Source organism: Vibrio lamellibrachiae (assembly GCF_050337265.1).
Lineage (GTDB): Bacteria > Pseudomonadota > Gammaproteobacteria > Enterobacterales > Vibrionaceae > Vibrio > Vibrio kyushuensis.
In genome coordinates this window covers 228,121-285,791 of record NZ_JAKJSU010000010.1, presented here as the reverse complement: position 1 = coordinate 285,791, position 57,671 = coordinate 228,121, and the positions used below count along the sequence as shown (strand labels likewise).

Annotated in this window: 54 protein-coding genes and 1 pseudogene (2 of these 55 only partly in view); 41 read left to right on the top strand and 14 right to left on the bottom strand. The window is 39.8% G+C overall.

The features are described from left to right. Positions 1-869 carry the 5' portion of a bifunctional glycosyltransferase family 4 protein/polysaccharide deacetylase gene (locus L4C54_RS18120; RefSeq protein ID WP_428809249.1) on the bottom strand. The gene continues 898 nt to the left of window position 1, outside the view, so 869 of the gene's 1,767 nt are visible here — the first part of the coding sequence; it begins with the start codon at positions 867-869; its stop codon lies beyond the left edge, outside the window. Between the two features lie 44 nt (positions 870-913). Continuing rightward, positions 914-1,858 carry an ADP-glyceromanno-heptose 6-epimerase gene (gene rfaD / locus L4C54_RS18115; protein WP_428809248.1) on the bottom strand — a complete coding sequence of 315 codons (945 nt, stop codon included), beginning with the start codon at positions 1,856-1,858 and terminating at the stop codon, positions 914-916. A 179-nt stretch (positions 1,859-2,037) separates the two neighbouring features. Here rfaD and rfbB point away from each other — a divergent pair, with 179 nt between their 5' ends. From rfbB to L4C54_RS17980, 27 genes and pseudogenes are all read left to right on the top strand, one after another. Next, on the top strand, positions 2,038-3,084 hold the full coding sequence (rfbB, locus tag L4C54_RS18110) for a dTDP-glucose 4,6-dehydratase (RefSeq protein ID WP_428809247.1): 1,047 nt from the start codon (positions 2,038-2,040) through the stop codon (positions 3,082-3,084). A gap of 1 nt (position 3,085) precedes the next feature. After that, complete coding sequence (gene rfbA / locus L4C54_RS18105; RefSeq protein ID WP_428809246.1) at positions 3,086-3,958, top strand: glucose-1-phosphate thymidylyltransferase RfbA; 873 nt, start codon at positions 3,086-3,088, stop codon at positions 3,956-3,958. Then, positions 3,955-4,353: a sugar 3,4-ketoisomerase gene (locus tag L4C54_RS18100; protein ID WP_428809245.1), complete on the top strand. Its 399-nt coding sequence runs from the start codon at positions 3,955-3,957 to the stop codon at positions 4,351-4,353. Before rfbA ends, L4C54_RS18100 begins: the two co-directional genes overlap by 4 nt. Further along, on the top strand, positions 4,353-4,814 hold the full coding sequence (locus L4C54_RS18095; protein ID WP_428809244.1) for an acyltransferase: 462 nt from the start codon (positions 4,353-4,355) through the stop codon (positions 4,812-4,814). The genes L4C54_RS18100 and L4C54_RS18095 overlap by 1 nt, the downstream gene beginning before the upstream one ends. A 3-nt stretch (positions 4,815-4,817) precedes the next feature. Then, complete coding sequence (locus tag L4C54_RS18090) at positions 4,818-5,921, top strand: DegT/DnrJ/EryC1/StrS family aminotransferase (protein ID WP_428809243.1); 1,104 nt, start codon at positions 4,818-4,820, stop codon at positions 5,919-5,921. After that, positions 5,911-7,149: an MATE family efflux transporter gene (locus tag L4C54_RS18085; RefSeq protein WP_428809242.1), complete on the top strand. Its 1,239-nt coding sequence runs from the start codon at positions 5,911-5,913 to the stop codon at positions 7,147-7,149. Before L4C54_RS18090 ends, L4C54_RS18085 begins: the two co-directional genes overlap by 11 nt. Continuing rightward, positions 7,121-8,308 carry a glycosyltransferase gene (locus L4C54_RS18080; RefSeq protein ID WP_428809241.1) on the top strand — a complete coding sequence of 396 codons (1,188 nt, stop codon included), beginning with the start codon at positions 7,121-7,123 and terminating at the stop codon, positions 8,306-8,308. Before L4C54_RS18085 ends, L4C54_RS18080 begins: the two co-directional genes overlap by 29 nt. After that, positions 8,298-9,155, top strand: a complete 858-nt coding sequence (locus L4C54_RS18075) for a DUF2334 domain-containing protein (protein ID WP_428809240.1) — start codon at positions 8,298-8,300, stop codon at positions 9,153-9,155. The genes L4C54_RS18080 and L4C54_RS18075 overlap by 11 nt, the downstream gene beginning before the upstream one ends. Then, positions 9,152-10,219: a glycosyltransferase family protein gene (locus L4C54_RS18070; RefSeq protein ID WP_428809239.1), complete on the top strand. Its 1,068-nt coding sequence runs from the start codon at positions 9,152-9,154 to the stop codon at positions 10,217-10,219. Before L4C54_RS18075 ends, L4C54_RS18070 begins: the two co-directional genes overlap by 4 nt. Then, positions 10,216-11,271: a glycosyltransferase gene (locus tag L4C54_RS18065; protein WP_428809238.1), complete on the top strand. Its 1,056-nt coding sequence runs from the start codon at positions 10,216-10,218 to the stop codon at positions 11,269-11,271. The genes L4C54_RS18070 and L4C54_RS18065 overlap by 4 nt, the downstream gene beginning before the upstream one ends. Continuing rightward, on the top strand, positions 11,268-12,386 hold the full coding sequence (locus L4C54_RS18060; RefSeq protein ID WP_428809237.1) for a glycosyltransferase: 1,119 nt from the start codon (positions 11,268-11,270) through the stop codon (positions 12,384-12,386). Before L4C54_RS18065 ends, L4C54_RS18060 begins: the two co-directional genes overlap by 4 nt. Before the next feature lie 87 nt (positions 12,387-12,473). Continuing rightward, positions 12,474-13,451 carry a hypothetical protein gene (locus tag L4C54_RS18055; RefSeq protein ID WP_428809236.1) on the top strand — a complete coding sequence of 326 codons (978 nt, stop codon included), beginning with the start codon at positions 12,474-12,476 and terminating at the stop codon, positions 13,449-13,451. A 110-nt stretch (positions 13,452-13,561) separates the two neighbouring features. Further along, a complete protein-coding gene (locus L4C54_RS18050) occupies positions 13,562-14,344 on the top strand; it encodes a Wzz/FepE/Etk N-terminal domain-containing protein (RefSeq protein WP_428809235.1) in 783 nt (260 codons plus the stop codon). Between the two features lie 415 nt (positions 14,345-14,759). Beyond that, a complete protein-coding gene (locus L4C54_RS18045) occupies positions 14,760-16,061 on the top strand; it encodes a lipopolysaccharide biosynthesis protein (protein ID WP_428809234.1) in 1,302 nt (433 codons plus the stop codon). Next, a complete protein-coding gene (locus L4C54_RS18040) occupies positions 16,042-16,881 on the top strand; it encodes a sulfotransferase family protein (RefSeq protein WP_428809233.1) in 840 nt (279 codons plus the stop codon). Before L4C54_RS18045 ends, L4C54_RS18040 begins: the two co-directional genes overlap by 20 nt. Beyond that, positions 16,878-17,711 (top strand): glycosyltransferase family protein, encoded by an 834-nt coding sequence (locus tag L4C54_RS18035; RefSeq protein ID WP_428809232.1) that lies wholly within the window; start codon positions 16,878-16,880, stop codon positions 17,709-17,711. The genes L4C54_RS18040 and L4C54_RS18035 overlap by 4 nt, the downstream gene beginning before the upstream one ends. A 1,035-nt stretch (positions 17,712-18,746) precedes the next feature. Beyond that, a complete protein-coding gene (locus L4C54_RS18030; RefSeq protein WP_428809269.1) occupies positions 18,747-19,913 on the top strand; it encodes a nucleotide sugar dehydrogenase in 1,167 nt (388 codons plus the stop codon). Between the two features lie 214 nt (positions 19,914-20,127). Continuing rightward, positions 20,128-20,850, top strand: a complete 723-nt coding sequence (locus L4C54_RS18025) for an FkbM family methyltransferase (RefSeq protein ID WP_428809231.1) — start codon at positions 20,128-20,130, stop codon at positions 20,848-20,850. Between the two features lie 305 nt (positions 20,851-21,155). Next, positions 21,156-21,491, top strand: a pseudogene (locus L4C54_RS18020) (transposase family protein); the annotation flags it as partial. A 793-nt stretch (positions 21,492-22,284) separates the two neighbouring features. Continuing rightward, a complete protein-coding gene (locus tag L4C54_RS18015) occupies positions 22,285-22,416 on the top strand; it encodes a hypothetical protein (RefSeq protein WP_428809230.1) in 132 nt (43 codons plus the stop codon). Positions 22,417-22,495: 79 nt separating this feature from the next. Further along, positions 22,496-22,651, top strand: a complete 156-nt coding sequence (locus L4C54_RS18010) for a hypothetical protein (RefSeq protein ID WP_428809229.1) — start codon at positions 22,496-22,498, stop codon at positions 22,649-22,651. Between the two features lie 215 nt (positions 22,652-22,866). Then, on the top strand, positions 22,867-24,033 hold the full coding sequence (locus tag L4C54_RS18005) for a nucleotide sugar dehydrogenase (RefSeq protein ID WP_428809228.1): 1,167 nt from the start codon (positions 22,867-22,869) through the stop codon (positions 24,031-24,033). An 11-nt stretch (positions 24,034-24,044) separates the two neighbouring features. After that, positions 24,045-25,046 carry an NAD-dependent epimerase gene (locus L4C54_RS18000; protein ID WP_428809227.1) on the top strand — a complete coding sequence of 334 codons (1,002 nt, stop codon included), beginning with the start codon at positions 24,045-24,047 and terminating at the stop codon, positions 25,044-25,046. Between the two features lie 69 nt (positions 25,047-25,115). After that, positions 25,116-25,997, top strand: coding sequence for a hypothetical protein (locus tag L4C54_RS17995; protein WP_428809226.1), 882 nt, complete (start codon positions 25,116-25,118; stop codon positions 25,995-25,997). A 163-nt stretch (positions 25,998-26,160) separates the two neighbouring features. After that, positions 26,161-27,087 carry an NAD-dependent epimerase/dehydratase family protein gene (locus L4C54_RS17990; RefSeq protein WP_428809225.1) on the top strand — a complete coding sequence of 309 codons (927 nt, stop codon included), beginning with the start codon at positions 26,161-26,163 and terminating at the stop codon, positions 27,085-27,087. Then, positions 27,087-27,635: a sugar transferase gene (locus L4C54_RS17985; RefSeq protein ID WP_428809224.1), complete on the top strand. Its 549-nt coding sequence runs from the start codon at positions 27,087-27,089 to the stop codon at positions 27,633-27,635. The genes L4C54_RS17990 and L4C54_RS17985 overlap by 1 nt, the downstream gene beginning before the upstream one ends. An 82-nt stretch (positions 27,636-27,717) precedes the next feature. Next, positions 27,718-29,649 (top strand): polysaccharide biosynthesis protein, encoded by a 1,932-nt coding sequence (locus tag L4C54_RS17980; RefSeq protein WP_428809223.1) that lies wholly within the window; start codon positions 27,718-27,720, stop codon positions 29,647-29,649. Positions 29,650-29,724: 75 nt separating this feature from the next. Here L4C54_RS17980 and pssA read toward each other — a convergent pair whose 3' ends face one another. Together pssA and L4C54_RS17970 are read right to left on the bottom strand one after the other, a co-directional pair. Further along, positions 29,725-31,065, bottom strand: a complete 1,341-nt coding sequence (pssA, locus tag L4C54_RS17975) for a CDP-diacylglycerol--serine O-phosphatidyltransferase (protein ID WP_428809222.1) — start codon at positions 31,063-31,065, stop codon at positions 29,725-29,727. Between the two features lie 147 nt (positions 31,066-31,212). Further along, positions 31,213-31,674: a GNAT family N-acetyltransferase gene (locus tag L4C54_RS17970; RefSeq protein ID WP_428809221.1), complete on the bottom strand. Its 462-nt coding sequence runs from the start codon at positions 31,672-31,674 to the stop codon at positions 31,213-31,215. Between the two features lie 64 nt (positions 31,675-31,738). Between L4C54_RS17970 and murB the strand changes: the two genes are divergently transcribed. Beyond that, a complete protein-coding gene (murB, locus tag L4C54_RS17965; protein WP_428809220.1) occupies positions 31,739-32,827 on the top strand; it encodes a UDP-N-acetylmuramate dehydrogenase in 1,089 nt (362 codons plus the stop codon). Next, the gene (birA, locus tag L4C54_RS17960; protein ID WP_428809219.1) at positions 32,824-33,825 is read left to right on the top strand and encodes a bifunctional biotin--[acetyl-CoA-carboxylase] ligase/biotin operon repressor BirA; all 1,002 of its coding nucleotides are present in this window, start codon (positions 32,824-32,826) and stop codon (positions 33,823-33,825) included. The genes murB and birA overlap by 4 nt, the downstream gene beginning before the upstream one ends. An 83-nt stretch (positions 33,826-33,908) precedes the next feature. On the opposite strand, the gene L4C54_RS17955 is transcribed toward birA, so the two are convergent. Continuing rightward, positions 33,909-34,250, bottom strand: coding sequence for a DUF3135 domain-containing protein (locus L4C54_RS17955; protein WP_428809218.1), 342 nt, complete (start codon positions 34,248-34,250; stop codon positions 33,909-33,911). A 407-nt stretch (positions 34,251-34,657) separates the two neighbouring features. Here L4C54_RS17955 and L4C54_RS17950 point away from each other — a divergent pair, with 407 nt between their 5' ends. Together L4C54_RS17950 and L4C54_RS17945 are read left to right on the top strand one after the other, a co-directional pair. Continuing rightward, entirely contained in the window at positions 34,658-35,599 is a 942-nt protein-coding gene (locus tag L4C54_RS17950) for a response regulator (protein WP_428809217.1), read from the top strand. Then, on the top strand, positions 35,596-36,573 hold the full coding sequence (locus tag L4C54_RS17945) for a sensor domain-containing diguanylate cyclase (RefSeq protein WP_428809216.1): 978 nt from the start codon (positions 35,596-35,598) through the stop codon (positions 36,571-36,573). The genes L4C54_RS17950 and L4C54_RS17945 overlap by 4 nt, the downstream gene beginning before the upstream one ends. A gap of 20 nt (positions 36,574-36,593) precedes the next feature. Here the strand turns inward: L4C54_RS17945 and L4C54_RS17940 are convergent, their stop codons facing one another. Beyond that, entirely contained in the window at positions 36,594-37,211 is a 618-nt protein-coding gene (locus tag L4C54_RS17940; RefSeq protein ID WP_428809215.1) for a helix-turn-helix transcriptional regulator, read from the bottom strand. A 296-nt stretch (positions 37,212-37,507) separates the two neighbouring features. Between L4C54_RS17940 and L4C54_RS17935 the strand changes: the two genes are divergently transcribed. The 3 genes from L4C54_RS17935 to L4C54_RS17925 all read left to right on the top strand — a co-directional run bounded on the left by L4C54_RS17935 (position 37,508) and on the right by L4C54_RS17925 (position 41,279). Further along, the gene (locus L4C54_RS17935) at positions 37,508-37,801 is read left to right on the top strand and encodes a co-chaperone GroES (RefSeq protein WP_428802747.1); all 294 of its coding nucleotides are present in this window, start codon (positions 37,508-37,510) and stop codon (positions 37,799-37,801) included. An 80-nt stretch (positions 37,802-37,881) separates the two neighbouring features. After that, complete coding sequence (gene groL / locus L4C54_RS17930; RefSeq protein ID WP_428809214.1) at positions 37,882-39,528, top strand: chaperonin GroEL; 1,647 nt, start codon at positions 37,882-37,884, stop codon at positions 39,526-39,528. Positions 39,529-39,833: 305 nt separating this feature from the next. Further along, complete coding sequence (locus tag L4C54_RS17925; protein ID WP_428809213.1) at positions 39,834-41,279, top strand: ATP-binding cassette domain-containing protein; 1,446 nt, start codon at positions 39,834-39,836, stop codon at positions 41,277-41,279. A 69-nt stretch (positions 41,280-41,348) separates the two neighbouring features. Here L4C54_RS17925 and glpX read toward each other — a convergent pair whose 3' ends face one another. Next, positions 41,349-42,356 carry a class II fructose-bisphosphatase gene (gene glpX / locus L4C54_RS17920; RefSeq protein ID WP_428802744.1) on the bottom strand — a complete coding sequence of 336 codons (1,008 nt, stop codon included), beginning with the start codon at positions 42,354-42,356 and terminating at the stop codon, positions 41,349-41,351. Between the two features lie 286 nt (positions 42,357-42,642). Here glpX and zapB point away from each other — a divergent pair, with 286 nt between their 5' ends. After that, positions 42,643-42,885, top strand: coding sequence for a cell division protein ZapB (gene zapB, locus L4C54_RS17915; protein ID WP_428802743.1), 243 nt, complete (start codon positions 42,643-42,645; stop codon positions 42,883-42,885). 112 nt (positions 42,886-42,997) lie between these two features. Here zapB and metF read toward each other — a convergent pair whose 3' ends face one another. From metF to L4C54_RS17900, 3 genes are all read right to left on the bottom strand, one after another. Then, positions 42,998-43,888 (bottom strand): methylenetetrahydrofolate reductase, encoded by an 891-nt coding sequence (gene metF, locus L4C54_RS17910; RefSeq protein WP_428802742.1) that lies wholly within the window; start codon positions 43,886-43,888, stop codon positions 42,998-43,000. A gap of 285 nt (positions 43,889-44,173) precedes the next feature. Further along, the gene (locus L4C54_RS17905; protein ID WP_428809212.1) at positions 44,174-46,585 is read right to left on the bottom strand and encodes a bifunctional aspartate kinase/homoserine dehydrogenase II; all 2,412 of its coding nucleotides are present in this window, start codon (positions 46,583-46,585) and stop codon (positions 44,174-44,176) included. A gap of 3 nt (positions 46,586-46,588) precedes the next feature. After that, positions 46,589-47,800: an O-succinylhomoserine (thiol)-lyase gene (locus L4C54_RS17900; protein WP_428809211.1), complete on the bottom strand. Its 1,212-nt coding sequence runs from the start codon at positions 47,798-47,800 to the stop codon at positions 46,589-46,591. A 274-nt stretch (positions 47,801-48,074) separates the two neighbouring features. Between L4C54_RS17900 and metJ the strand changes: the two genes are divergently transcribed. Then, positions 48,075-48,395, top strand: a complete 321-nt coding sequence (metJ, locus tag L4C54_RS17895) for a met regulon transcriptional regulator MetJ (RefSeq protein WP_248008295.1) — start codon at positions 48,075-48,077, stop codon at positions 48,393-48,395. A gap of 178 nt (positions 48,396-48,573) precedes the next feature. On the opposite strand, the gene L4C54_RS17890 is transcribed toward metJ, so the two are convergent. Together L4C54_RS17890 and rpmE are read right to left on the bottom strand one after the other, a co-directional pair. Then, on the bottom strand, positions 48,574-49,863 hold the full coding sequence (locus L4C54_RS17890; RefSeq protein WP_428802739.1) for a malic enzyme-like NAD(P)-binding protein: 1,290 nt from the start codon (positions 49,861-49,863) through the stop codon (positions 48,574-48,576). Between the two features lie 351 nt (positions 49,864-50,214). Continuing rightward, the gene (gene rpmE / locus L4C54_RS17885; protein ID WP_428802738.1) at positions 50,215-50,430 is read right to left on the bottom strand and encodes a 50S ribosomal protein L31; all 216 of its coding nucleotides are present in this window, start codon (positions 50,428-50,430) and stop codon (positions 50,215-50,217) included. Between the two features lie 282 nt (positions 50,431-50,712). Here rpmE and priA point away from each other — a divergent pair, with 282 nt between their 5' ends. From priA to L4C54_RS17870, 3 genes are all read left to right on the top strand, one after another. Further along, entirely contained in the window at positions 50,713-52,914 is a 2,202-nt protein-coding gene (gene priA / locus L4C54_RS17880; protein ID WP_428809210.1) for a primosomal protein N', read from the top strand. Positions 52,915-53,119: 205 nt separating this feature from the next. Next, positions 53,120-54,157, top strand: coding sequence for a DNA-binding transcriptional regulator CytR (cytR, locus tag L4C54_RS17875; RefSeq protein WP_428802887.1), 1,038 nt, complete (start codon positions 53,120-53,122; stop codon positions 54,155-54,157). A gap of 121 nt (positions 54,158-54,278) precedes the next feature. Further along, positions 54,279-54,836 (top strand): SPOR domain-containing protein, encoded by a 558-nt coding sequence (locus L4C54_RS17870; protein ID WP_428802736.1) that lies wholly within the window; start codon positions 54,279-54,281, stop codon positions 54,834-54,836. Positions 54,837-54,945: 109 nt separating this feature from the next. Here L4C54_RS17870 and L4C54_RS17865 read toward each other — a convergent pair whose 3' ends face one another. After that, positions 54,946-55,191, bottom strand: coding sequence for a hypothetical protein (locus L4C54_RS17865; RefSeq protein ID WP_428802735.1), 246 nt, complete (start codon positions 55,189-55,191; stop codon positions 54,946-54,948). A 302-nt stretch (positions 55,192-55,493) separates the two neighbouring features. On the opposite strand from L4C54_RS17865, the gene hslV reads away from it, so the two are divergent. After that, on the top strand, positions 55,494-56,036 hold the full coding sequence (hslV, locus tag L4C54_RS17860) for an ATP-dependent protease subunit HslV (protein WP_428809209.1): 543 nt from the start codon (positions 55,494-55,496) through the stop codon (positions 56,034-56,036). 76 nt (positions 56,037-56,112) lie between these two features. Further along, on the top strand, positions 56,113-57,447 hold the full coding sequence (hslU, locus tag L4C54_RS17855; RefSeq protein WP_428809208.1) for an ATP-dependent protease ATPase subunit HslU: 1,335 nt from the start codon (positions 56,113-56,115) through the stop codon (positions 57,445-57,447). An 82-nt stretch (positions 57,448-57,529) separates the two neighbouring features. Here hslU and L4C54_RS17850 read toward each other — a convergent pair whose 3' ends face one another. Beyond that, positions 57,530-57,671, bottom strand: partial view of a porin family protein gene (locus tag L4C54_RS17850; RefSeq protein WP_428809207.1) — the final stretch only. 461 nt of this gene lie beyond the right edge of the window; only the last 142 of its 603 coding nucleotides appear in the window; its start codon lies off the right edge, out of view; the stop codon is at positions 57,530-57,532.

Here is a 57,671-nt window from a genome sequence, read left to right as displayed (position 1 = left end):
AGGATTTTGGGGCCAATATCTCCAAAGTTTGTTGCCATTGAGTAATCAACATTGCTTTCATCAATAACACCAATTGATATGGCTTCTCCAATTGCAAGCGTAGGGCGACCACATAGTAATGACTCCATTGCTACCCGACCAGCCCCAATGACTAAATCAGATTGATGCAGGGTGCCCGCAACGTCATTGGTATAACCAGGGAATGAGACAAGGGTATTGAATTTTTCAAAGCGCGGTTCCATCTCTGATCCAGTAATCACGCGAACATCATATTTAGTACTATCTATACATTCATCAAGTAGCCGATAACAGAGATCGCCTTTAGGGCCAGTTAAGCGTCCAATAATACTAATAATGGGTCTTTTGTTGCTTGGCGGATCGGCTGGAAAAAAGCAATCCGTTTCAATCCCGTTACGACTAATTTCAAGCATCGGGCTCGGAACATCAAGCTCGTCAATAAGTTGCTGTTCAATTGCCTCACAGACAGGCAGGGCTTTATCTCCCATGGCATGGAATCGTTTACGTGAAGCGTGTACCGGTTGACGACCATGAATGGTAGTGACCATTGGTGTGCCAGTTAACTTGCAGGCCACGTGGCAGCTCCAGCTTGATGCCCTAGAATGTGCATGCACTAACTGGATTTGATTCTTCTTAATCAAATATATGAGGTAAGCCACATGCCAAAAGCGTCGTGGAATACTTCGTTTGTTAAAGCGGAGCTTATAAAATGGCCCTTTGTGAGGTTTAGTTAAGGTATCGGACACGTAGTGAACATCATGTCCACGTTTAGTTAGTTCGTTACCTATTGTCGTTGCATAAACTTCTGCTCCAGTTATCTCTAACTGAGACAGGGCCATCATTATATTCATTTTACTGCTCGCAAGGGTGCATAGCTTGGATAGTCGATATTAAATCACTTTTTGTTAATAAGTGACATATATTCGGCAACACCTTCTGCAACGTTTTTAAACTTGTGATTACAGCCTGCTGCACGTAGCTTGGTTAAATCAGCCTGAGTAAACTCTTGATAAGCGCCTTTAAGGTGCTCGGGGAATGGAATAGTTTCCATGTTCCCTTTACCGTGATACTTAATTACGGCTTTGGCCACCTCTTCAAAAGATTCCGCATTGCCAGTTCCCAAGTTGAAGATACCGGATTGACCATTTTGTAAGAACTCTAGGTTGACGGAAGCTACGTCACCAACGTAGACAAAATCTCGTTTAAAGGTTTCACTACCAGAAAACAGTTTTGGGTTTTCGCCGGCGTTCATTTGATTGTTTAAATGAAATGCTACCGATGCCATTGAACCTTTGTGCTGCTCTCGAGGACCATAAACATTGAAGTAGCGGAAGCCTGTAATTTGGGACAGTGTCTCACCGTGAGCTTCAGCATCTTGCCATAAACGGCGTACGTAATTATCAAACTGTTGCTTAGAGTAACCGTAAACGTTAAGCGCACCTTCATATTGTTTTTCTTCAATGAAGGTGTCGGTTTCTCCATAAGTTGCAGCGGAAGAAGCATATAGGAATGGGATTTGGCGTTCTAGACAGTAGTGAAGAAGCTCTTTTGAGTACTCATAGTTATTGAGCATCATATACTTGCCATTCCATTCGGTTGTGGCCGAGCAAGCGCCTTCATGGAAAATTGCTTCAATTGGTCCGAAGTTTTCACCCGACATTATTTGAACAAGAAAATCATCACGGTCCATGTAATCAGTAATATCAAGATCAACTAGATTTTGAAACTTTTTACCGTTTTTAAGGTTATCGACAATTAAGATGTCACTAATGCCCTGCTTATTGAGTGCTTTGACAATGTTGCTGCCAATCATGCCAGCGCCGCCAGTTAATATGATCATATTATGTCTCTGAGAAAGTTATTCGATTATAAGCATACCATTTATAATTTCACGTTTCTCCTTGTTCCTTGTTCTGGATAACTCGGGTAGAATAGTTCTTCTAGAATAAATTTGAAGCATTATAGTCTATTGGGTCTTTTCCTAAGGGCGGTAGCGTTAATAATTAGTAAGGGTTACGCATGAAACTACTAGTAACGGGGGGAGCCGGCTTCATTGGCTCTGCCGTTGTACGTCATATTATTCAGGATACTGGTGACGAAGTCATTAATGTGGATAAACTTACTTATGCTGGTAATTTGGAGTCACTATCAGATATTTGCGATAATCAGCGTTATACATTTGAACGGGCAGATATTTGTGACTTAGCTAGGATTAAAGGTATTTTTGAGTTGTATCAGCCAGATGCTGTCATGCACCTAGCTGCTGAGTCTCATGTAGACCGCTCCATTGAAGGGCCTGCTGAATTTATAGAAACTAATATAATAGGTACATATAATCTACTCGAAGCGTCGCGTAATTATTGGAATGAGCTTGATGAAGAGCGCAGAGCATCCTTTCGTTTTCATCATATATCAACAGATGAGGTATATGGTGACTTAGAAAGTACTAATGATTTATTCACGGAAGAAACATCCTACACGCCATCGAGCCCATATTCAGCATCGAAAGCATCAAGTGATCATTTAGTTCGAGCGTGGCAGCGTACCTATGGGTTGCCGACAATAGTTACTAACTGTTCTAATAATTATGGACCTTATCATTTCCCAGAGAAACTAATCCCTTTAGTTATCTTAAACGCATTGGAGGGTAAGGCTTTACCTATATATGGTAAAGGAGATCAAGTTCGTGATTGGTTATATGTTGAAGATCATGCCCGTGCCTTATACAAGGTTGTAACCGAAGGTGAGGTTGGTGAAACCTATAATATTGGCGGCCATAACGAAAAACAAAATATTGAAGTGGTTGAAGCACTTTGTGATACTTTAAATGAGCTAGTACCTAAAGACTGCGATTATAAAGAATTAATCAAGTTTGTAACAGATAGACCCGGACATGATATGCGTTACGCTATCGATGCAAGTAAAATTGAGCAAAAACTCGGCTGGACACCAGTAGAAACATTTGAAACGGGTTTAAGAAAAACTGTGGAATGGTATTTATCTAATAGCGATTGGTGTAACCGAGTGCAAGATGGCTCTTATCAACGAGAGCGTTTAGGAGTTTGAGATGAAAGGTATTGTTTTAGCCGGAGGTTCGGGTACACGTTTATATCCGATTACTAAAGGGGTCTCTAAGCAGTTATTACCTGTTTATGACAAACCTATGATCTATTACCCTCTATCGGTGTTGATGCTTGCTGGTATTAAAGATATTTTAATTATTACAACGCTTGATGACATGGATGGATTCATTAGATTATTGGGTGATGGTAGTGATTTTGGTATCAACCTTAGTTATGAAGTACAAGAAAATCCGGACGGATTGGCACAAGCTTTCATTATTGGAGAAGAGTTTATTGGTGATGAATCTGTGTGCTTAGTATTAGGTGATAATCTATTTTGGGGGCAGGGTTTTTCTTCTATGTTACAGAAAGCAGCTGCTAAAAAAGATAGAGCAACTGTATTTGGTTATCAAGTGCAAGATCCCGAGCGATTTGGTGTGGTCGAATTTGATGAAAGTATGAAGGCCCTGTCAATAGAAGAAAAGCCCATCAACCCAAAATCAAGCTTTGCTGTAACTGGCTTGTACTTTTATGATAATAGCGTTGTGAACATAGCTAAAAAGGTAAAGCCATCCGATAGAGGTGAACTAGAAATTAGTTGTATTAATAATGCGTATTTAGAGCGAGGAACACTGGATGTTGAGCTGCTTGGTCGTGGGTTTGCATGGCTAGATACAGGAACTCACGAAACGCTACTCGATTCAGCTATGTTTGTGGAAACGATAGAGCGACGTCAAGGGTATAAAATTGCTTGTCTAGAAGAAATTGCCTTTAATAATGGCTGGTTAAGTGCTTTAGAAATAGACGTATTAGCAAAGCCGATGCTAAAAAATAGCTATGGCCGTTACTTAGCCGAACTTATTAAGGGAAAGGTGTGAGTTTAATAAATATTATTGACTTTAAGTCGTTGGGTGATGAACGTGGCGGCTTAGTTGCGCTCGAAGCAGGTAAGGATATTCCATTTGATATTAAACGGGTATATTACATATCAGGAACAGAGAAAGACGTAGCCAGAGGCTTCCACGCCCATAAAGAATTAAGACAAGTGGCGGTTTGTGTAGTAGGCCAATGTCGATTTATTATGGATGATGGAAGTGATAGACAAGAGATTATAATGAATTCTGCTGATAAAGGTATCTTGATAGATAAGATGCAATGGCATGAAATGGAAGCCTTCAGCAAGGATTGTGTGTTACTAGTAATGGCTAGTGATTATTATGACGAATCGGACTATATTCGAGACTATGAAAATTTTCTAGCGTTGACTATATAATGAATATCCATGATTTAAGTGATGTACAATCGGAAAAAATTGGTAATAATACTCGAATATGGCAGTACAGTGTAATTTTGCCTCGAGCTGTGATCGGCTCTGGATGCAATATTTGTGCCCATACTTTAGTAGAGAATGATGTTGTTATTGGCAACGATGTTACTGTCAAATCTGGTGTTTATATCTGGGATGGCATCATCATTGAAGACAATGTGTTTATTGGCCCATGTGTTGCGTTTACTAATGATAAAACCCCTCGCTCTAAGAAATATCCCGCGCAGTTTTTAAGAACAATTGTCAAGAAAGGGGCTTCACTTGGGGCAAATGCCACTATTTTGCCTGGTATCGTACTTGGAGAAAACTGTATGGTTGGTGCGGGTTCCGTTGTCACAAGAGATGTACCAGATAATGCGGTCGTAGTTGGTAACCCGGCAAGAATTATAAAGTATTTAGAGACGTAAATTATGATTCCTTTTTTAAACCTTAAAGAAATAAACACACAATATGCTGACGATTTGAAACAAGCTTGTTCTCGAGTAATCGATTCAGGTTGGTATATTATGGGCAAAGAGTTGGAAGCTTTTGAAAGCGAGTTTGCAGAATATTGTGGGACGAAGCATTGTGTTGGTGTTGCTAATGGATTAGATGCATTAACACTTACTTTAAGAGCTTGGAAAGAGCTAGGTAAATTACAAGATGGTGACGAGGTTATTGTTCAAGCCAATACATATATAGCCTCAATTCTTGCAATTACAGAAAATAATTTGAAACCTGTCTTAGTTGAACCGGATGAAATTTCTTTCAATCTTTCCCCTGAAATTGTGGAAAAAGCAATAACGCGAAGAACCAAAGTGATACTACCAGTGCATTTATATGGCCAAATATCACCAATGCCAAGGCTGATGGAATTAGCCCAAGAGTACGACTTGTTGGTGCTAGAAGATTGTGCACAATCACATGGTGCAGAAGCGGATGGAAAGAAAGCAGGTAGTTGGGGGCATGCAGGTGCTTTTAGCTTTTATCCAGGTAAAAATCTAGGCGCCCTTGGAGATGCTGGCTGTATTACAACGGATAATAGTGAGTTGTTAGAGGTTCTTATCGCTCTTAGAAATTATGGTTCTCATAAAAAATATGAGAACAAATATCTAGGAGTCAACTCTCGACTGGATGAAATTCAAGCAGCGCTGCTGCGAGTTAAATTGAAACATTTAGATGTTGAAACTAATCAACGAAAAGAAATAGCGAAAATATATTTAGACAAAATTTCTAATCCAGATATTATTTTACCAAAAATTGATGACGTTAATAGGCATGTTTGGCATTTATTTGTAATTCGTACTAAAAATAGAGAGAAGTTAAATAGGTATTTAGAAGAGAATGGTGTGCAAACTTTAGTTCATTACCCAATACCTCCACATAAACAAGATGCATATAAATATTTATTGCCTAGGACGCTGCCTATAACAGAAAGAATACATCAACAAGTCCTTAGCCTGCCAATTGGTCCTACATTGCATATAGAAAATGTTAATTATATTATTGAGTTAATTAACAAGTATGAAGACTAGTTTTTACTTAGTATTGATTCAATTAATTAATTTAGTTGTAGGTTTATTTACAGTATATTTAGTAGCAAAAAATGTAGAACCTAAGCTATACGCTATTGTAGGGATTAATGCGATAATATGTACGTTTATATCAGTATTTAGTTATTTTGGATTTGAGGCTCATGTTTCTCGTAAGGGACTAGCATGGATTGACAATGGTCAAAATAAAAAGCTAAGATTTTACATTAGCAACGCTATTTATTCTAGAGTTACTATTTCTGTTATTATATCACCTCTCTTATTATTATACTCTTACTACCTGTCTGTCGAAAAGTTTTCGGGTGAATTCTTTCCGTATTTTATTATTTTTTGTATAAGTGGGATATTTTATTCATTCAATAATGGTTGCGTACTAATTAAAAAAGGAATGAATCAATTTATTTCTGCTGCTGTAATTGTATTTATATCCTCAACTTTGGGGAAGTTACTAGCTATATGGTCATTTTTCCATTTTGGATTTACTACATTTATATTAATGATTTCGTTTACTCCAATAATTATCTCTTTTTACTTCATGTTTTGGATTAGAAAATACTTCTATTCATCATATATAAAAATTGAGTTTTATAAATACTATAAACAAAATAGGTATTTTACATTTAGAGGTTATGTATCGTACCTAAAACAACATGCAGATCAATTATTGTTTTCGATGCTGTTGGCGCCAGCCCTATTTGCGACATATAATCTAATGAAACGATTAGAAGATATTATAAGAGTAGTAATAGAGAATATTTTTGATCCTGCGTGTCAATCGCTAATATCTCACAGAGGGAATAGTGAGTATATAATAAAAAGGATCAAGAGTATAAATAGAATAAAAAATTTACTAATGGTGATTTCAGTTATATTATCAACTTTAACTATGTATAATGTTGACAGTATTATAATGATGGCTGGACTGGAGAAATATAAGCATCTAGATTTGGCTATATTTACGATCATTATCGGTCAATTTATATATTTATCTAGTAAGATAAAAGTTAATATATTGACATTGTTTTATCCTCCAATCGAAGGATTAAAATGCGATTCATACTCAGCTTTTTTCAGTATTATGGCTCTAATTTTTGCTTTTATGTTTCTAAACTCAGAAGCGGCACTTATGAGTAGGATCGTTATATATTCATCCATATTTATTTTTTGTTCGGTAAAGGTAAATGAAAAAAATCTCAATAGCAATGTATAGTACAGTGAAGGGTAGTGGTTGGAAAAGTGACCAGATATGCCTTCTAAAAGAGAATGGAAAAAATAAATTCAGTTACTTGAAATATGGAATAAAAAGAAGAAAGGAGAAAGAAGCTAAGAATGAAAAGCTCTCCTATATCCCGATGGTATTATCTTCACTGTATTACCGTATTGCAAATATCTTTGGAGCAAAGAAATATTACGGCTATATGTTAGGGGAGGAATTGTTTGGACTAATTTATAAAAACAAAATACTTGTAGACTCGTCTTCACTTGTTCTTTGTAAAGCCAGGCCAATATCGATTATAAACAAACTGACTAACTCGGATAAGAAAATAGTTTTAGAGTACTCGGAAATGCATCCTGAATTTATGGCACGTGTACTATTGGAAGAATATATAAAGTTTAATATATCAGTTAAAAATAGGTATATATTTACTGATGTAAAGGCTGTGAATGACTCTAAAATTGCAATTGAAAAAGCAGATAAAATAATAGTACTAAATAAAGAATCTAAAAATAGTTTTATCAATGAAGGTATTGATGATACTAAGCTCTGTGTACTGAACCTTCCAGCAAAAAGTAGACTAAATAACAATGCTAGAATAAAACTCTCGACTCATGGTGAGACTACATTTATTTCAACTGCATTTCATTCTTTTGTAAAAGGTACACATCGGCTATTATTAGCCTGGCGAGAGGCTAATATTACAGACTCTACATTGATGATAGTTGGTCCATTGAATAAGGATATACAACAGTTTATTAAAGATAATGGTCCTTTTAAAAGGGTGAAATATACGGGTCGAGTAGATATTAAAAGTCTATATTCAAGTCTAGTTCGCCCTGTAGGTATATCATTATCATACGCAGAAGGGTTTTCTAGATCCACATTAGAATATTTGGAGCATGGATTTCCTGTTATAGTAAGCAAAGTTTGCACTTTAGACACTATTAAAAACGAAGTTCAAGGATTTATAGTTGATACTAATGATAATACGAAGATTGTTGAAACATTAAGGTTAATGGCGAAGGATCGGAATCTATATTCTGAGCTAGTTAGTAACATACAATCAGGGCACTGTATGAATCTCCTAACTGACGAGGAGTATGTTGAAGGCTTAGAACAAATATTCGATGAGGTCATTAATGAAAATTAATATTAGAGACGATGATATGAATTTTTTCACTAAGCCTTCAGAGTTAAAAAATTCATATGATGAATTGTTAGGGAGTATACCTATAACATTTGCCACAGTGCCATTTATAACACAAAATTTCTTCAATATGTTAACATACTCAGGCTCAAGAGATGAAACATTAATAAAAATGCGTGAACATGAGGGAGTTATGGATAGTAATCAGTTAGGTGATTACTACCAAAATTACCCGATAGGCAGAAATCTCGAATTGATAAAGTTAATTGATGCCCTTGGGAGCAATGCAGAAATTGCGCTTCATGGGAATGAACATAGGTTTTATCAGCATGGTGCTGAATTCAAATCAAAATATATACATAAAGAAAAAATAAGAGATGGTAAAAGCTATCTGGAAGCGGTTTTCAAAAGAAATATACGTTTATTTGTTCCTCCAAGTAATATGATAAATTTTTATCATCTAAAAAACATGAAGGATAATGATCTTTCATTACTTACTTCAGCCTCTATTTATTGTGATGGGCCATGTGATCGAATGAAAGTATTGTATGGGAAGGTGATATCTAGTAATTATGTTCTGAATAAGATAAATAAAAACCCGACAACTAGATACAGCGTAGGTGGTGTAGAGGTAGTCACATCTAAAACATTTAAATTGCATGATACTGCTGAAGGTTTTTATGAAAATGCAATTCGTTTCCTTGGTGATAATGGGTTTATTAGTATTGCAACACATTATATACCGCTAAATACTGACGCTAGGTATAAAAGAGAGTTTCATAAGTTTATTAATTTGTTGGTTTCCCGCCATGCAAGTATTACTTTCAATAGAGCTGGCGATTTATTATGAAAATATTATTAGTCGGTGATTTCAGTGGCTTTCACTTGGCATTAAGTGAAGGGCTTAAAGAACTTGGGCATCAAGTAATGTTAGTGTCGAGTGGTGATGGGTGGAAGAACATTGATTCAGATTTATCTATCAATAGTCGCTCGACCTCCGTATTAGTAAATAAGCTGGAGCGAAACTTAAAGCCTTTTCTAAATCTTAATAAAATGTCTGGTTATGACATTGTGCAGTTTGTTAATGTAAAACCATTAAGTTGTTCTTTATTCACCAATTATATACTCGCTAAATTTCTAAAAAAAATAAATGGAAAATTGGTACTTTCTGCTTGTGGATCTGATTCATATTATTGGACAAGCGGTCGAGAACATCTAGAATACTCGCCACATAAAGATGTTCTGAAATATGATGAAGGAAATGGATATTGGTTAGATAAGCGTGCTATTGATATTAATAACAAGATGGTATCATTATCAGATGGAATAATACCTGTTATGTTTGAGTATGAACATGCGTATCGTAATGAAAAAAAGCTATTACCCGTTATACCTCTGCCAGTAAATCTTACCAGGATTAAATATCTACCAAATGTAGCTAGAGAAAAGATAAAATTCTACCATGGAATAAATCGTATAGGGTTCAAGGGAACTAAATATATAGAACAAGCATTTAAACGATTAGGGCTAGACTACTCGGATAGAGCTTCTTTTAATATAAAAGGAAGAATGCCATATAATGAGTATTTAAATTATATCAAGAGTGTGAATGTAATAGTCGATCAGACCTCATCATATTCTTGTGGAATGAATGGACTTTTATCTATGGCTTCAGGTAAAGTAGTATTCAGTGGCGCTGAAAAAGAGTCCTTAAAATCGTTAGGAATAAGCGAATCCCCTATAGTTAATATTAGACCATGTGAAGAATATATATACTCAATTACGTCTGACTTTATAAACTCTAATCCTAATATTGAGGAGCGTGGCTACCAATCGCGTGATTTTGTCGAAAAAAACCATTCGCATATCGATATTGCAGAAAAATATGTAAGACAGTGGCTGGGCTTATTATGAAAATAATGTTTGTAGTACCAAGCTTAAGAAAAGGTGGGGCTGAGAGGGTGGTGGTCAAATTGAGTAACCACCTCAACAGTATTGGTCATGATTGCATAATTTTACTTTTTCAGAATGAGATAAGTTATCAGACAACTGCACGAGTTATATCTTTGGAGTCCCCAAGCAGTACAGGTTTGTTTTCAAAAGTCATAAACGTCTTTAAAAGAGTTAGTGGTCTAAGAAGAGTATTTAGGATGGAGAATCCAGATAGGATATTCTCATTTACAGAAACTTGCAATATCCCTTCTATTCTTTCTGGAGAGAAACTTCATATCTCCGTTCGGAACTTCCCTGGTTATAAACTTACTAGAGCTCAGAAAATATCTATATTCTTCTTGTATCGATTTAGAAACGTTAAATCTATTGTTTCTGTGTCAAAAAAAATTGGAGAGACTCTAAAGAATGATTACTTTCTAAATAATGTCAAAATAATCGAAAATCCTATAGTAGAGATGGTTAGTGATACGGATACATTTATCGAATCAGACTTCTCAAATGGGGGCTATTGGTTGGCTGTTGGCCGATTGGACCATCAAAAAGGTTTTGATCTACTTATAAAAGCCTATAGTGAATCTGAATTAGCAAAAACTTTTCCACTTGTGATAATTGGCTCTGGAAAGTTAAAAGACAGCTTGATTAAGCTATCAAAGGAGCTTTGTGTTGATAGTCAAGTTTTCTTTTTAGGTGAAAAAGAAGATGTAGAGAATTGGTATGAAAATTGTTTTTCATTCGTGCTCTCATCGAGGTTCGAGGGCTTTCCGAATGTATTAGTTGAAGCTTTGTCATTTGGTGTCCCGTGCATAGCTACTCGATGTAAATCAGGTCCAGACGAAATTATTAATGAAGGGAAAAATGGCTTGTTATCGGATTTAAGTAAGAATGGCCTAAGGTCGAGTATGGAAAAATTAGTGCTAAACCCAGGCCTAAGAAGAGAGATTGCTTCCAACGCTAAGTCGTCAGTGTCAAAGTTCGAAATAGATACGGTTTCCAAAAAGTGGCTTGGTTTATGAAAGTTTACAATTTTTTAATTAATAATCTTTCTGGAGGTGGCGCAGAAAGAGTATTAACTAATATATGCACGAATTTCTCAAAACAGTCGAAAGTAAGAGTGTTTTTACTAGATGATAATATTTTCTATGAACTGCCTAATGAAGTAGAGGTTATATTATTATCAAAAACAGGAGTGAAGTGGATAGATATTTTAATTTCACCATTCATCCTAACCTACTATTCTTATAAGTTTGATATAAAGATATTACAAAGTCATTTGTTTATATCTAATTATGTTAATTCGTTATCTAAAGTTTTCGGCGCACGTCATCAGGTTCAGATGGTTCATTGTGTTTCTTTTAGTTCAAAGTTTAAAAAACTGAGTCTATCTAAAGTAGCACATCTGTTACTCATGAAAATATTGTATGGACAAGCCAATCTTCATATATTCAAATCTGAAGATATGAACGATGACTATACTAGTTTTTTGGATATACCAGAAGATAAATGTAAAGTGATTTATAACCCAGTAAATATTGAAAATATTAGAAGGGATATTCGTCTATATTTACATAGTTATCCTATTGGATTTAATATATTGATTGTAGGTCGATTTCATGCGACAAAGCGCCAGTATGAAATTTTGGAACTATTAGAGTATTTACCTGATGATGTGAACCTTCACTTTTTAGGTGATGGGCCTTTATTGGAGCATTGTAAGACTTTTTCGAAAACGTTAAACGGAAGCGATAGAGTTCATTTCTATGGGTCAGTGGATAACCCGTTTGGTTTTATGGCTTCTGCTGATATTGTGCTATCTAATTCAGTGGCAGAAGGCTTCCCTAATACGTTGGTAGAAGCTTTGGCTTGTGGAGCATGTTGTATTCATGCTGACTGTTTGTCGGGACCTAGAGAAATACTTAATAGAGAAAAGGGTAGTGTATATAATAAATTCTATAAATCAGAATTTGGGATATTATTTGATCAAACTAGTGAAGCTATGTTAGCCTCTATTAATGTTATATATAGTGACGAAGAGCTTAAAAGAAAATACCAGGAAGCTGCGTTAACTCGAGCCCTAGATTTCGATTACTCTGCTGCCATTAGAAATTACAAGCATTGTTTTGAAAAATAACGGATCTCCAATATTAATATTTTGTCTTTATTAAGGCCTCGGTTAATTAAAGATAATATCAGAAACACCGAGTGTCGGAGTCAAATTATGAAGCCTAATATTAAAAATAGTTGTCCTTATAAAATACAGTGGTTGATTATTTCTTTTCTAATATCATTTATTTATTCTGGTGTTCTGTCATCATTACCTGTCGATGTATTTTATGATCGGATCAATTATTTATATTATGCTGAGAAATCATATATAATTTTTCTACACAACATGGAAAGTGGTCTTCTCAGAACATTTTTTAATGAACCCATTTGGCTTTTGTTAAATACCGCTCTAGCCTCGATTCTTTCACCGGAGTCAGTAATACGGGTGTATATATTTATATCATGTTTTTTGTTGTCTTTTAGTCTTTGTTATGCCAATCGAAAACACTTTTTCTTTGTTATGTTTGCTTTATTATTCCCATTGTTGATAAAGAATTATATTGTACATTTGAGACAGGGCGTTGCAATGTCTATATTTTCATTGGGTTACTTCTCTAAAAATCTAAAGGTTAAAGCCAGTTTAATTTCTTTAACTCCTTTTATTCATGTTAGTTTTTTTATAATAATAGGTGTTATGGCTTTAGGCAATATGGTGAGATTTAAAGGAATTTCCCCTGGAGTTAAAGCGCTGATTGGTTTTATTATATTGTTAGTTATTGCTATTTTACTTCCCTATATAGCATCTCTTCTCGGAGCTAGGCAAGGGGAAAGAGCTGCCCGATTGTCAATGAATGTTAGTGGAGTAGGTTTCTTTTTTTGGATGACTATTTTGTTGGTGTTTCTTCTTAGTGGAAGAGATGCAATATTAAAGTCATTAAGCGCTATATTTATTTTATTTCTTTATCTATCTCTATACTTTATAAGTCCTTTCTCTGGTCGTGTGTTAGAGAGTGGGCTTATAATTGTTCTATTTTCAATTACACTACTAGGAGTCAGAAGTAGGTATACTATGTATCTACTTCTGGCATTTTGGTCCTTAGCAATGTGGTTGCCTAGAATTAGTCAAGATTATATGGGCTGGGGGCTCTAGAAAGTAATGAATTCCCAATTGCACAACAGAGCTCTATGTGCCTTGTCAATTAACACAACACAACACAACACAACACAACACAACACAATATTTACATTCTAGGAGATATTTTGAACAAACAGAAGCAACAGCCAACTCACGGGAAGTCTTACTCTTCTATAGAAGCCGATAATGAGATAGACCTTCGAGAGTTGTTTAGAACTTTATGGGCAGGTAAGTTTGTAATAATTACTGCTACTGTCCTATTTGCATTAGGAGCCTTAGCTTTAACTTATACGAAATCAAGTGTTTACCAAGTAGAGGCTAAGCTATTTTTACACAATGACCCATATGGATTGGCTGAAGGGGGCGGACTAGTTTCTGGTGCTTATGTTATCCAAGAAGCTAATGAAATGTTTCTCTCCATTACTACCGAGTCATTTCATAAAGATATTCTAAATGCTTCAGGAGACGATAATAAAAATATTTTTGATGGGATTAATTTTTCTAGACATAATAAATCTGGAGTGATTAGTTTGTTAAAGCGATCTGCTATATCTAATGATGCATTTGATGGCATCAAGGTATTCAGCGACAATGTCAACCAATCTCTGAAGAAACGAGAATTGGAGCAGGTTTTGGCTACTTTGTTCAAAAATTCGGAACTATTAGAAAATAAATCTGGCCGAGTAAAAGAAATATTAGAAGAAAAGCAAGCTCAATTACTCTACAAAAAAGCATACCTTGAAATACCAAGCTCGCAACTAGTTAGTATTATCAAACCACCTAAGTTACCGACTTCACCTATTCAATCAAATAATTTGAAATTTGTTTTTCTTGGTGCAGCTTTGGGGGCTGGACTAGCAGTTATGATACTTCTGTTACGCTTTTCTTTTAGAGATGAATCGGATTGATTATTTCAAAGTAAAGTATGTGGTTTCTATTATAAACCTTCAATTACTATTTAATATAGTACAGTTTCTTTAGAAGGTTTATTTGTGGTGGCTACGTAAGGTATTCAAAATACGTTACGTATGTGCATTCAAATTAGCATCAATCGTGTAGTGAGTCTATGAACTGCTGATATTTACTTTATAGCATGAATTTATAACCATAGTTAAAGTAGAGGATAAGTTGTGTATAGCTAACGTCCATTTTAAGTTTTGACTATATGGTAATAAAAAGTAAGTGATATAGCTCTTGAATGTTCATATTCTGACGGGTGGCTGCTTTACAACTCTGGCCTGTTGTCTATTCAAATTATTATTGTTATAACAGGTTCAGGTAATAAAGGAGAGCCGGATGGTTTTTTTTTGAGGGAAATAAGGTGTGAAGGCATTTATTAAAAACGGATTGTTACAGGCCTTTTGTACTAAAGCTATTACTTCCCTATCTTCAGTTGTTTTAGTGTTTTTAATTAACAGCGTCTATTCATTGGAAGATGTTGGTAGGTACGCAGTGTTTCAAAGTGTACTTCTATGTTACGCGCTGATAGCTAGGTTTGGTATTAATAACACTATTATGTTTTATATTGGAGTAGGGTATGGCAAATTTAAAGCATCTCCTGTTATTTATGAAGGCATGAAGTATACTTTATCGATTTGTTTTTGTTTGTCATTGTTACTTTTTTATATTTCTACAATTTTCAATTTTTTCAAACTCAATCAGAATTTTGTTGTACTCATATGTTTACTAGGGCCAATTCTTTCTTTTTGTTACATCTTTGCAGGTGCTTTAAGAGGGTTGAGGCGACCATCCTTGGCTATTTTAATGGAATCTGGCGGCGTATCATTGTTAATGATATTGATTTTATGGCTCACTCTACAATCTAATTTGAAGCTAGGAGTAGAAGAGCTCTATAAATGGGCATTATATACTACAGTTGCTATAGGGTTGGCGAGTGTAATCTATTGCACTTTTGTGAATGATCGATTATTAAATGATAAATGTCACTTAAACAGAAGAAAGTTTATTAGTAAGTCGAGTTCGTTCTTTATTATATCTATATCCGGTTTTCTACAAAATTCTTCAATATTTTTAATTGGCAGTTACTTCCTTGAAGTAAGTGATATTGGTACTTTGAAATTATTGCATCAACTGACGTTGATCTTTAGTTTTGTTTTAGTTGTATCTAATACTGTTATCCCGCCGCGCTTAGCGAAACTATATTCAGAAGATAAGCTAGAGAGTTTTGAAAGGCTTATAAGACTTGGAGCTAGCGTAGGTTTTTTAACATCAGTTTTAATTTTATCGTTCGTTTTAGTTTTCCATAATGTAATTTTCAATTTCCTTTCCATTCCTATAAATAGTACAGTGATAAAATCATTTTTGATTTTATCAATAGCACAAGTAATAAATGTTTCTACAGGGTGTGTGAATTTTGCGCTAACAATGTCAGGTAAGGAAAAGGTAGCGAGGAATATTGTTGTTATTACTTCAACTATCGGTATTTTAATATATACTATTTTAATATCAAACTTTGGTTTGCCGGGAGCTATGTTTGGCGTGGCAATAATGGTCATTCTTCAAAACTTACTTATGGTTGTATATGTGAGATATAGAATGAAAATAAGAACCACACCTTCATTATCCGTAATTAACTGGTTTTACAATGAAAAATTCAAAAGTTAACTTCTTCCATATTGGCCCTCAAAAGACAGCGACCACTTGGCTCTATAATTGTTTGAAAGAGCACCCAGAAGTATCGGTAGCAAGTAGGGACGCGATACAATTTTTTGATATAAACTATCATTTAGGTGAAGATTGGTTCGAGAGTAAATTTCCTGAAACTACCGGTATTAAAGTAGAAACTAGTCCTTCTTATATCCGGTCGAGATTATCTCTAGAGAGGATTAAACATTATAATAACGATGCTAAAATTATTTTTTGTATAAGGAATCCAGTCGAAAGAATGTTATCTCATTTCTGGCACGAGAAAAAGAAAAATAGTTTTAGCTACGAATTACAAGATGTATTTAATAACTATGATTTGTTTAGTTCTTGGATAGAACCATCGTTTTATGCGCAGAAATATGAATTGTTGATTGATATCTTTGGTAAAGAAAACATCTTAGTACAAGTGTACGATGACCTAGTGAAATCACCAGAGGATTACATTAAAGATACTTATGAATTTCTCGGTGTAATAGATTCTAGTTTCTCACCGCAACTTTTAAATAGAAAAGTGAATCAGGCTACTGTGAAAAAAAGTAAATCTAGGTTGTTTTTTATTGATATTTTCACAAAAATTGGAGTCATTGATACTTTATTGAAGGTCAAAGCAAACATTTTTGGTTTACAAACCACAAAGGGAATTAAGACAGAAGAACTGATTGATAAATTAAGTAAGGATGACCTTGATAGAATAAAATCTATTACAAGGTTTGATGTGGAGAAATTAAGCTCCCTGATACAGAGGGACTTAACTTTTCTATGGGGCTATCATAAATGAAGCTACTTTTTATTACATTGAGCTCTGACGAGAATGAGCTAGATGAATGTATTGAAGTAGTGTCTAAAACTATCGAAAAATATCAATATTTAGTTCATATCGAACACTTGATATTTAGAGGCTTAGGAAGGCATGAAGCCGACACTAAAGTATATAATACTATTATGGAAAATAGGGCTGAATATGACTATTTTGTTAAGCTTGATGCTGATATGAAATTCAATGATGACTTTATTATTAAGCTTGATGGTTATCTTAAAAAAAATCCAGACATATCTCATTTAGTCATTCCAGTTTTTGATTATCTTTCCCAACACTCTATCATTGGCTTACACATATTTAATAATAATGCTCATTGGCCAAGTTTGGAGACAAAAAGTCGTATTAGGGTCGATCCTGATCCAGTACTTCTCTGTGGTAGAAAAGTTATAGATAATGTATTTTTTGTAGATGATATTATCCATTGTTATAACCCTTCTGAAACTCAAGCGATGTATTACGGAATGCACAGAGGAATGAAGTTTTTCGGAGAAAATCGAACTATACGAAAGTTAAGCGGAGCATATTTACAGTTTCAGTTGGCAGAACGAGTTCGGAACAATTTTGTCAGGGATAGTAACTCGCTTAGACGTGCATTTATGGTTGGTTTTTATCAATCCTCTCTAAAAAGCACTAATGATGTTTTAGACATTATTGGCAGGAAGAAGGATTTTAATGAAGTTAGATTCGACGAAGAAAGATTCTTGAGTTTTCTTAATGATCAGTCATTTTGGTTTAGAGAAAAACTAATTATGAGGGTTGTTATCTTTATTAGTAAAGTTTGGAGGTGATAATATTGATCCTCTATTTTCATCGTATAATTGAAGAACGTAACGGAACCGTTGGTGACAATGATGATATCACAATTTCAGAGTTTTCAAATCTAATTTCTATATTGAAAGGACGGGGCTATACAATCCTTTCTCTCCCTGAATATCTTGAAAGCACTAGTGTCAATAAAGTTTCGATTACATTTGACGATAATGACTTTTCTATAAGGAAGTACAGTAGCGAATTGAAGGCAATGTCATTCCCATTTACTTTGTTTTGTTCAATATATTCATTGGATAATTCTAATAATGTGAGTGAGACAAAAATGAAGGTTAAATCAGCTTTATTGAGAGTTGCTTATAAACAATTAGGAGTAGTTGGTCGATATCTATATTTATATTATATTCGTAGATTTGGAATCTATGATAGAGCATTGTCATGGAAGGACCTGAGATACTTGAAGTTAGAGCATGGTACTAATATAAGTATTTGTTCTCATGGTTGCAATCATATTAAACATAGTTATTTGAACTTATTCTCTGTATTGTTTGATGTTTATGTGTCTTATTCAAGGTTTAAAAGTAATGTTCCTGAGTTTGTTTGTTATTACGCCTATCCATATGGCTATAGTGACTCATTTTCTAGGTTGGTTTTGTCTGTTTCCCCATATAATTATGCTTTTACAACATCAAGGAAACCAATGGGGCGGTATGGATATAGTCGAGTGAATGGATATGATTTTTATAAGAGTTGCTAGATTTTTATTTTTTCATGCCTAGAGTGTATATTATGGCTATTGTTGTTAGGATGTTGATGCTTATATTCTTAAGTAATGTTAAAGTTGGCTTTTAGTAATTATTGGTTTAGTGAAGTATTTAGTAAGACGTGTTTCAAAGTTTATAGCGATTGGCTCCGGAGACGCTATTGAGTAATAACCTTTGACCCTCTGTCAAAGGCATTGCTAATAATGAGATGGAAAGCTAACCTCAACATTGTTATGTTGGGTCATTCAAAATAAAGTCGTATATTGGCTTAGTATGGGAAAGACAGTAGTAATGAAAATAGCTATAGTAGGCACAGGTTATGTGGGGCTATCTAACGCTATGTTGTTAGCACAGAATCACAAAGTAGTTGCGTTAGATATAGTCGCTGACAAAGTAGAAATGCTTAATAATAAGCTATCTCCAATAGTCGATGCAGAAATTTCAGAGTTTTTGAAAAACGAAAAGTTAGAGTTCTGTGCAACTTTAGATAGGGAATATGCATATAAGAATGCTTCATATATTATTGTAGCAACCCCTACGAATTACGATCCACTGACTAATTATTTTGACACGAGTTCTGTCGAGGCGGTTATTAAAGATGTGATGTCGATTAACCCAAATGCAGTTATTGTAATAAAATCTACGGTACCCGTGGGATACACTAAGAAAATTCGGAAAAACCTTAAGTGTAATAACGTTATTTTCTCTCCTGAGTTTTTGCGTGAAGGGCGTGCTTTGTACGATAATTTGTACCCATCACGCATTGTCGTTGGAGAGAGGTCTAAGAGAGCAGAAGTATTTGCACGCATGTTACTAGACGGAGCAGAAAAGAGCGAGGTGCCAGTTTTGTACACAGACGCAACGGAAGCTGAAGCTATTAAGTTGTTTTCAAATACTTATCTAGCGCTTCGAGTTGCATACTTTAATGAACTAGACACATATGCTGAAACTCATAATCTTAATGCTCGACAGATTATAGAAGGCGTTAGTCTTGACCCTCGCATAGGTCATCATTATAACAATCCATCTTTTGGTTATGGTGGGTATTGTCTACCAAAAGATACCAAACAGCTTCGGGCTAATTATCAAGATGTACCTAACGAGATTATTGGTGCAATCGTTGATGCAAATCGGACCCGGAAAGATTTTATAGCTGATTCCATTATTAGCCGTAATCCAAAAAGAGTTGGTATTTATCGCCTAATTATGAAAGCTGGGTCAGATAATTTCCGTGCTTCTAGCATTCAGGGTGTTATGAAGAGAATTAAAGCAAAGGGTATTGAAGTTGTGCTTTATGAGCCTGCTTTGAAAGATGAAGAGTTCTTCAACTCTAAAGTTATACGCGATCTAAACGAATTCAAACTATCTTGTGATGTTATTGTATCAAATCGAATGATAGACGAGATTTATGATGTTAAAGATAAGGTGTATACTAGAGATTTGTTTGGAAATGATTAGTTAGCTCAACGATAAACAATAGCCACAAAGAAAATGAATCACATAGTAAATATGCAAGTTCAATATGCATCTTAGGTTGTTCTTGGCAACCGAAGGAGTGTGAAATTAGTTGGAACTTGGACTGTATTAATCTGATGTTTCTCCTAGTATGACATACTCTGGTTAGCTTAGACTCTCGATTGCTAAAATACATATTAATGGAAGTGGAAATGGAATGAAAAAAATTATTCAATCGGCATTATCGCTAGTGGGATTAGAGCTGCAACGTAGGCCAAGGCGTAGCTTTACAGATCTTCATCATATCGAAACTGGTGGGGAGGGAATAGTTCTTCCACCTGGTTATAATGTAGAGACTATTATTGATGTTGGGGTCGCTGGCGGAACTCCTTGGTTATATGAGCGATTCTCAGATCAGAACCTTATACTCATAGAACCTCTCAACGTTGTAACTGAGCTATCTGATATAATTAAGCATCGGGACTTTGAAATGTACGAGTGTGCTGTTGGGGCTGAAAGTGGCTATATTGAAATAAATTACGACACAACGCGTCCCTCACTCTCTTCAATAAATGAGCGGTCACAACTTACAAAGCGACCTAGACACAAACTCGAGAAAAAAATAGTCGAGTTGAAAACATTAGATGAAATTGTGTTAAAAACAAAGTTTGGTACTTCTAAACTTGGTCTTAAGATCGACACGGAAGGCTTTGAGCTCGAAGTATTAAAAGGGGCTAGTGATACCTTACAACGGTGTCAATTTGTAGTTTGTGAGGCTTCGATTGAGAAGAGGTTTGAGGAAAGCTATGATTTTTCTGAACTTGTTCTTTTTATGGCGGATAATAATTTTAAGCTAAGTAAAGTCTTGCAGTTTGCAAGGGATAAGAATGGAGTTGTAAGAATGGCAGATGTGCTATTTGAGCCAAAAGCAAAAGTATAATTGATATGCACTTTGTAATTTATTGTATCCGCTAGCAGCCCACCTATAGTAAGTTGCACTTCTCTACTACTAAGCATAATACATGATGTGTTTTCTAAAGTGTATAACTCTCCTTGATGGGAGTTATACTGGTGTTGTAATAGGCTAATAATTTGTTTTTTCAGTTACAACTCTCGCAGCGTTCCAATGCAACCTCATGAAATAAATAATGACTTTGTAGATTATTTCGTTGTTTTTTAATAATTCCGAGTCTATTTCATAGGTAAAATATTAGTGAATTAATGAACCCACTTATCCATTTTTAAATCATTAAAGATTATCGACAAGAAAGTAAAATTGACCATAACCGGTCAGCCGTTATTTTGCTGACAATTTGTGGTGTCTTGTCAGTCATGATGGCCAGGAAGGTGTTGTCGATTTTTGCAATGCTCGCTTGAGCTTCTTAAAGCGATATGGTGCTTTTAAAGCTAGCACTCTACCGGCAGACGCGTTATCCCGAGTTATGGGCAATTGCTCTGCCATAGATGAAAGGTTGCCACAAACTCAAAAATGGAGAAGTCATCGTGAGTTATTGTAATGCTTTGCGTGGGTTATATGGCCGCACAAACGGTAGAGGAGCTATCCATATAATGAATGCCTTTACTCAAGAAATTGACAGGGTAAGATTATGAAAAACCTTGTGGAATAAGTCTTGGCTGAGAGAGTGACTTCTACCACTTTCTACATAGAAGGCACCGAAGTTAAAAATAAGGTATCGGTCGATTTGACGATCAATTCTAGCTGTGATCATATACTGACCTTTACAGTTACAAAACCAGCTATATGAACGGATTAATCCTTTTGGACCATATTTCAGCTATCAAAGGCCACGTCTATCATGGAAAGTAGAACATAAGCTTACCGATATTGTTTTTTCTTACTTTGGCGGTAGCCATTGCAGGTTTCGAGGGTTGGGGAAGCTTCTAAGACTTTGGAGATAATGACCTTTATTGGCTTTAACAATATGCTTTTTTTGAAAGCGAAATCCCGGTCCATGATACGATTACGAGAATCATCAATTTTATCATTTCAAAATGTCTACAATCACGAATAGATGACTGTCATGGGGTGACACAAGGTGCTGTGATAGCAATTGAAGGTTAACGTTATGAGGCACTTGTGACAAGGAAAAACCCAAAGCAGCGATACATATGGTCAGTGCGTTTAGTACTGCGAATTAGCAAGTATTGAGTTAGGTGAAAACTGCTAAAAAATCCAACGAGATTAAAACTATTCCAGCTATCAAAACGCCTAGAGAACCCGGGATATCTTCTTACTATGGGATGCCAGAGAGAGGTTGCTAGGCAAGTAGTAGATAAGGATGCAAGACTACCTTCTTGGAGTGAAAGGTAATCAGGGACGACCATAACAACACATAAGCAATAGGTTCAGTCCGTGCATGATACATTATACATGACTCTGACGGCGACAAGCCTTGTATTCAAGAGCAAGATCATGGTCCTACTGCAAGGTTTTGCTATTGATTGGCCTAAGCTAAAAACTATCGGCAAGGGTAACGTCGATTAGGCAATAAGGCGACAAACCAGCGGAGACATTGAGTATTCGTTACTGTATCAGTTCAGGCGTATTAGGCTCTAAATAGCAGTTGGAAAAATCACGAACACACTGGAGTACTGAAGTTCAAATGCACTGGCGCTTGGATGTTGGTATGAATGAAGATAAGTGCCGAATCCAGCGAGAGTCTGCAGGTGAGCATTTAACAGTGGTCCGTCACATGGCATTAAATATGCTGACAAATTAAAAAACATTTAAGGCAGGGTTAGAAATAAAGCAGCGAAAGGTCAATCGAAATTCGAGCTACCTATCGCTAGCTCTTGCGGGCCAAGGATTTTCGTAATCTAGCCCTAAGCAATGGAAGAAAATTGTCTAAGTAAGGCTCTTATAAGTCTTACGCGATGGTGTTGTTCATTCGGTTTCCCTGTTTTGAATACCAATTATTACTTAAATGGTTTATTTATGAAAATTGCAATTGCAGGTACAGGCTACGTAGGCCTTTCCAATGCTATGTTATTGGCTCAGCACCACGAAGTCGTGGCAGTTGATATCATGGCTGAAAAAGTAAAGATGCTAAATAACAAGCAATCTCCCATTGTTGATAAAGAAATTACCGATTTCCTCACCAATAAATCGCTTAACTTCACCGCTACCTTAGATAAAGAAACAGCATATAAAGAAGCGGAATACGTCATTATCGCAACACCTACCGATTATGATATAAAAACCAACTACTTTAACACATCATCGGTTGAAGCGGTGATTAAAGATGTTATGAGTATCAATCCTAAAGCGGTGATGGTGATTAAATCTACCGTTCCTGTAGGTTATAGCGCGCGGATTAAACAAAAGTTAGGGTGTGAAAATGTTATGTTTTCTCCTGAGTTTTTACGTGAAGGTAAAGCCTTATACGACAATCTGCACCCATCACGTATTGTGGTCGGTGAGCGCTCCGAGCGGGCGACATTGTTTGCGAACCTGTTGTTAGAAGGGGCAGTTAAAAAAGATGTTGAAATCTTATATACTGATTCAACAGAGGCAGAAGCCGTAAAGCTGTTCTCTAATACCTACTTGGCACTTCGTGTCGCTTACTTTAATGAGCTAGACACCTACGCAGAATCTCACGGATTAGATACGCGCCAAATTATCGAAGGTGTATGTTTAGACCCCCGTATTGGTTCTTATTATAATAATCCTTCATTTGGTTATGGCGGTTACTGCTTACCAAAAGATACCAAACAACTGCGTGCTAATTACTCTGATGTTCCTAACAATATTATCGGTGCCATTGTAGACTCGAACACCACACGCAAAGACTTTATTGCCGATTCGATTATTAAAAGAAACCCAACGCGCGTCGGTATTTACCGATTGGTGATGAAGTCTGGTTCTGATAACTTTCGTGCTTCGAGTATTCAAGGTATTATGAAGCGTCTTAAAGCAAAAGGCATTGAAGTTGTGGTGTTTGAACCAGAGTTTAAAGAAAAAGAGTTCTTCCGTTCATTAGTGTTGGCTGATTTTGAGCAGTTTAAGTTAAGCTGTGATGTCATTGTTTCAAACCGCATGGCCCAAGAGTTGGAGGATGTCAAAGACAAAGTATATACGCGCGATTTATTCGGTTCAGATTAAGGATTATAATAATGAAGTATTTGGTAACGGGCGCAGCCGGTTTTATCGGCAGTGCCGTGGTCGAGAAGTTAACCGACAAAGGGCATCAGGTTGTTGGTATCGATAATCTGAATGATTACTACGATGTGGCTTTGAAAGAAGCACGTCTGAATCGTATTCAACATGATAACTTTAAACTGGTTCAGTTAGACATCGCTGCTCGTGATAGTGTTGCTCACTTGTTTGAAACTGAACAGTTTGATCAAGTGATCCACTTAGCAGCGCAAGCAGGCGTTCGCTATTCCATTGAAAACCCGCATGCTTACGCCGATTCAAACTTACTCGGCCACTTAAATATTCTTGAAGGGTGCCGCCATAGTAAGGTGAAGCATTTGGTTTATGCCTCTTCAAGTTCTGTTTATGGGTTGAATGCTAAAACTCCGTTTGCAACGTCAGATTCAGTTGACCACCCTGTATCATTGTATGCCGCAACAAAGAAGTCAAATGAACTTATGGCGCACAGTTATTCTCATCTGTACGATATTCCTACCACAGGCTTACGATTTTTTACTGTGTATGGCTCGTGGGGGCGCCCAGATATGGCGCCGTTTATTTTTACTAAGAAAATTCTCGATGGCGATACTATTGATATCAATAACAATGGTGACATGTGGCGGGATTTTACTCACGTAAATGATATTGTTGAGGGTGTAGTACGTATCGCTGATGTGGTGCCAAATCGTGATAATGATTGGACTGTGGAGGCTGGCTCTCCAGCAACGAGCTCTGCGCCTTATGCGGTATATAACATTGGCCATGGTTCTCCAATCAATTTGATGGATTTTGTAAAAGCTATTGAAGACGAACTCGGTATTGAAGCGAAGAAAAATTTTAGAGAAATGCAGCCAGGCGATGTGTACCAAACCTATGCCGATACACAAGATTTGTTTCAAGCTATTGGTTACAAACCACAAGTAGGCATTAAGTTAGGTGTAAAGGAATTTGTTAGTTGGTTTAAGGGGTATTATACGTAGTCATAACTTCGTCGGCTTTGAATATGTTTAAGGCCTTATTGCAAGTTTTATTTCTAATGAGAGGCTGGGGTGGAGTTTTTTTTACTAAATGATAAAGCTGACTATAATGTTAACTATCGTTCAGGGTTAATGGGTGAACTTGATTCCCGTGGATTAGCGTTTAAGAGTATTGGCTTGCTTGATAGTGCTTTTGGCTTTTTATATTATATTATGTCTCTGATGTTGTTAGACCGATTTTTTATTTCTTCAAATATAAAAAGTAACATTGTATTTATGCTTTTTTTTTGGCGTAAAGGTGTAATTATAATCAATGGGATGGGTAGAAAGAGGACATCCCGTTTATTCAGGCTTTCTATTAATTTACTTTTTAAAATTAATATTAGAAAAAAAATTGTTTTTCAAAACTACGCAGATTATAGATATTTTACATATTTGTCGAAACGTAAATACTATTGGGTCCCCGGCTCGGGCGGTAATGCTAGACGTCTTGGTCAAACTGAAAATATCGTGATCGTTTCAAGGGACAGTAAACTTCCATTGATTGCAAGCTCTATAATCAGTGCGTTCAGTTTAGTTGATGGAAAAAGTAAGGTTGTTTTAGTTGGTTGCTCAAAAGCTGTAGTTCAAGATTACTTCCATGGTGAGCAAGCACTAGGGACTGGCTTCTTACCTCAGAGTGAAATCTTTGGTGGCGGGTATCGCTTTTTTCAACCATCAGGTTACGGTGAAGGTATTCCTCATACATTAGTCGATGCACTTTGTTCTGGTATGCAAATATACATTTATAAACATGACTATATTAAGTTTGGTTTACACCGGCTCGGTTTTAAATATTCTATTGTAGACGGGCTTCTTTTAGAGCTAAGTTATAGTGACCGACACGTAAACTCCCTGAGAGAAAAAGTCGTTAGTTTAAAGTACTTAGAACTGGTTGATGGCTTCAAAGTTTAAGGTTGGGGTTATTGGCGTTGTTATATAGATGATTGTGTTGTCGAATTTTCGTGGTATATATCGGTTGTTAATAAGCAGAACCCCTTTTTTAAGGTCAAGGTTAAGATGACGAAATACTAGTATTTATAGAGCTAGTGTTTGCAATGTATTCAAAGATTAAATTATGAAAATTTTATTAACAGGTAGTAGTGGTTTCGTGGGAAGCCATTTTTATGGTGACGACAACATCAAGCGGATTGTTGTACGTGATGGCGATAGTTGTAAACGCTGGAGATGCGAGAAATATACTATCGATGCAATCAATGGACAAACTGATTGGTCAAGTGCTTTTGACGATATCGACGTTGTTATACATTTGGCAGCACTTGCCCATTCACAAAGCTTTACTCGTGATGATTATAAGAAGGTAAATATTGACGGTGCGTTACACTTAGCGAAACAAGCTGCTTCGGCTGGTGTTAAAAGATTTGTTTTTGTTAGTTCAATAGGTGTCCATGGGCCTGCTAGTTTTGATGCTCCCATAACGGCCAAGAGCCCACTGGTGCCTGACAATAACTACACGCGTTCTAAACTTACTGCTGAAATTGGTTTAAAAGAGCTGTCTCTAGATACTGGGTTGGAAGTTGTTATTGTACGACCAACATTAGTATATGGAGTAAATGCCCCAGGTAATTTTGGGCTACTCACTAAACTCCTTTCTCGAATTTCTGTTTTACCTTTTTATGCTGTGGGTAACAAACGTGATTTTATCTCTGTTGAGAATCTTAAAGATCTCCTTAAGTGTTGCGCTTTACACCCTTGTGCCAGAAATAGAGTTTTTTTAGCGAGTGAAGGGGATACTGTTTCAATTAAAGAGTTTACAAACGCTATCGCGAAAGGCTTAGGTAAAAAACTCTATCAGCTTCCAGTACCTGTAAGCTTAATGAGGCTCGGTGGGAAGTTACTTGGTAAGTCTGCTATGGTTGAACAGTTGGTTGGTAATTTACAGGTGGATTCATCGGACTTGAAAAAAGTGTTAGGTTGGAAGCCTCCATATACGATGGAAGAGTCAATGGCGTTTTTAAGAGAACAAAGTAAAGAGAGAAATTAATGATACGTCTTTTGGATTTTTTAGCATCGTTTTTCGGTTTGTTGTTCTTATGGCCTATATTCCTCATTGTTATCATTATTGGTCTTTTTGATACAGGTTCACCTGTTTTCGTGCAAGAGCGAGTGGGGCGCTATAAGAAGCCATTCAAACTAATTAAGTTTCGTACTATGTCGGTGGAAACTAAATCCGTGGCCAGCCACTTAGCCAGTAATGCTTCCATAACAATAGTCGGTGCTTTTTTGCGTAAAACAAAGATTGATGAACTGCCTCAGCTGATTAACGTGCTAAAGGGTGAAATGAGTTTAGTCGGCCCTCGTCCCAATTTATTTAACCAAGAAGAGTTAATTAAAGAGCGTGATAGTCTAGGGGTATACGATGTTCTACCAGGAATTACTGGTTTAGCTCAGGTGAATAATATAGATATGTCTACTCCTAGTTTATTAGCTGATACAGATCGTCAAATGATTGATACACTTACGATAATAAAATATTTTTCTTATATCATTATGACGGCAACAGGAAGTGGTAGTGGTGATGCAGTTAAGTAGACAGTGCTATATGAGCGCTTATACTGACATTTTCCAATAACGTCAGCACAATACTGGCGTTAGCTTTATTAAGAGAACAATAATGGCTAGGCTTAATTTCCTTTGGGGTTTATCCCGTTTTCATAAGCGATTGATTAGTGTCGTTATAGATATGATGTTCATCATCGCTTCTTTTCATGCAGCGTATTGGACTCGTATTGGTCACATCAAGCCTTTAGACGATGTTTCAACTCAATACGTTGTTCTCGGCACCTTGATAGTGACAATTTTAGTTTATACGAAGCTAGGATTATATAGAGCGGTTCTACGTTATTTGACCTTTCATGCTCTTGCTGTTGTTAGTGTTGGCACTGCGGTTTCAGCTGCTACAGTATCCGTTTTGGCATTTTATTTTGACGCTTCAGTTCCTCGTTCTGTGCCTATTATCTATGGTGCATTCCTATGCTTGTTGAGCGGAGGTTCTAGACTTGTTATTCGTGTGTTGGTTGCAGAAATCGGCAGTAAAGGAAAAAAAAATGTACTAATTTATGGCGCTGGTGCGGCAGGTCGACAATTAGCGTTAGCATTGAGATCATCTGAAACTCATAGAGTTGTAGGTTTTATTGATGAAGATAGTACTTTGGAAAATACTATTATTATGGGGCTAAAGGTCAAGGATATCAGTCGAGCAGGGACTATTGTTGAGAAGCATTGTGTTAGTCAGATACTGCTAGCTGTCCCTAGTGCATCTAGAGCTAGACGAAAAGAGATTTTGAGTGCTCTTGTGCACCTTCCTTCGGAGGTTCTGACAGTTCCTGACATGAAGGATATCGTAGAAGGTAAGGCTCAAATTGATGAGCTCAAAGATGTAGCTATAGACGATCTACTTGGTCGAGACCCTGTTATACCTCAACAGGCATTGATGGAAGCTAATATTAAAAATAAAGTAGTCATGGTTACGGGGGCCGGTGGGTCTATTGGCTCTGAATTATGCCGACAGATTATTAAACTGCAGCCTAGATCATTAGTGCTGTTTGAACTCTCTGAATTTGGGTTATATCAAGTAGATAGAGAGTTAAATCAATTAACTGAAAGTATGGGGCTAGAAGTAGTAATAGTTCCACTACTGGGCTCTGTTCAGCGAATTAATAGATTATCTACTGTTATGAGTAGCTTTAATGTCCAGACTGTCTATCACGCAGCTGCTTACAAGCATGTTCCGTTAGTTGAGTATAATGTTGTGGAGGGCGTCCGCAATAATGTATTTGGCACCTACTACACAGCTAAAGCTGCCATTGAAGCAAGTGTGGAGTCTTTCGTGCTTATCTCTACTGATAAAGCTGTTCGTCCAACGAACGTAATGGGCACTACTAAGCGAGTCGCTGAGCTTGGTCTGCAAGCCTTAGCCAAGCAAGAAAATGCTAAGCAAGGGGGTACTCGATTTTGTATGGTCCGCTTTGGTAACGTTCTTGGATCTTCCGGATCAGTCATACCGCTATTTAAAAAGCAGATAGCCAAAGGTGGGCCAGTAACGGTAACTCACCCTGATATTATCCGTTATTTTATGACCATTCCAGAAGCTGCTCAATTAGTCATTCAAGCTGGTGCGATGGGTAAAGGTGGTGATGTCTTTGTCTTGGATATGGGGGATCCAGTAAAAATTACTGATTTAGCTGAAAACCTTATTCAGCTTTCTGGACTTGAAGTTAAAACAGAAGAAAATCCGTACGGTGATATAGGCATTGAATTTTCGGGCCTTCGTCCAGGAGAGAAGCTGTTTGAAGAACTATTAATTGGTGATAATGTCGGACAAACAGCACATGAGCGAATTATGACAGCGAATGAGCGTTTCTTATCTTTGGAGGACTATAGTCAGCTAATCAACGCATTAGACTCCGCTTGTCATGACTTCGATCATAATAAAATTCGCAAATTACTACTCGACGCACCTACTGACTTTAATCCAACAGATGGGATAGGTGATCTTGTCTGGAAAGCTCAGAATTGTGAGCTAGATGATGAAGTTATTCATTAGGCTATTACTTTGAAGTAGAAAGGCTCCTTTGATAGAAGCCTTTTTGTTTTTTAAGCTTTGGATTTCTGCACTTTCCTACAATATCTGCTTCAAAACCCGATCCGCTTTTACCCTAGTGATCTTGCGAATAAGCTTCTGTACTGGCGCGGGGTAGTGTTCTAACTTTTCTAATTGGCGATACGCGCAAATCATTTCTGTATGCTTTAAAATGTTTTCAACCTCTAGCTCAAACTTTTTAGTCAGATGGTTGTAGTTATCTTGGATCAAAATAGCGTTCTCAAGATCAAGCTTCCACGCTCTTGGGTTAAGGTTATTACCTGTCAGTAACATGTAACGCTTATCGACCCAAATACCTTTTAGGTGGAAGCTGTTGCTATCGTGTTTCCATAGGTGAATAGAGAGCTTACGACTGGCAATATTTGCCTCATTTGCTTTGGCGAACTTGCGTAGATTCATCTCATAAAGATAAGGTAGCCCACCAATGGTTTTGAACGCCTCTTCCGGCGATATATAGAAATCATTGGCCGTTTTGTCGCCGACTATAATCGTTACTTTGACGCCGCGCTTTATCGCTTTTTTAACTTCTTTGGCAACGCTACGTGGGAAGTTAAAGTAAGGCGTGCAGATGAAAATCTCATCTTTCGCAGCTGCAAGTAGTTGGTTCACACTGTTATTTAGTTTGTTGCGACGCTTACCTACGCCAACTAATGGCGTAACTGCGATTTGTTCATTGTTAACAGTCTCTGACTTGAACTGATATTTAGATTGAGCAAGTGATGCTCGCAATTGACGAATATCTGCTTTTATATCTTTGGTGGTTGGTTTTATTTCACACGCAAGATTATTGACCGCAGGGTGATCAATCAGTGAATCGCGAATAAAGCGCACCATGCTGTCAGCCAATGCCGATTGTTTTAGTACATGGTAGCGGTCAAATCGGTAACGGTCTTGATAGTGCAGGTAGATATTATTTAAGCTTGCGCCGCTATAGATTACCTCATCATCAATGATAAAACCTTTGAGGTGCAATACACCAAATACTTCACGGCCACGAACGGGCACGCCGTAAACTGGCACTTTATGCTCATGTTGATCAGCAAATGATTGATACATTGTTGCATTGGTTTCTGACGGCGCTGCCCCAATTAAGCCGCGCTGTGCTCGGTGCCAATCAACACAAACATTCACGTCTAAATCTGGATTCTTTTGCTTTGCTTTATACAGCTCAGATAAGATCTCACGACCGGCTTCATCATCCTCAAGATAAAGAGCTACAAGGTAAATCCGTTTACTTGCCTCCTGAATCGCTTTTATTACGCGAGTTCGGAACTCGTGCGCTGAATAGAGTACATCGAAGTTCTCTGGTTCTAGGGCAAGGGTTGGCAGTTGAGTTAATGGATTCCTGTTCACCATCATGCTGGAGGTATCACCTTAGTCGTTAAAAGCTGGGCTTAGTTTTCCAATAATATTCTTCTGGTAAACGTAATAACCGCTGCGAAAAAATGCAAGAGACGAATATTACCAAACTTCATCGACCCTTTACCAGAAAAGGCGCATGGTTGATTAATTATCAGCCTGAAACTGCATAGGAATGAGACTTCTACCACTATTTACGTATCGCTCGAAAAGGTTTTTGAGGGTGTTGGGTAACTCAGTTGGCTTAATAGTGTGAAATTGATGCTGGCTATAGAAGTGTTCTAGATGCTGATAAGCAAAACAAAAGTCACTGTTTGACAGCTCATGAGCTTGGCAATGGTCAAGCAGCTGATGGCCAACACCTTGGTCACGCCTCTCAGGAATAATTAGCATTCCAGTGAGTAGTCGATACTGCTCGATGCTGCGAAACCGAACCACACCAACCATTGTATGATTGATGGAAGCCGTGATGATTCGCTCATCTTTTTTTGCTTTGCCCGAAGGGTAGTGGGCTTTATACAAGCGAGTTACCAATGGCACTTTAATTGGGTCTAAAACAGCAATTGTCAGTTCTGGCTGCATCTTGTTTGAAATGGGCAACTCACTCATTCTGACCTTCCTCTTATCTAATCATCGTGTTGTCATGTAGAATAACCGAAGTTTAAGTTACCCGATGAATCCCATGCAATCTCTATCTAACGCGAATCTTAGTTCTTATCATACTTTTGGCATTGAGCAGTTGTGTGAGCAGCTAATCGAAGTCTCTTCAATTTTAGAGTTGAAGGAAGCCTATCAATCTGCGCAATGGTCACCTCTACCTAAACTTGTCTTAGGTAAGGGAAGCAACATGCTCTTTACTGAGCGTTTCCAAGGACTCGTTATTATAAATGGTTTGAAGGGTATTGACGTTAATGAGACTCGTAATGACTACTGCTTACATGTGAACGGTGGAGAAGATTGGCCGTCATTGGTGAAATGGAGTGTGGAACAAGGCTATAACGGACTAGAAAACTTAGCATTGATCCCGGGCTGTGCTGGCTCTGCGCCGATTCAAAACATTGGTGCGTACGGTGTTGAATTCAAAGATATCTGTGAATATGTCGATGTACTTTGTTTAGAGAGCCTTGAAGTAAAGCGCTTAACCAATCAAGAATGTCTATTTGGCTATCGAGATTCAATTTTTAAGCATCAGCTTTACCAGAAAGTTATCGTTGTGGCTGTGGGCTTAACGCTAGCGAAACAGTGGAAACCCAATATTGGTTATGGGCCGTTAAAGGCATTCGATGAAGCGACGGTTACCTCCAAGGAGGTCTTTGATTGTGTTTGTCAGGTGCGTTTAGAAAAACTGCCAAATCCTGCTGAAACAGGCAATGCAGGCAGTTTTTTTAAAAACCCAATTATTTCAATATCGACTTTTCAAAGTTTACAGACTCGCTTTCCTAATATTGTTGCTTATCCTGCGATAGATGAAAACGGTCATGAAGGGATGAAGATTGCTGCAGGGTGGCTGATCGACCAATGCGGCTTGAAAGGTACGATGGTTGGTGGTGCGCAAGTACACCCGAATCAAGCGTTGGTTATTGTTAACAAAAATAATGCGACGGCCAATGATGTGGTACTGCTTGCGGCAAAAGTTCGTCAAGCCGTATTGGACAGATACAGCATAGAGCTTGAGCATGAAGTTCGTTTTATGAGTGCGACAGGCGAAACTAATCTGAAAACCATACTGGCTGAAAGAGCTCAAGTGGAGAACGAACAATGAAAGACCACAGTGTAAAATTGACGATTCTCAACATGCTTTCTCAGGGAGGCTTTCATTCCGGGCAAGATCTTGGTGAACAACTAGGTATGTCACGTGCAGCCGTTGGTAAACACATCAAAGGAATCCAAGAGTGGGGCGTGGATGTCTATAGCGTGCAAGGGAAAGGCTATCAGCTTTCTAAGCCGATGCAGCTTTTAGATGAAGCGTTATTAAAATCAAAAGTCGATACACCATTAGATCTTATCCCAATTATCGATTCCACCAATCAATATCTTCTCGATAGAGTGGATCAACTAGAATCAGGATCAGTCTGTATTGCTGAATATCAAGCCAAAGGGCGTGGTCGCCGTGGTCGTGAATGGGTTTCCCCTTTTGGCAGTAATTTGTATCTTTCCATTTACTGGCGCTTAGATGCTGGTATGGCGGCAGCTATGGGCTTAAGCCTCGTGGTGGGTGTTGCGATTGTTGAAGCGTTAGAGAAGCTTGGCATTGATGGTGTAAAGTTAAAATGGCCGAACGATCTCTATTTTCAGGACAAAAAACTTGCGGGCATTTTAGTGGAAATGTCAGGTCAAGCAGGTGCAGCAGCAAACCTTGTGATTGGTATGGGTATCAACCTGAATATGGTTGCCGACAACCAAGAAGATCAGGGAATAACTTCAAACATTACTCAGCCGTGGGTGAGCTTATCTGAAGTGTGTAATACTCTTCCAAACCAATCGTCTATTCGCCGAAATGATTTGGCCGCAACACTGGTCAATACGCTGCATAGCACCTTGGATGATTATGAAATGCGAGGTATGACGGGCTTTGTTGAGCGTTGGAATCGCTTGGATAACTTCTTAGGCCGTAAAGTGAAGCTGATTATGGGTTCGCGAGAGATAGAAGGTATTGCGCAGGGTATTAACGAACAAGGAGCGGTATTGCTTGAAACTGAGCTGGGAATTGAAAGCTTTATTGGGGGAGAGATCTCACTACGCAATAATGAAGCGACTTAATATTTAAAGGTACTAACTGGTATTTAGAGCAGTTAGTACCAATAGGTTTGAATATTATCAATTATTCCTAAGTATGGCAGGAGCTAACGCCAATCTTCATCTCTAGGTCTAAAAGGAATAATGTCAGCACTCGGCTGTGCAACTCTTCCATCCCCTTCTAGCACGCTTTGAAAGCGATACACCTGCTGCGACAGCTCTTTCATTAAAATAACATTTGCTTGGATTGGGTTTTTACAGCGGTCAACGACGCGATCGATATGACTTTGCTGTGCCCATAGGCGATCTTGCATTTCAGTAGAGGCGGAGAGAATCATCTCTTCACACATGTCCTTTTTAAACTGTACGAAGGCATCAGGGTGGTGTTTAGCTAAATCCACTAACTCATCAAAAGGTGGAAGAGTCTGATTTAAAGGGGAGGCATTCATGTCCATTTCCTCTATCTACAGCATTTATTGACTATCACAGTGCTTGATAGACAGTGTTTGATAGCTCTTTTATGTTGAACCATTTTTCAACATTACCTTAAGCGTAAGCAATGAAATAGATTAAAGTTTGAACGAAAGTCTGCATTCTCAATAGTGAGACGGTGATTTATTGCGCAACCCGTTGCTTTTCTATTCGCCCGATTATTGTTTATTTCTATGAATAATCAGTGAAAAATAGAAATAAACATGAGCAAAGCTCTAATTTTACCATCGATACCTTTACCGTCTATTTAACATGGTGTATTGATTGGGGCTTGCTGGAGTGATCTTCATTCCAAAATATTAATAAGGGCAAGGGGATACACTCCTTGTTCTTCATAACTGATGATCCTGAATAGCCATTAATCATGAATATTCTTATCTGCGATGATTCGGCGCTTGCGCGAAAAATGCTAGCAAGAAGTATCGAGCTATTGCCTAATCAAAACGTGCTGTTTGCCGAAGGTGGACAGCAAGCTTTAGATCTCTTACATCAATACTCGGTTGATGTGCTATTTCTTGATCTGACGATGCCAGAAATGGATGGCTATCAAGTCTTAAAGCTCATGCCTCATAGTTATCCTACTAAGGTTGTTGTTGTTTCTGGTGATGTTCAAGCCCAAGCGATGAGTCGATGCATGGATTTAGGCGCTTACACCTTTATTCAAAAACCATTCTCCAACAGCTACGCCGCTGAAATATTCACTCGCCTTGGGCTTATCTTCAAAGCTAACGGTGTTCGAGTTGATGATATTTCCCCACAAGTGAAATTTAAAGAAATTGCCAACATAGCCCTAGGGCAAGGGGCGGCCAGTTTAGCTAGCGTTCTTGGTGAGTTTATCCACCTACCTATTCCAACGGTCAGTACTATTGAGAAAGCTGAACTGGACATGATGCTACGTGATGCTCTATACCGCGATGAAGTCAAAGCAGTAACCCAACGCTTTGTAGGAAGCGGTATGCATGGTGAAGCTTTAATTTGTTTGCATGGACAAGGGATTAGTCACATTGGCGAACGGTTAGGTTTTACTAGTGAAGATAACTCCTATAACGAAGTGGTACTCAATGTCGCCAATTTGTTTGTTTCCTCTTTTATGACCTCACTATGTGACCAAATGGATGTCAGTGTTTCATTGCGACAGCCAGTCGTTGTCGATAGCCGAGTGTACGCCAAGCCCAGTTGCTTAGGAGATGACACCTTGGCGCTTGAGTTTATTTATCGAGATGATCAAGCCTTTGAGTGCGAAGTGTTATTTATGTTTGATCGTGAATCAGAACAAGTCATTAATCGTGTTATGGAGTCAATATGAGTCTTGAAGGTAACTTTGATGTGGTTGAAGAGCTGCATTGGTATACCCAAGTCATCGACACCATGGACGTCGGGATTTTTGTGCTCGATCTTGAGTTTAACGTCATGGCGTGGAATCGTTTTATGCAGTCGTACAGCGGTATCCCTTCGGCTGATATTTTACATAAACCGCTGTTTAGCGTTTGCCCTGATCTTCCTCAAGCGTGGATGGAAGCAAAATGCAATGCCACGACGACATTAGGAACTCAAGGCTTCTCTTCATGGGAAGACAGAGCCTATATTTTTGAATTTCAGAATTTCTCTCCAGCCTCTCGCGGATTAGAGCAGATGCATCAGAATATGGTGATTACTCCGCTAAGTTCTTTGTCTGGTCAGGTTTCGCATTTGTGTGTGATGATCAGTGATGTTTCTGATATTGCACAAAATAAAATGCTGCTTCATGAATCTAACCGTAAGCTTGAGCATAAAAGCCGTATCGATGGTTTAACCGGGTTACTCAATCGAGCATGTTGGGAGCAGTCTTTAATCGATGAGTGCAATAAGCTTAAAGTTGATGATGAACGAGTTTCGACACTCATTATGTTCGATATCGATTTCTTCAAGCGTGTTAATGATAATTATGGTCATAGCATTGGTGATGAGGTGATTCGGCATACCGCGTTACTAGCAGAAAAGACTTCAAGAGGCAGTGACTTTGTTGGTCGATATGGAGGGGAAGAATTTGCAGTTTTATTGCCAAATACGTGCCATGAACAAGCGCTCTATTTTGCTGAAAGGCTGCGTAAACGGGTTGAAGAAAGTGCCATAAAGACAGCTCAAGGGACGATTAATTACACGATTAGTCTGGGTGTCAGTGAGTTCAATAGAGAACTGATTGAGACCGCCACGCAATGGATTGAGGCGGCAGATACCGCGCTTTATAAGTCGAAAGATAACGGACGAAATATGACGACCGTTCATTCCTTAATGGCTTAATCCGCACTTGCTTCTATTGTTTATGCTTGTTTGATGAGATATGCGCAGCGTCTTTGCCCCTGTACGATATGTTCAGTGCGATTAACCTGATACTCATCCCCAAGTAGCGATTGAAAGACATTAAGTTCAGAGGCGCAAAGCACAGGGCTACGAGTCGCAGCCTTGCAAATAGGGCAGTGATTCTCAATCAGCAAGTAATCACCTTCAAGTGGCTGTAGCTCTGCCATATACCCTTCACTTCGGCGTTGCTCGACAATGACCGTCAGTTTCTCTTCTAAAGAAGCACTACTTGAGATCAGTTTTTGATAGCTAGTGAGTGTTTGCTTCTCTCTTTCAGCTGCAATTTTCTCTAGACCATCTTGGCCAAAGAGCCTCTCAACCGCATCAATCATTTGAATGGTTAACTCACCGTGACGATCAGCAAACTGAGCATGGCCTTTGCTTGTTAATGACCAATGTCTTGTTGGTCTGCCCACTTTCACTCTTATGTCGTGATAACTAAGTAACCCTTCATCTTCTAAGATTTGTAGATGTTGGCGCGCACCCATTGTGGTCATGTCTAAATCAAGAGCCAACTGCTTAGCGGTGATCTCTCCATTTTCCTTTATCGCCTGCAGTATTTTTTCGCTACTTTTCATCTTTCCCTCGCATCCGCTGTTTAATTATGCGGTAACGGTTTAATTATGTCGTATCGATTTAATAAAGCAAAGAATTTACTATTGAGATTCATCCAAGCCAATGTCTGTTACAGCGTTAATTTGGAGGTTTGGTCACAAAAAAACGGCCTCGCCCCCTTGGGATTATTTGTTATGCCCCCACATCTGTTTCACAAGCTGAAACACCTTTGAAAGCAGATCCATTGAAAACCGATCCGTTGAAATAAAGGGTGTCAGTATTTATCAAACCTCATGGAAATTTTTAGGAGAGACGATCGATGAACATTCGTCCATTACACGACCGAGTTATCGTAGAACGCAAAGAAGCTGAATCAAAATCTGCTGGTGGTATCGTACTTACCGGTTCTGCTGCGGAAAAATCGACTCGCGGTACAGTGGTTGCTGTGGGTAAAGGCCGCATCCTAGAAAACGGTTCTGTTCAAGCGCTAGATGTAAAAGTAGGTGATGAAGTGATCTTTGCTGAAGGTTACGGCACCAAGACTGAAAAGATCGACGGCAAAGAAGTCTTGATCATGTCTGAAAATGACATCATGGCGATTGTAGAAGCATAAGCATTCGTTGAGTAATTTACTTTTCTCATCAACATTTACTTTCGAGTAAATCGTGAATAAAAAATTTAAAGGAAATAAAGATGGCTGCTAAAGACGTAAAATTTGGTAATGACGCACGCGTAAAAATGCTAGAGGGTGTTAACGTTCTGGCTGACGCTGTAAAAGTAACGCTAGGTCCTAAAGGCCGTAACGTTGTTCTCGACAAATCATTTGGTTCACCAACCATCACGAAAGATGGTGTTTCTGTAGCGCGTGAAATTGAATTGGAAGATAAATTCCAAAACATGGGCGCACAAATGGTTAAAGAAGTTGCTTCTCAAGCAAACGATGCGGCGGGTGACGGAACAACAACAGCGACAGTACTTGCTCAGTCAATCATTACCGAAGGCCTTAAAGCGGTTGCAGCGGGTATGAACCCAATGGACCTTAAGCGCGGTATCGATAAAGCAGTTATCGCAGCAGTGGAAGAGCTAAAGAATCTTTCTGTTGAATGTAAAGATACTAAAGCCATCGCTCAAGTAGGTACTATCTCTGCTAACTCTGATGAGACGGTTGGTAATATCATTGCAGAAGCGATGGAAAAAGTAGGTCGTGACGGTGTTATCACTGTTGAAGAAGGTCAAGCTCTACAAGATGAGCTAGACGTAGTTGAAGGTATGCAGTTTGACCGCGGTTACCTATCTCCTTACTTCATCAATAACCAAGAAGCGGGTTCAGTTGATCTAGAAAGCCCATTTATTCTTCTTATCGACAAGAAAGTATCAAACATCCGCGAACTGCTTCCAACTCTAGAAGCGGTTGCTAAAGCATCTCGTCCACTTCTAATCATCGCTGAAGATGTAGAAGGCGAAGCACTTGCTACGCTTGTAGTGAACAACATGCGCGGTATCGTTAAAGTGGCAGCTGTTAAAGCGCCTGGTTTCGGTGACCGTCGTAAGTCAATGCTTCAAGACATCGCTATTCTAACTGGCGGTACGGTTATTTCTGAAGAGATTGGTCTGGATCTTGAAAAAGTAACGCTAGAAGACCTTGGTCAAGCTAAGCGCGTAACTATCACTAAAGAGAACTCAACTATCATCGATGGTGCGGGTGAAGAAGTGATGATTCAAGGTCGTGTTGCTCAAGTTCGTCAACAAATTGAAGAAGCAACGTCTGACTACGATAAAGAGAAGCTTCAAGAGCGTGTCGCTAAACTTGCTGGTGGCGTTGCCGTTATCAAAGTTGGCGCAGCAACTGAAGTTGAAATGAAAGAGAAGAAAGACCGTGTAGAAGATGCACTTCACGCAACTCGCGCAGCGGTTGAAGAAGGCGTTGTTGCTGGTGGTGGTGTTGCACTTATCCGCGCAGCATCTAAAGTTGTTGGTCTTGAAGGTTCTAACGAAGAGCAAAACGTGGGTATCCGCGTAGCACTTCGCGCAATGGAAGCTCCAATTCGCCAAATCACAACTAATGCTGGCGATGAAGAATCAGTAGTGGCTAACAATGTACGCGCTGGCGAAGGTAACTACGGTTACAACGCTGCTACAGGTGAGTACGGCGATATGATTGAAATGGGTATTCTAGATCCAACAAAAGTAACGCGTTCAGCACTACAGTTCGCAGCATCAGTTGCTGGTCTTATGATCACAACCGAAGCGATGGTGACTGACAAGCCACAAGACGCTGGTCCAGCTATGCCTGATATGGGTGGCATGGGCGGTATGGGTGGTATGCCGGGCATGATGTAATTTGTTGTTTATCTTGTCGCTGTAAAGCTTGATTGCAGCGTCGAAAGTACTCATTTACTAACGTAAACTCCGTGCTTTCTTCTTACTCTAAAGCGTTGCAGCTTAAAGATCATTAAACAAATATCAGATAGAGAACCGAGGCTTTGAGTCTCGGTTTTTTTATGTCTGTTACTTGAGACTAATGCTTTTTGAAGATAGAGTTTTTTGAAATTGAGGTCGATGTGCTACTGGATATTAGTGCCAGTATTGAGCATTATGGATACAAATGGATAGGGTATTGAATACAATGATAACAGGGATAAGTTATGCAGATTCAAAAGCTTCGCTATGAGAGTGAAGCCATTTCGCTGAAGATTGATGATTGGAAGCTTGAACCAAAGCAGCATTGGGGGATCTTCGCTGCCCACAGTCACAGTGCTTCGTTGGTGGCTCAAATCCTAAGTGGGGAACTAACGCCTGATAGTGGTGATATCTTCGATCTTCCTAGTCCAATTGCATGCGTCTCTCTAGAGATGCAACAGCAGCTATTAGAAGATGAAATTGCTAAGGACGAAACTGACTTTCAAGACAGTCTGGATTACGGAACGTCAGTAGAGCAACTGTTGTTAGAAGTCGGTTGTGAGGTCGAAGAGCTTGAAGCGATGTTAAAACAAACGGATCTTCAAAACTTACGTCAACGTCAGTTTAGACAGCTATCGACAGGGGAAACTCGCCGAGTGATGCTTACTCGAGCATTAGTGCAAAAACCACAACTCTTAATCCTCGATGAGCCTTATACCGGCTTAGATGCTCAGCATCGTGTTGACTTGACTGAATTGCTTAACCAATGTGCCAACCAAATGCAGTTAGTTATTATCACCTCACGAGAAGATGAGTTGCCTAAGTGCATTACTGATGTTGCACTGTTTGATCATCAAAGCCTGACTCAAACCATGAGTGTCGAGCAATGGAACGATCACCCTGTAAGAGAACAAATTCAAGCACTTTCTGAACAAAAAAGTGAGGACTTACTTCGACTTATGGCAGAGAAAGCGGGTGAATTTAATTACCCTGAAACTCTCGTTTCGATGAACGATGTAAAAGTCGAATACTTAGATGGTTTGATATTCAAAGATTTCACTTGGCAGGTTAAGCAAGGTGAACATTGGCAGGTCCGTGGCCCTAATGGTTGTGGTAAAAGCACCTTACTTGGGCTGATTTTGGGTGACCACCCTCAGTGTTACTGCAACGATATCAGTGTGCTGGGAATGAAGCGTGGTAGTGGTGAGAGTATCTGGGATATTAAGCGCCAAATCGGTATCGTTTCATCAGCTTTGCATCTGCAATATCGCGTGGGTTGCCAAGCGTTGGATGTGCTGTTATCCGGCTTCTTTGACTCCATTGGGCTTTATGATCAGCCAAGTAAAAAGCAGATAGAAGCAGCGCATCAATGGCTAGAAGTCTTGGAGATGAGCGAATTTGCGAGCGTTAGCTTTCGTAGTCTCGATTACGGTCAGCAGAGATTGCTATTGATTGGGCGTGCTTTGATTAAACAACCTGCACTATTGGTACTAGATGAACCTTACCAAGGGCTTGATTTTATTAACCGTAAACTGGTGTACTTCGCGTTAGAGCGTATTGCTAAAGCGAATCTGAGCCAGCTTTTGTATGTGACTCACTATCAAGAAGACGCGCTAGAGGCGATTACCCACTTTGTGGACTTTGTACCTGATACCGAAGGGCATAAGGCAGTGGTTACTCACTCGGAGTAATTCTTGCCAGATGTGACGATCAAAAAAGGCTTCTAGAATGAAGCCTTTTTCTATATCAATACACGCTAATTAAAGAATATGATCACGTACCTCGGCGTCTTTACGCTCTAGGTAGTGAATAGACTTAATGCGTCGAATCGTACGGCAGCGACCACGGATAACCAACGTCTCTGTTGTTGCGATATTTCCTTGGCGAGTGATACCTTCAAGAAGGTCACCTTTAGTGATGCCAGTTGCTGCAAAAACAACATCATCACTGCGCGCCATATCTTCCATTTTTAGAACGATATTTGTCGTTACGCCCATTTCAGCACAACGTTTTAGTTCTTCTTCACCGAACTTACGGTTCTCTTCTGTATCACCCTTAACTTCGTGGCGAGGAAGGAGCTTACCGTGCATGTCACCGTCAAGTGCGCGAATAACAGCAGCAGAAACCACACCTTCAGGTGCGCCACCGATACAGTACATTACGTCAACTTCGCTGTCAGGCATACAAGTTAGGATAGAAGCGGCAACATCGCCATCTGGCACAGCAAAAACGCGTACGCCCATCGCTTGCATATCTGCAATCACTTTATCGTGACGAGGCTTTGCAAGAGTGGTAACAACAAGCGTATCCAGAGTTTTACCGAGTGCTTTAGCAATGTTCTCTAAGTTTTCTGTTAGTGGTTTATCAAGGTCAATACAACCTTTAGCGCCAGGGCCAACCACGAGTTTTTCCATGTACATATCTGGTGCTTTCAAGAAGCTACCTTTCTCGCCAGCAGCAAGAACAGCAAGAGCGTTCGATTGCCCCATTGCTGTCATACGAGTACCTTCGATAGGATCTACTGCTATATCAACAGCATCGCCACCTTTACCTACATTTTCACCAATGAAAAGCATCGGTGCATCATCAATCTCACCTTCACCGATAACGATTTCACCGCTAATTTCAGTTTTATTAAGTAGAGTGCGCATAACTTCAACAGCAGCGCCGTCAGCAGCAATTTTATCGCCACGGCCAAGCCATTTATAACCTGCTAGTGCAGCACCTTCAGTAACTCGTGAAAAAGCCAAAGCTAAGTCGCGTTTCATGATGACTCCAAATAAGAAAAGGGATAGGAAATTTCGGCGCGATTTTAACACATCAAAAAGGAAACGTTTGCATTTTTGTCGAATCGCTTCCAATTGAGGGATTTTGAGTTAAATTTACTGGCTTATCGGTACGCGAGTCAGGTGTTTGTCAATATGAGTGCGTTTTTTGAGCGAATGGTATAAATTATCGAATATAGCGCGTGTTTATCAGCGCTCTGCTGAGTAGAATGGGGGTAAGAGCAACACTCACCATATAATGTAAAGCGCACAGTAAAGGTAGGCTAAAATGTCTTTTGAAGTATTAGAGCAACTGGAAGCAAAGATTCAAACAGCAGTAGACACAATTTCTTTGCTACAAATGGAAGTTGAAGAATTAAAAGAAGAGAAGCAGCAACTAGCAAGCGAAGCGAGTGAGCTGAAAGCCAACCGTGAAGCTCTAGAGCAGAAAGCAGAACAGATGCAACAAGAGCAAGCTGCATGGCAAGAACGTATCCGTGGCCTACTTGGCAAAATGGATGAAGTAGAATAATCGCATGTTTATTAAAGCTTGGTTTTTTAAAACTAGGCTTATTGCAGATTCAATAAAAACGCCAACGAGAGATCGTTGGCGTTTTTGTTTTTATAGATTGTGTAAAGCCGCACTAACCTTGTGGGCGAACACCTAGCGTGTGGCACAGCGCGTACGTCATTTCAGCTCGGTTTAGTGTGTAGAAATGGAAGTCTTTTACACCTTCACGGCTTAGCGTTCGTACCATATCAATTGCTTGGCTAGCACCAACCAGTTGACGTGTTGTTGGATCGTCATCTAAACCTTCAAACTGTTTTGCCATCCAGCCCGGTACTTTTACGTTATTCATCGCAGCAAAGCGAGAGGCTTGCTTGAAGTTAGAAACAGGAAGAATACCCGGTACGATTTCAGCATCAATACCAGCCGCTACGCAGCGGTCGCGAAAACGAAGGTAGCTTTCTACATCAAAGAAGAACTGCGTAATCGCGCGATTTGCACCTGCATCAATCTTACGCTTAAGGTTGATTAGATCCGCTTGTGCACTTTTTGCTTCAGGGTGAACCTCAGGGAAGGCTGCGACTGAGATATCGAAATCGTGACGCTCTTTAAGTAGCGTTACTAGATCTGACGCATACATCTCTGGTGCGCCGCCACCTGCTGGAATATCGCCACGCAATGCAACAATGCTTTGGATTCCATTATTCCAATAGTCATCAGCAATTTGAATTAGTTCATCACGAGAAGCATCGATACACGTTAGGTGGGGGGCTGCAACAAGGCCGGTTTGATCTTTAATATCTTTGATGATGGAGTGAGTACGGTCACGCTCACCAGAGTTTGCACCGTATGTTACAGAAACAAACTTAGGCTGTAGAGTTTTCAGACGGTGAACAGAGTTCCACAACGTTTCTTCCATCTTCTCACTGCTTGGTGGAAAAAACTCAAATGACACATTGATGCTATCTGAAAGCTCAGCAACATTTTGATTTAGTGCGTCTATGTGACCTGCGTGTGTATATCCCATCTTACTCTCCCTGTGATCAATCCAATCACCAAACTTTTGAAATCGACGTTTAGACGTCTATATGTCTACAGAATGTAATGAATACGTTTTAATGTCAACAGCGTGACTGTGAATTTTTTTCATGTAGATGATGAGACTATTTCAATCAGGACTGATTAAAAAATTCAAGGGGAAGAGGGAGTATCTAAAATAAAGGATTAGAAATGGCTCTAATCCTTTATTGATTTTATTTTTCGGAATATAACCTTTAACTTTTAATAAAAAGCAGAGGCTTTGGCTATTACTCTATAACTGACTCGAAAGTAGGTTTAAGTCAGACTGAATCGCCCCTGCGGTGACTTCACGTCCAGCACCTGGGCCACGAATTACTAGTGGGTTGTCTTTATACCACTGACTCTCAATGGCAAAAATATTGTCACAAGGCAGCAGGTTCGCAAGCGCGTGTTCTTTATTGAGCGCTTCAATTCCTACAGTTGCATCACCATTTTTTTCTAGTCTTGCTATGTAGCGTAGTACTTTATCTTCGCGCTGAGCTTTCTCTAAACGCTCGGCCAAAATTTCGCTCAGTAGCGCGCTCTTATCAAGAAAATCATCCAGTGGCAGGTCGGCAAGTTCACGTGGAACAAGAGACTCAACCTTAACGTTTTCTGGTTCAATATTAAGCCCAGATTCACGAGCTAAGATCACCAGCTTACGCATCACGTCTGAGCCATCTAGATCAGCACGTGGATCGGGTTCGGTTAAACCTTGCTGCCAAGCCAAATCAACTAACTCACTAAAGGGAACTGAGCCATCAAACTGCTGGAATAACCATGACAGCGTGCCAGAAAAAATCCCAGAGAGCGCCATGATGTCATCACCACTTTCACGCAAATCGCGCACAGTGTGGTTAATCGGTAAACCGGCACCTACTGTTGCATTGTACAGCCAGTGGCGGTTTATCTTACTAAACGCATCTTGAACTTGATTGTAGTACTGGCTTGATGCTGAACCGGCCACCTTGTTTGCCGAAATCAGGTGCATACCTTGCGCTGCAATATCGAGGTATTGATTAGCCAATGCTTTACTTGCTGTGACATCTAGAACAATCACATCGTCATAGCCTTGAATTGCTCCAAGACGCTCTATCCACTCTTTACCATCGTTTGCTACTGCTTCATCGCTAAAGTGCTTTTCAACGCTGCTAGCATCGATTCCTTGGTCATCAAACCAATAGGTCTGACTATCTACGACAGCGACAAGGTTAAAACTCATGCCTCGGCGTTTTTCAAGTTCACTCTTTTGCGCTGAAAAGAGTTCAAGCCAGCTAGCGCCAATATTGCCTTTACCACATAGGGCAATCGCAACTCGTTTTTGTGCTTGGAAAAGCTGACTGTGGATAGCGTTAACTAATGGGGTAATCGGTGTTTTACGTGTGACTGCGACCAGGCTTAATCCAGATTGAGCCTCTGAAATAAACTCAACAGGTAATGACTTTAATTGCTGATAAAAGCCATAGCAGTGATTCGGATTCTTGGTTACGCCTGCGCCAACAGCAGCTACTAGCGAATAACCCTCTTTGAGTTTAATTTCCGCTTCAATCGCTGCATCTTGCAAGTGGCTTAAAGCACCGCTGGCAATTTCCGCTGTATAAGCAAGACGAAGTTGGTATTGGTCTGCTTGAGCTTCATAGGCAAGCGGCTCTAGTTGAGCACGTTTCAGACTTTGCAGTACTTCTGCTTCCAATCGTTCAAAGTCATGGCTATGAGCGAAAGAGAGTTGGATTAGAAGCACTTCATCAAGTGAGGTGATGATTTTTGCGCCGCGGCCGGACGCCAGTACACGCTCGATACGTGTAGAGCCTGATTCTGCTTGATAGCTACAGCGCAGGTGAAGATCCATCGAGCTTTGAGCAACAGGTTGTAATGTACGGCTATGAAGTACAGGGGCGGCAAGGCGTGCGAGCTCACTTGCTTCATCTAAGCGAAGAAGAGGGAGCAGGCAGGCATCATTAACAATACGTGGATCGGCGCTATATACGCCCGCTACATCGCTCCAAATGGTAACTTGAGAAACCTCAGCCAGTGCACCAATAACCGTCGCAGAGTAGTCAGAACCATTGCGGCCAAGCAGTACAGTATGACCTTGGCTATCTTGTGCCATGAAGCCTGTGATCACCACTCGATTGTGAGTGTGTTGAGCGAGAACATCTTTGATTAATGCGTAAGAGCTTGCGCGATCAACTTCAGGTTGAGTACCTGCTTTGGCGCGTAAAAATGCACGCGCATCTTGTGATACAGCATCAAGCTTATGTTGAGTTAATAAGTTTGCCAGTAATCGAGCTGACCAAACTTCACCGTGCCCTAAAACAGCGGCACGTTCTGCTTCTGTTAAAGGTGCGGTAAGTTCACCAAGCGTACTAAATTCATCATTAATTTGTGCTATTAGTTGCTGCTGGGTGTCACCAGTGAGCAGTGTATTAATCAGTTCAATTTGAAATTTACGCAGTTCTTGCAGTGCTTCATGAGCAAGGCGACCATCTTTTGATAGCGCATCTACAAAAGCAATTAAGCGGTTGGTGGTCTTTCCGGCTGCTGAAACAACAACAAGATCATCAGTCTGTGAGTATTCTTTGAGAATATTAACAACGCGCAAGTAGCACTCAGGATTAGCTAGGCTACTGCCACCGAACTTATGTAGCTGACGTGAAACAGTCATTAATTAGGCCTCTTTCTCTGAGTTGTTTTGTTCTAAGTTAACTTTCTTTTCAGTAAAGTTTTCAGTCTTAGCAAAAGCTTGCTTCAAATCGTCAATCAGATCGTCTGCATCTTCTAAACCTACCGATAAACGTAATAGCTGTTGAGAGACACCAGCTTCTGCCAGTGCTTTTTCACCCATAGCTCGGTGAGTCATAGACGCGGGGTGACAAATCAGGCTTTCAACACCACCTAGAGATTCAGCCAGAGAGAATAGCTCTAGCTCGCCAACAAAATATTTTAGTTGTTCAAAGGTTCCGCCAAATTCAAAGCTAAGCATTGAACCAAAACCAGATTGTTGCTTTTTAGCAATGTCATGACCAGGGTGGCTTTCAAGGCTTGGATGATAGATGACTTTAACCAGCTGTTGCTTTTGCAGTTCTGCTAAAATGGTTTGAGAACTCTCTTCATGAACGCGCATGCGTGCACCAAGGGTGCGAATACCGCGCAGCGTCATGTAGCTATCAAACGGTGTGCCCGTTGCACCTATGCAGTTACCCCACCAAGCTAGCTCTTCAGCGTGTTCTTCTGTTTTGGTGATTACCACGCCGCCAATGACATCTGAGTGACCATTGATGTACTTAGTTGTTGAGTGAATAACAAAGTCTGCACCAAGCTCTAAAGGCTTTTGGAACACAGGTGTTAAAAAGGTATTGTCGACGGCTACTAATGCGCTCACTTCTTTCGCTTTTTTACACGTACGCTCAATATCAACAACACGAACCAAAGGATTAGAAGGGGTTTCAATAAGAATGAGCTTTGGTTTTTTCGCGATAGCGGCGTCAAAGGCTTTCATATCCGATTGATCAACAAACTCAACTTTAAAGTCTCCTTTCAGGCTGCGAGTATTGAATAGACGATAAGTGCCGCCGTAACAGTCATGAGGCGCAATGATAAGATCATCAGGGCCGATAAAAGCAGAAACCCAAAGGTTCAGCGCTGAAGTGCCACAATTTGTGACAACCGCGCCTTTGCCTGACTCTAATTCAAACAGAGCAGTCTCAAGTAGACCACGATTTGGATTACCAGAGCGGGTGTAGTCGTACTTAGGCACTTCACCAAAAGCAGGGAAACCATAATTAGTCGAGAGATAAATCGGTGGCACGACAGCGTGATGTTGCGTGTCTGACTCGATACCAGTACGAACTGCGATGGTGGCTGGTTTGCGGGTGCTCATAGGTCCTTCCTTTGTGTATGACTGTATTTAAACCGTACTTATAAAATATGCATAATGACGTTGTAATGATAACTTCTAAAGAGAAACACTACCTAGGTAAGTGACTAGGATATGTTTGTTCTATGTTATTCCTACTTCCATTTTTTACACTTTACTTCTCAAAAATGAAGACGTCAACACTTCTAGACGTCTATATGTCTTTGCTTATAGACTTGAATCCGGCTAAAATTGCGCCTTGACTCAAATTACACACAATAAAAAACGAAGGTGCGCAATGGCAGACTGGAATGGTGAATACATTAGTCCATACGCGGAACACGGAAAGAAAAGCGAACAAGTAAAGAAAATCACAGTATCGATTCCGCTTAAAGTATTGAAGGTATTGACTGATGAGCGCACGCGTCGTCAGATTAATAACTTACGCCATGCGACAAACAGCGAACTTTTATGTGAAGCATTCTTACATGCTTATACAGGCCAACCTGTACCAACGGATGAAGATTTACGAAAAGATCGCCCAGACGATATTCCAGCAGAAGTGAAAGCACTGATGACTGAGATGGGTATTGAGTTTGAAGCCTACGATCAAGAATAAAAAAAGGCTCAGCTAAGTATTACTTTAAAGTGCTATTAGCACAGTGACACTATTGCTTGCTGTACATAAATAAACGGTACAGAGATAAAAAAACCGCAGTGACTTTATAAAAAGACTGCGGTTTTTTTAATGCCTAGAATATTTTTAGCCAAGAAATACCTTGAGCAAAGAAAGTCGATTAAGACTCCATGTAGTTCGCTGGCATTTCAATACGAGATACACCAGACTCAACAGCCGCAATAGCTACAGCTTTTGCTACACGTGGAAGCAAACGTGGGTCCATTGGTTTTGGAATAATGTAGCCAGAACCAAATTCAAGGCTATCAACACCCGCCGCTTTTAATACTTCAGCAGGTACCGGCTCTTTTGCAAGTTCACGAATGGCATCAACAGCTGCAAGCTTCATTTCATCGTTAATCACGCTTGCTCGTACATCAAGTGCACCACGGAAAATGAATGGGAAACACAATACGTTATTTACTTGATTAGGGTAATCAGAACGACCAGTACCCATGATTAAGTCACTGCGTACTTCGTGTGCTAGTTCAGGTTTGATCTCTGGATCTGGGTTTGAACAAGCGAAAACGATTGGTTTATCAGCCATTAGTTTAAGTGCTTCTGGTGGAAGAAGGTTCGGTCCAGATACACCTAAGAATAGATCTGCACCTTCAATAACATCTTCAAGCGTACGTTTATCAGTGTTGTTTGCGAAACGTTGTTTGTATTCGTTAATGTCATCACGACGAGTGTGGATCACGCCTTTACGGTCAAGCATGTAGATCTTTTCACGCATCGCGCCACACTTAATCAGTAGCTCCATACAGGCAACGGCCGCAGCGCCAGCACCAAGACAAACGATGGTAGCTTCTTCAAGCTTTTTGCCTTGAAGTTCAATAGCGTTCAGCATACCAGCCGCTGTTACGATAGCTGTACCGTGTTGGTCATCATGGAATACAGGAACATCACAACGCTCAATTAGACGACGTTCAATTTCAAAACAGTCAGGGGCTTTGATGTCTTCTAGGTTGATGCCACCAAAGGTATCAGCGATGTTGGCTACCGTATCAACGAACTCGTCAATTGTGCGGTGTTTCACTTCGATATCAATCGAATCAAGACCTGCAAAGCGTTTGAATAGTAGTGCTTTACCTTCCATTACAGGTTTTGAAGCGATAGGACCTAAGTTACCTAGACCTAAGATTGCCGTACCGTTAGAAATAACTGCGACCATGTTTCCTTTTGCGGTGTACTTGTAGACGTTCTCTACATTCTGTGCGATTTCACGGACAGGTTCAGCAACACCAGGGCTGTATGCTAGCGCTAGGTCTTCAGCAGAATCAGCGGCAGTAGTAAGTGCAATAGCAATCTTACCTGGGTTAGGAAAGGCATGGTAATCAAGAGCTTGTTGACGAAAGGCTTCTTGTGCAGATAACTCAGCAGAGTTTTCTTGACGGTTGTCATCGGACATAGGTGCAGGTACTCATCGAAAATGTGACTAAAAGGGGGAAGCATCATTCTAAAGGATGTAAGTCAACCTGCCTAGGTAAGAATGCGACTCATATCATTGCAGGCTGTGAATAGACTGCTGATAAGACCAGATCAAGTTTAATCAAACTAAGTCGTTGAGGTTGTTTGCGATAAAATACTTTAACGTAAAGATAAAATGAAATTATTAGCTATTGTGGGGTAAAGAGATAAGAGGATTGAAGAGAAGAGGAAGAAGAGCAGAAGATAAAAGGATTAGGTATGAAACAGGGAACAACAGAAACAAAAAAGGACGCCTGAGCGTCCTTTTTCTAATTCGGTATAGCTAAAGCTATTACTTGCTTGAAAGAGCACCGAAACGTTTGTTGAACTTATCAACACGGCCGCCTGTATCTACGATACGTTGCTTACCAGTGTAGAATGGGTGACATTTGTCACATACGTCTAGGTGAATTGCTGGCTTAGTTAGAGTTGAGTTGAACTCAAAAGTGTTGCCGCAAGAACAAGTAGCTGAAACTGCTTTGTATTCTGGGTGGATTCCAGTTTTCATGGGATAACCTCAATTAGGCCGTGTCGCCATCCGAGTCTATGCCGGACACCACACGTAGTTAAAAAATAATATGGATAATTTGTAATGCTCTTTATCAATAATAAATACCGAAAGAACATAACAAGCCCTATCCTAAGGCGCAGTATAGTAATGAATCCTAGCGTGAGGATCAACAGATTTGCTAATTATTTCGCCACTTTTTTAGTCGGTTTTTACTTCCCTCTATACTAAGCAATCATTTAGACTGTGTTTTCTTGTCGCTGTAATAAGTTGCCAACCACTATGCGCCCATCTATTGCCCGAGTTGCTTTGCCCGTTCCACTGGACAAGCAATTTGATTATCTCATTCCAAATCATCTATTTCCTGTGATTGGTGGGCGAGTCAGTGTGCCTTTTGGCCCAAGAAGCCAGATTGGTATCGTAACGGCAATGGTCAGTGAATCTGAATTTGAAATATCTAAACTCAAACCGATTTATAAGGTACTGGACGCTGTGCCAGTCTGGCCTGAAAAACTCTACAGCTTACTCAATTGGTGTAGCCAGTTTTATCAATACCCCCTAGGTGACACACTCGGCAATGCATTGCCGAGTGCGCTAAAAAAAGGCAAACCAGCGGATTTTACTTCGCTGGTGGAGTGGCAGTTAACGTCTTCAGGTCGAGATCAACTGATGCAAGGCTTTGGCAGAGCGGTTAAGCAAGCTAAAGTCATGCATATGCTCGAACACGGTCCACTGTCGCATCAATCGTTTATCGACCAAGAGATCACCAGTAGCGTATTAAAGACACTGCAAGATAAAAGTTGGATAGAGAGCCGAGAAATAAAACCGACATTAGCTAAGTGGCCTCGTGAGATTGAAGCAAGCGTTGATAAGCCGAAACTTAATGAGGAACAAGCGATTGCGATTGCCACCGTTAATAGCAATCCGGGTTTTGGCTGTTATTTACTAGAAGGGGTGACCGGTTCAGGAAAAACAGAGGTTTATCTCAATATGATAAAACCAGTGCTAGAGAAAAAGCGTCAAGCATTGGTACTGGTTCCTGAAATTGGTTTAACACCACAAACCATCAATCGATTTAAAAAACGCTTTAACGTACCCGTCGCGGTAATGCACTCTGGATTAAATGAGACTGAGCGACTCAATGCGTGGTTATCAGCACGAGATGGTATTGCAGGCATAATAATCGGTACACGGTCGGCATTGCTGACGCCTTTTGCTGATCTTGGCATTATTATTGTTGATGAAGAACACGACGGCTCTTATAAACAGCAAGATACCCTTCGCTATCATGCCCGTGATGTTGCGGTCATGCGCGCGAATAAAGAGCAGGTTCCAATCGTACTTGGCTCGGCTACCCCTGCATTTGAAACACTGCATAATGCACAAACTGGAAAATATCATTACCTGACATTGACCCAACGCGCAGGTGTTGCCAAGCCCGCGACTCATAGTGTACTTGATATAAAAGGACTCTATTTAGAAGGGGGGCTGTCTGCCCCATTGATTGCGCAAATGAGGCGACACCTCAATGCGGGTAATCAGGTGATGCTGTTTTTGAATCGCAGAGGCTTTTCACCCGCTTTAATGTGTCATGAATGTGGTTGGATTGCCGAGTGTAACCGCTGTGATGCCTATTATACTTTCCATCAGCACAGCCGAGAAGTACGCTGTCATCACTGTGGCTCACAAGAGTCGGTGATTCATCAGTGTCATGGTTGTGGTTCAACTAATTTAGTGACCGTTGGCGTCGGGACCGAACAACTAGAGCATCAGTTATTCGAGCTATTCCCAGAATACAAAACCATTCGTATTGATCGTGACAGTACTCGCCGAAAAGGCAGCTTAGAGAGTGCGCTAGAGTCGATTCGCAAAGGTGAATATCAGATTCTCATTGGCACACAAATGTTGGCTAAGGGCCATCACTTTCCTGATGTTACGTTAGTCGGTTTGTTAGATGTCGATGGCTCTTTATACAGCAGTGACTTTCGAGCCTCAGAGCGATTAGCTCAACTGTTTATTCAAGTGGCAGGGCGAGCAGGGCGAGCAAGTAAACCGGGTGAAGTGATTTTGCAAAGTCATCACCCTGAGCATGAGCTGTTACAGGCTCTGCTTCATCAAAGTTATGGGCATTTTGCAAAAACAGCATTGCAAGAGAGAAAATTAGCTCAACTTCCCCCTTATAGCTTCTTAACGCTATTTAGAGCTGAAGCGAATGATAATCAGCTTGTTGAAGACTTTCTTCGCCAGGTGAGACACACATTAGAAGCACATCCATTGTTTGATGAATACTGTATGGTGCTTGGGCCAACACCTGCGCCACTGGCAAAGCGTGCGGGGAAACATCGCTGGCAGTTACTTTTACAAACGGAAGTGCGATCGTTGATGCAAAAGCTACTTATGAGCGCCAAACCAGCGATCAACTTATTGCCAATTTCAAAAAAGGTACGTTGGTCGATTGATATTGAACCGCAAGACTTAAGCTAGCTCTACAATTGAGCCGAATGTGATCTGCTACGTATTAAAAAAATGACAAACAGGTGATTTGTGAGCAGTCTCACGCTAGTTGTGCAAAATGTGTTAATCTCACCGTAACTTTATGTTTAGAAATGAATAAACTATCAGAACATAGAAAAACAAGAGTGAACGACAGTTCGCCATAAAAACTTTAATTATATGCAATGCAGCATGGCTGTATACAAAGGAAAAGAGGGTTAAAAATATGGCGACAATGAAGGATGTTGCCCAGCTTGCAGGAGTCTCAACGGCCACCGTGTCTCGAGCGCTGATGAATCCAGAAAAGGTCTCTTCCTCTACACGAAAACGTGTTGAAGATGCTGTTTTGGAAGCTGGTTATTCACCAAACTCTTTGGCGCGCAATCTGCGTCGAAATGAATCTAAAACCATTGTCACCATTGTCCCTGATATTTGCGATCCTTATTTCTCTGAAATAATCCGTGGTATTGAAGATGCCGCAATGGAGCATGGTTACCTCGTCTTACTTGGCGATAGCTCACAACAAAAAAGACGCGAATCTTCTTTTGTAAATCTCGTTTTTACTAAGCAAGCCGACGGTATGTTGCTGCTTGGTAGCGATCTTCCTTTTGATGTGAGTAAAGCGGAACAGAAAAACCTGCCACCTATGGTGATGGCGTGTGAGTTTGCTCCAGAGTTAGAGCTCCCAACGGTTCACATTGATAACCTAACCTCAGCTTTTGAAGCGGTGAACTATCTGACTCAGATGGGGCATAAACGTGTGGCTCAAATATCTGGCCCGCAACATGCGGTTTTATGTCAGTTTCGTCAGCAAGGTTACCAGCAAGCATTAAGACGTGGGGGCATTATGATGAACCCAACTTATACAGCATATGGTGACTTTACCTTTGAAGCCGGTGCAAAAGCGGTGCGTCAGTTACTTGCTCTGCCTGAGCCGCCAACGGCGATTTTCTCTCACAGCGACGTTATGGCAATTGGTGCGATACAAGAAGCGAAAAAGCTTGGCCTTCGCGTTCCACAAGATCTCTCTGTGGTTGGCTTTGATGATATTCAATTTGCTCAATACAGCGATCCACCGTTAACCACTATCTCTCAACCTCGTTATGAAATTGGCCGTCAGGCAATGCTGATGATGCTTGAACTATTGAGAGGGCATGATGTACGTGCAGGATCTCGTCTATTGGAAACACACCTAGTTGTTAGACAAAGTGCTGCGCCACCTCGAGTGATGTAATTTCTTACTAAAAACTGACCGTCTAGCAGCGCATTTTGGTGCGCTGCTTCCATTTCTGTACTGTTATCCCTCATAAAACTGAATTACCATGTCTACTGAGTTTTCAACGTGATATTCCATTGTGGCAAATAAAGATTATGTAAAGCGTGGCCGAGGCGGTAAAAAGTCGACCGGCAAAAAAGCGTCGCAAAAACGCACTTCAGGAAAAAAACCTTGGCGGAGTGGGCTGATAGCCATCACTTTACTTGGTGCGTTTGGCTATGGGCTTTATACCTTAAGCAATGATCCTGAGCCTCCAGCACCAGTTGTTACTCCTGTCGCTAAACCGAAGCCGAAACCAAAACCGGCAACAGCGCTTCCTAAGCCTCCTGAAGAAAAGTGGGACTACGTCGAGTCGCTACCAAATCGCAAAGTAGAAGTTCAAGCGAAAGAGCAAGTTGTCTCTGAAATCCCGTACATCATGCAGTGCGGAGCCTTTAAGCTTTCTAGTCAAGCTGAGGAGCGTAAAGCCAACATTGCGTTCCAAGGTCTTCAAAGTGAAGTAAGAAAAAAAGAGGGCAGCAGTTGGTATCGAGTTGTTCTAGGGCCGTATACACTCAAGCGTGACGCAGAACGAGATAGACACAAACTGCAACGAGCCAAGATCGAACCGTGCGCGATTTGGAAGCAAACACAGTAATATATCGGGCATATTTGAAACAATAAAAGGCTATTCATCTGAATAGCCTTTGTTGTATCGAGCGTTTGTAATTTCACCAGAGTTATATTTCTCTAGTTGAAGTTAAGCCTTATTTTGCTTGAAATCGCTCTAAGCCGTTCTTAGTCAACTGAACGTTATTGTTATTTAAGTGAATGTATCCGTGGTGGCGCATTTCATTAATTATCTTTATGGGCGACCCATTTACATAGGTAGAAGCAGAATCCAGTAAGCTTGCGACCGTGCTTCCTCCTGATTGATTAAGGTGACGAGCGAGAGACATATAGTCTTTATTTGTTGTGTGAGAAGGACAGCAGCCTAGCGTTTTAGTTTTCATAGTAATCCCTTATTTTTATCGTTCTTTAAAGTGATTCTCTTAAATGCACACACTAATTAATGTTATTAAAGTCACGAATATCGTAACTACACTTTAGGGGTATGTCATGGTTATGTCAGAGTGATTTATCCCCCTGTTTTGCATGGTGTTTTATTCTTGTGAAAAGAGTGTTTTTTTGTTGCAGTTTGTTTCTGTGCTTAGGGTTGCTCTATTGCCATGAGATATTCGTTCACTCTTGAAATTTGCCTTTTTGACCTCATATAAATGTATAACTCCCTAATTAAGAACAAGAGGCCCTACTCGTGACTACCATCGTATCAGTACGTCGAAATAACAAAGTTGTCATCGCGGGAGATGGACAAGTATCGCTAGGCAATACCGTAATGAAAGGTAACGCTAAAAAAGTTCGCCGTTTATACAACAATAAAGTATTGGCAGGCTTTGCTGGTAGTACTGCGGATGCATTCACTCTATTTGAGCGTTTTGAAAGTAAGCTTCAGATGCACCAAGGACATTTAACCAAAGCGGCGGTTGAACTGGCTAAAGATTGGCGCAGCGATCGAGCCCTTCGCAAGCTAGAGGCGCTTCTGGCCGTAGCTGATGAAACTGCATCGTTGATCATTACTGGTAATGGTGATGTTGTTCAGCCTGAGAATGATTTGATTGCCATTGGTTCGGGCGGTAACTTTGCTCAAGCCGCCGCGACAGCGCTATTAGAAAACACCGAATTAGACGCACTTGAAGTTGCTCAGAAATCACTGAAGATTGCTGGTGATATTTGTGTCTTTACTAACCACCACCACACTATCGAAGAACTAGAAATTCCTGCTGAAAAAGCTGAATAGCGGCTGCCATTAAGTTGGATAAAGTAGCGAGATAATAAACAAAGATAGCTAGTGACACTGTTTTAAGGAAAATAATATGTCTGAAATGACTCCTCGTGAAATTGTTCACGAACTTAACCGCCACATTATTGGTCAAGATCAAGCGAAACGCTCGGTGGCTATTGCACTGCGTAACCGTTGGCGTCGAATGCAGCTTGAAGAGAGCTTGCGCGTAGAAGTAACCCCAAAAAATATTCTTATGATTGGCCCAACGGGTGTCGGTAAAACAGAGATTGCTCGCCGCCTTGCAAAGCTTGCCAATGCGCCTTTTATTAAAGTAGAAGCGACTAAGTTTACTGAAGTAGGCTATGTGGGTAAGGAAGTGGAAACGATCATTCGTGACTTAACGGATGTGGCAATTAAGATGACGCATCAGCAAGCGATGGATAAAGTGAAATTCCGCGCCGAAGAGCAAGCTGAAGAGCGCATTTTAGATGCATTGTTACCACCTGCACGTGATGCTTGGGGTGAAAATGAGAAATCAGACGATACCTCATCTAATACTCGTCAAATCTTCCGTAAGAAATTACGTGAAGGCAAGTTAGACGATAAAGAGATAGAAATTGATGTTGCCGCGCCACAAATGGGCGTTGAGATCATGTCACCTCCAGGTATGGAAGAGATGACCAATCAGCTTCAAGGTATGTTCCAAAACCTTGCTGGTGATACTAAGAAAAAACGTAAGCTAAAGATCAAAGATGCGTTCAAAGCATTAGTTGAAGAGGAAGCTTCTAAACTTGTCAATCAAGAAGAGCTAAAAGAAAATTCAATCTTTAATGTTGAGAATAACGGCATCGTATTCATCGATGAAATCGACAAGATCTGTAAGCGTGGAGATAGCTCTGGCCCTGACGTTTCTCGCGAAGGTGTTCAGCGTGATCTACTACCATTGATTGAAGGTAGCACGGTTTCAACTAAGCATGGCATGGTAAAAACTGACCATATCTTATTTGTTACTTCGGGTGCGTTCCAAGTGTCTAAGCCATCTGATCTTATTCCAGAACTGCAAGGTCGTTTGCCGATTCGTGTTGAGCTAGAAGCACTATCAAGCCACGACTTTAAGCGTATCTTGACTGAGCCAAAAGCGTCACTGACTGAGCAATACATTGCGCTGATGAAAACAGAAGAAGTGGACGTGAATTTCACTGAAGATGGCATTACTCAGATTGCTGAAGCCGCGTGGCATGTGAATGAAACCACTGAGAATATTGGTGCGCGTCGACTGCATACTGTTATGGAGCGTCTGATGGATGAGATTTCATTCGAAGCGACAGACAAAGCAGGTACAAGCTTAACTATCGATGCTAAGTACGTGAAAGATTGTTTAGGTGATTTGGTTGATGATGAAGATCTAAGCCGCTTTATTCTTTAGTAATTCGGTTTTAGTAAGAATAAGAAAGGGTTGGCGTAGTGCCAACCCTTTTGTTTCCTACTCTGTAGACTAAACAGTAAAATTAGAATCGGTAGTCTAGAGAGATAGCGAACTCGCTATGGTTATCAACTTTAATTAAGTCGTCTTTATATGATGTACCCATATGGCGATACGTTCCGTCGATTGAAAGTTCATTTGTTAGAGCATATTGAACACCAACTTGA

Bases quoted from the DNA above. Each gene is read 5' to 3' on its own strand.
- rfaD (WP_428809248.1), bottom strand. From the start codon at position 1,858: ATGATCATATTAACTGGCGGCGCTGGCATGATTGGCAGCAACATTGTC.
- rfbB (WP_428809247.1), top strand. From the start codon at position 2,038: ATGAAACTACTAGTAACGGGGGGAGCCGGCTTCATTGGCTCTGCCGTT.
- rfbA (WP_428809246.1), top strand. From the start codon at position 3,086: ATGAAAGGTATTGTTTTAGCCGGAGGTTCGGGTACACGTTTATATCCG.
- L4C54_RS18095 (WP_428809244.1), top strand. From the start codon at position 4,353: ATGAATATCCATGATTTAAGTGATGTACAATCGGAAAAAATTGGTAAT.
- L4C54_RS18090 (WP_428809243.1), top strand. From the start codon at position 4,818: ATGATTCCTTTTTTAAACCTTAAAGAAATAAACACACAATATGCTGAC.
- L4C54_RS18085 (WP_428809242.1), top strand. From the start codon at position 5,911: ATGAAGACTAGTTTTTACTTAGTATTGATTCAATTAATTAATTTAGTT.
- L4C54_RS18080 (WP_428809241.1), top strand. From the start codon at position 7,121: ATGAAAAAAATCTCAATAGCAATGTATAGTACAGTGAAGGGTAGTGGT.
- L4C54_RS18075 (WP_428809240.1), top strand. From the start codon at position 8,298: ATGAAAATTAATATTAGAGACGATGATATGAATTTTTTCACTAAGCCT.
- L4C54_RS18070 (WP_428809239.1), top strand. From the start codon at position 9,152: ATGAAAATATTATTAGTCGGTGATTTCAGTGGCTTTCACTTGGCATTA.
- L4C54_RS18065 (WP_428809238.1), top strand. From the start codon at position 10,216: ATGAAAATAATGTTTGTAGTACCAAGCTTAAGAAAAGGTGGGGCTGAG.
- L4C54_RS18060 (WP_428809237.1), top strand. From the start codon at position 11,268: ATGAAAGTTTACAATTTTTTAATTAATAATCTTTCTGGAGGTGGCGCA.
- L4C54_RS18055 (WP_428809236.1), top strand. From the start codon at position 12,474: ATGAAGCCTAATATTAAAAATAGTTGTCCTTATAAAATACAGTGGTTG.
- L4C54_RS18040 (WP_428809233.1), top strand. From the start codon at position 16,042: ATGAAAAATTCAAAAGTTAACTTCTTCCATATTGGCCCTCAAAAGACA.
- L4C54_RS18035 (WP_428809232.1), top strand. From the start codon at position 16,878: ATGAAGCTACTTTTTATTACATTGAGCTCTGACGAGAATGAGCTAGAT.
- L4C54_RS18030 (WP_428809269.1), top strand. From the start codon at position 18,747: ATGAAAATAGCTATAGTAGGCACAGGTTATGTGGGGCTATCTAACGCT.
- L4C54_RS18025 (WP_428809231.1), top strand. From the start codon at position 20,128: ATGAAAAAAATTATTCAATCGGCATTATCGCTAGTGGGATTAGAGCTG.
- L4C54_RS18005 (WP_428809228.1), top strand. From the start codon at position 22,867: ATGAAAATTGCAATTGCAGGTACAGGCTACGTAGGCCTTTCCAATGCT.
- L4C54_RS18000 (WP_428809227.1), top strand. From the start codon at position 24,045: ATGAAGTATTTGGTAACGGGCGCAGCCGGTTTTATCGGCAGTGCCGTG.
- L4C54_RS17990 (WP_428809225.1), top strand. From the start codon at position 26,161: ATGAAAATTTTATTAACAGGTAGTAGTGGTTTCGTGGGAAGCCATTTT.
- L4C54_RS17985 (WP_428809224.1), top strand. From the start codon at position 27,087: ATGATACGTCTTTTGGATTTTTTAGCATCGTTTTTCGGTTTGTTGTTC.
- L4C54_RS17980 (WP_428809223.1), top strand. From the start codon at position 27,718: ATGGCTAGGCTTAATTTCCTTTGGGGTTTATCCCGTTTTCATAAGCGA.
- pssA (WP_428809222.1), bottom strand. From the start codon at position 31,065: ATGATGGTGAACAGGAATCCATTAACTCAACTGCCAACCCTTGCCCTA.
- L4C54_RS17970 (WP_428809221.1), bottom strand. From the start codon at position 31,674: ATGAGTGAGTTGCCCATTTCAAACAAGATGCAGCCAGAACTGACAATT.
- murB (WP_428809220.1), top strand. From the start codon at position 31,739: ATGAATCCCATGCAATCTCTATCTAACGCGAATCTTAGTTCTTATCAT.
- birA (WP_428809219.1), top strand. From the start codon at position 32,824: ATGAAAGACCACAGTGTAAAATTGACGATTCTCAACATGCTTTCTCAG.
- L4C54_RS17955 (WP_428809218.1), bottom strand. From the start codon at position 34,250: ATGAATGCCTCCCCTTTAAATCAGACTCTTCCACCTTTTGATGAGTTA.
- L4C54_RS17950 (WP_428809217.1), top strand. From the start codon at position 34,658: ATGAATATTCTTATCTGCGATGATTCGGCGCTTGCGCGAAAAATGCTA.
- L4C54_RS17945 (WP_428809216.1), top strand. From the start codon at position 35,596: ATGAGTCTTGAAGGTAACTTTGATGTGGTTGAAGAGCTGCATTGGTAT.
- L4C54_RS17940 (WP_428809215.1), bottom strand. From the start codon at position 37,211: ATGAAAAGTAGCGAAAAAATACTGCAGGCGATAAAGGAAAATGGAGAG.
- L4C54_RS17935 (WP_428802747.1), top strand. From the start codon at position 37,508: ATGAACATTCGTCCATTACACGACCGAGTTATCGTAGAACGCAAAGAA.
- groL (WP_428809214.1), top strand. From the start codon at position 37,882: ATGGCTGCTAAAGACGTAAAATTTGGTAATGACGCACGCGTAAAAATG.
- L4C54_RS17925 (WP_428809213.1), top strand. From the start codon at position 39,834: ATGCAGATTCAAAAGCTTCGCTATGAGAGTGAAGCCATTTCGCTGAAG.
- glpX (WP_428802744.1), bottom strand. From the start codon at position 42,356: ATGAAACGCGACTTAGCTTTGGCTTTTTCACGAGTTACTGAAGGTGCT.
- zapB (WP_428802743.1), top strand. From the start codon at position 42,643: ATGTCTTTTGAAGTATTAGAGCAACTGGAAGCAAAGATTCAAACAGCA.
- metF (WP_428802742.1), bottom strand. From the start codon at position 43,888: ATGGGATATACACACGCAGGTCACATAGACGCACTAAATCAAAATGTT.
- L4C54_RS17905 (WP_428809212.1), bottom strand. From the start codon at position 46,585: ATGACTGTTTCACGTCAGCTACATAAGTTCGGTGGCAGTAGCCTAGCT.
- L4C54_RS17900 (WP_428809211.1), bottom strand. From the start codon at position 47,800: ATGAGCACCCGCAAACCAGCCACCATCGCAGTTCGTACTGGTATCGAG.
- metJ (WP_248008295.1), top strand. From the start codon at position 48,075: ATGGCAGACTGGAATGGTGAATACATTAGTCCATACGCGGAACACGGA.
- L4C54_RS17890 (WP_428802739.1), bottom strand. From the start codon at position 49,863: ATGTCCGATGACAACCGTCAAGAAAACTCTGCTGAGTTATCTGCACAA.
- rpmE (WP_428802738.1), bottom strand. From the start codon at position 50,430: ATGAAAACTGGAATCCACCCAGAATACAAAGCAGTTTCAGCTACTTGT.
- priA (WP_428809210.1), top strand. From the start codon at position 50,713: ATGCGCCCATCTATTGCCCGAGTTGCTTTGCCCGTTCCACTGGACAAG.
- L4C54_RS17865 (WP_428802735.1), bottom strand. From the start codon at position 55,191: ATGAAAACTAAAACGCTAGGCTGCTGTCCTTCTCACACAACAAATAAA.
- hslU (WP_428809208.1), top strand. From the start codon at position 56,113: ATGTCTGAAATGACTCCTCGTGAAATTGTTCACGAACTTAACCGCCAC.